At 62.6% G+C, this 55,691-nt stretch carries 57 protein-coding genes and 1 tRNA gene (2 of these 58 only partly in view); 36 read left to right on the top strand and 22 right to left on the bottom strand.

From position 1 onward, the window contains the following. The 9 genes from R2N11_RS08210 to R2N11_RS08170 all read left to right on the top strand — a co-directional run. A protein-coding gene (locus tag R2N11_RS08210; RefSeq protein WP_316680770.1) for a heavy metal translocating P-type ATPase crosses the window boundary here: on the top strand, positions 1-148 show its final stretch. Its footprint begins 2,405 nt before the window's first position; the window shows 148 of its 2,553 coding nt (coding positions 2,406-2,553); its start codon lies beyond the left edge, outside the window; the stop codon is at positions 146-148. Positions 149-156: 8 nt separating this feature from the next. Next, entirely contained in the window at positions 157-327 is a 171-nt protein-coding gene (gene ccoS, locus R2N11_RS08205) for a cbb3-type cytochrome oxidase assembly protein CcoS (protein ID WP_199033338.1), read from the top strand. Between the two features lie 104 nt (positions 328-431). Then, positions 432-1,889 (top strand): cytochrome-c oxidase, cbb3-type subunit I, encoded by a 1,458-nt coding sequence (gene ccoN / locus R2N11_RS08200; protein WP_316680769.1) that lies wholly within the window; start codon positions 432-434, stop codon positions 1,887-1,889. Positions 1,890-1,899: 10 nt separating this feature from the next. Beyond that, positions 1,900-2,583, top strand: coding sequence for a cytochrome-c oxidase, cbb3-type subunit II (gene ccoO / locus R2N11_RS08195; protein ID WP_199030941.1), 684 nt, complete (start codon positions 1,900-1,902; stop codon positions 2,581-2,583). A gap of 3 nt (positions 2,584-2,586) precedes the next feature. Next, positions 2,587-2,769, top strand: a complete 183-nt coding sequence (locus R2N11_RS08190) for a cbb3-type cytochrome oxidase subunit 3 (protein WP_199030940.1) — start codon at positions 2,587-2,589, stop codon at positions 2,767-2,769. Between the two features lie 12 nt (positions 2,770-2,781). Then, positions 2,782-3,705, top strand: coding sequence for a cytochrome-c oxidase, cbb3-type subunit III (ccoP, locus tag R2N11_RS08185; protein ID WP_199030939.1), 924 nt, complete (start codon positions 2,782-2,784; stop codon positions 3,703-3,705). Continuing rightward, positions 3,702-5,165, top strand: a complete 1,464-nt coding sequence (ccoG, locus tag R2N11_RS08180) for a cytochrome c oxidase accessory protein CcoG (RefSeq protein ID WP_199030938.1) — start codon at positions 3,702-3,704, stop codon at positions 5,163-5,165. The genes ccoP and ccoG overlap by 4 nt, the downstream gene beginning before the upstream one ends. Positions 5,166-5,191: 26 nt before the next feature. Beyond that, positions 5,192-5,419, top strand: coding sequence for a FixH family protein (locus R2N11_RS08175; protein ID WP_199030937.1), 228 nt, complete (start codon positions 5,192-5,194; stop codon positions 5,417-5,419). Then, positions 5,416-5,670: a hypothetical protein gene (locus R2N11_RS08170; RefSeq protein ID WP_169340260.1), complete on the top strand. Its 255-nt coding sequence runs from the start codon at positions 5,416-5,418 to the stop codon at positions 5,668-5,670. Before R2N11_RS08175 ends, R2N11_RS08170 begins: the two co-directional genes overlap by 4 nt. Before the next feature lie 24 nt (positions 5,671-5,694). Here the strand turns inward: R2N11_RS08170 and fnr are convergent, their stop codons facing one another. Further along, a complete protein-coding gene (fnr, locus tag R2N11_RS08165) occupies positions 5,695-6,423 on the bottom strand; it encodes a fumarate/nitrate reduction transcriptional regulator Fnr (protein WP_080981278.1) in 729 nt (242 codons plus the stop codon). Between the two features lie 178 nt (positions 6,424-6,601). Between fnr and R2N11_RS08160 the strand changes: the two genes are divergently transcribed. From R2N11_RS08160 to truB, 8 genes are all read left to right on the top strand, one after another. After that, positions 6,602-7,345, top strand: a complete 744-nt coding sequence (locus tag R2N11_RS08160; RefSeq protein WP_316680768.1) for a sulfite exporter TauE/SafE family protein — start codon at positions 6,602-6,604, stop codon at positions 7,343-7,345. Between the two features lie 495 nt (positions 7,346-7,840). Next, positions 7,841-8,692 (top strand): SMC-Scp complex subunit ScpB, encoded by an 852-nt coding sequence (gene scpB, locus R2N11_RS08155; RefSeq protein WP_316680767.1) that lies wholly within the window; start codon positions 7,841-7,843, stop codon positions 8,690-8,692. An 89-nt stretch (positions 8,693-8,781) separates the two neighbouring features. Continuing rightward, positions 8,782-10,590 (top strand): pseudouridine synthase, encoded by a 1,809-nt coding sequence (locus tag R2N11_RS08150; RefSeq protein ID WP_316680821.1) that lies wholly within the window; start codon positions 8,782-8,784, stop codon positions 10,588-10,590. Between the two features lie 206 nt (positions 10,591-10,796). Continuing rightward, positions 10,797-11,285, top strand: a complete 489-nt coding sequence (gene rimP, locus R2N11_RS08145) for a ribosome maturation factor RimP (protein ID WP_199030934.1) — start codon at positions 10,797-10,799, stop codon at positions 11,283-11,285. After that, on the top strand, positions 11,282-12,757 hold the full coding sequence (gene nusA, locus R2N11_RS08140) for a transcription termination factor NusA (protein ID WP_048932184.1): 1,476 nt from the start codon (positions 11,282-11,284) through the stop codon (positions 12,755-12,757). Before rimP ends, nusA begins: the two co-directional genes overlap by 4 nt. 75 nt (positions 12,758-12,832) lie before the next feature. Next, a complete protein-coding gene (gene infB, locus R2N11_RS08135; protein WP_199030933.1) occupies positions 12,833-15,730 on the top strand; it encodes a translation initiation factor IF-2 in 2,898 nt (965 codons plus the stop codon). Between the two features lie 121 nt (positions 15,731-15,851). Further along, entirely contained in the window at positions 15,852-16,223 is a 372-nt protein-coding gene (rbfA, locus tag R2N11_RS08130) for a 30S ribosome-binding factor RbfA (protein WP_199030932.1), read from the top strand. A gap of 2 nt (positions 16,224-16,225) precedes the next feature. Continuing rightward, positions 16,226-17,170: a tRNA pseudouridine(55) synthase TruB gene (truB, locus tag R2N11_RS08125; protein ID WP_316680766.1), complete on the top strand. Its 945-nt coding sequence runs from the start codon at positions 16,226-16,228 to the stop codon at positions 17,168-17,170. A gap of 40 nt (positions 17,171-17,210) precedes the next feature. Here the strand turns inward: truB and R2N11_RS08120 are convergent, their stop codons facing one another. Continuing rightward, positions 17,211-17,981, bottom strand: a complete 771-nt coding sequence (locus tag R2N11_RS08120) for an SDR family NAD(P)-dependent oxidoreductase (RefSeq protein WP_316680765.1) — start codon at positions 17,979-17,981, stop codon at positions 17,211-17,213. A 252-nt stretch (positions 17,982-18,233) separates the two neighbouring features. Between R2N11_RS08120 and R2N11_RS08115 the strand changes: the two genes are divergently transcribed. From R2N11_RS08115 to R2N11_RS08105, 3 genes are read left to right on the top strand one after another with little or no spacing between them, the layout of a single operon-like run. Beyond that, the gene (locus tag R2N11_RS08115) at positions 18,234-18,767 is read left to right on the top strand and encodes a sugar dehydrogenase complex small subunit (RefSeq protein ID WP_316680764.1); all 534 of its coding nucleotides are present in this window, start codon (positions 18,234-18,236) and stop codon (positions 18,765-18,767) included. 58 nt (positions 18,768-18,825) lie between these two features. After that, the gene (locus R2N11_RS08110; RefSeq protein ID WP_316680763.1) at positions 18,826-20,487 is read left to right on the top strand and encodes a GMC family oxidoreductase; all 1,662 of its coding nucleotides are present in this window, start codon (positions 18,826-18,828) and stop codon (positions 20,485-20,487) included. Positions 20,488-20,497: 10 nt separating this feature from the next. After that, entirely contained in the window at positions 20,498-21,922 is a 1,425-nt protein-coding gene (locus tag R2N11_RS08105; protein ID WP_316680762.1) for a c-type cytochrome, read from the top strand. Positions 21,923-22,007: 85 nt separating this feature from the next. Here the strand turns inward: R2N11_RS08105 and R2N11_RS08100 are convergent, their stop codons facing one another. The 4 genes from R2N11_RS08100 to R2N11_RS08085 all read right to left on the bottom strand — a co-directional run bounded on the left by R2N11_RS08100 (position 22,008) and on the right by R2N11_RS08085 (position 27,061). After that, positions 22,008-23,564, bottom strand: a complete 1,557-nt coding sequence (locus R2N11_RS08100) for a DHA2 family efflux MFS transporter permease subunit (protein WP_199030926.1) — start codon at positions 23,562-23,564, stop codon at positions 22,008-22,010. 5 nt (positions 23,565-23,569) lie between these two features. Continuing rightward, a complete protein-coding gene (locus tag R2N11_RS08095; RefSeq protein ID WP_199030925.1) occupies positions 23,570-24,871 on the bottom strand; it encodes an HlyD/EmrA/EmrK family protein in 1,302 nt (433 codons plus the stop codon). Positions 24,872-24,917: 46 nt separating this feature from the next. Beyond that, positions 24,918-26,474 carry an AdeC/AdeK/OprM family multidrug efflux complex outer membrane factor gene (locus R2N11_RS08090; protein ID WP_316680761.1) on the bottom strand — a complete coding sequence of 519 codons (1,557 nt, stop codon included), beginning with the start codon at positions 26,472-26,474 and terminating at the stop codon, positions 24,918-24,920. Positions 26,475-26,539: 65 nt separating this feature from the next. Continuing rightward, positions 26,540-27,061, bottom strand: a complete 522-nt coding sequence (locus tag R2N11_RS08085) for a MarR family winged helix-turn-helix transcriptional regulator (protein ID WP_430715420.1) — start codon at positions 27,059-27,061, stop codon at positions 26,540-26,542. 238 nt (positions 27,062-27,299) lie between these two features. On the opposite strand from R2N11_RS08085, the gene typA reads away from it, so the two are divergent. Beyond that, the gene (gene typA / locus R2N11_RS08080) at positions 27,300-29,120 is read left to right on the top strand and encodes a translational GTPase TypA (protein ID WP_048932191.1); all 1,821 of its coding nucleotides are present in this window, start codon (positions 27,300-27,302) and stop codon (positions 29,118-29,120) included. A gap of 66 nt (positions 29,121-29,186) precedes the next feature. On the opposite strand, the gene R2N11_RS08075 is transcribed toward typA, so the two are convergent. Continuing rightward, positions 29,187-30,101: a sterol desaturase family protein gene (locus R2N11_RS08075; RefSeq protein WP_316680760.1), complete on the bottom strand. Its 915-nt coding sequence runs from the start codon at positions 30,099-30,101 to the stop codon at positions 29,187-29,189. 148 nt (positions 30,102-30,249) lie between these two features. Here R2N11_RS08075 and R2N11_RS08070 point away from each other — a divergent pair, with 148 nt between their 5' ends. The 3 genes from R2N11_RS08070 to R2N11_RS08060 all read left to right on the top strand — a co-directional run bounded on the left by R2N11_RS08070 (position 30,250) and on the right by R2N11_RS08060 (position 32,611). Then, positions 30,250-31,359: an enoyl-CoA hydratase/isomerase family protein gene (locus R2N11_RS08070; protein WP_316680759.1), complete on the top strand. Its 1,110-nt coding sequence runs from the start codon at positions 30,250-30,252 to the stop codon at positions 31,357-31,359. Between the two features lie 43 nt (positions 31,360-31,402). Then, the gene (gene dusA, locus R2N11_RS08065; RefSeq protein WP_316680758.1) at positions 31,403-32,449 is read left to right on the top strand and encodes a tRNA dihydrouridine(20/20a) synthase DusA; all 1,047 of its coding nucleotides are present in this window, start codon (positions 31,403-31,405) and stop codon (positions 32,447-32,449) included. 86 nt (positions 32,450-32,535) lie between these two features. Continuing rightward, positions 32,536-32,611 (top strand) — tRNA-His (locus R2N11_RS08060). Positions 32,612-32,653: 42 nt separating this feature from the next. Here the strand turns inward: R2N11_RS08060 and R2N11_RS08055 are convergent. Then, complete coding sequence (locus tag R2N11_RS08055) at positions 32,654-33,046, bottom strand: nuclear transport factor 2 family protein (RefSeq protein ID WP_316680757.1); 393 nt, start codon at positions 33,044-33,046, stop codon at positions 32,654-32,656. 138 nt (positions 33,047-33,184) lie between these two features. On the opposite strand from R2N11_RS08055, the gene R2N11_RS08050 reads away from it, so the two are divergent. Further along, positions 33,185-34,915 carry a dipeptidase gene (locus R2N11_RS08050; RefSeq protein WP_316680756.1) on the top strand — a complete coding sequence of 577 codons (1,731 nt, stop codon included), beginning with the start codon at positions 33,185-33,187 and terminating at the stop codon, positions 34,913-34,915. A gap of 16 nt (positions 34,916-34,931) precedes the next feature. Next, the gene (locus tag R2N11_RS08045) at positions 34,932-35,243 is read left to right on the top strand and encodes a cupin (RefSeq protein ID WP_199032332.1); all 312 of its coding nucleotides are present in this window, start codon (positions 34,932-34,934) and stop codon (positions 35,241-35,243) included. 323 nt (positions 35,244-35,566) lie between these two features. Here R2N11_RS08045 and R2N11_RS08040 read toward each other — a convergent pair whose 3' ends face one another. Together R2N11_RS08040 and lexA are read right to left on the bottom strand one after the other, a co-directional pair. Next, positions 35,567-35,749 (bottom strand): hypothetical protein, encoded by a 183-nt coding sequence (locus tag R2N11_RS08040; RefSeq protein ID WP_316680755.1) that lies wholly within the window; start codon positions 35,747-35,749, stop codon positions 35,567-35,569. 120 nt (positions 35,750-35,869) lie between these two features. Then, positions 35,870-36,523, bottom strand: coding sequence for a transcriptional repressor LexA (gene lexA, locus R2N11_RS08035; RefSeq protein ID WP_316680754.1), 654 nt, complete (start codon positions 36,521-36,523; stop codon positions 35,870-35,872). Positions 36,524-36,766: 243 nt separating this feature from the next. On the opposite strand from lexA, the gene R2N11_RS08030 reads away from it, so the two are divergent. From R2N11_RS08030 to R2N11_RS07990, 9 genes are all read left to right on the top strand, one after another. Beyond that, positions 36,767-37,543, top strand: a complete 777-nt coding sequence (locus R2N11_RS08030) for a ferredoxin--NADP reductase (protein WP_021194271.1) — start codon at positions 36,767-36,769, stop codon at positions 37,541-37,543. A gap of 125 nt (positions 37,544-37,668) precedes the next feature. After that, positions 37,669-38,673, top strand: a complete 1,005-nt coding sequence (locus R2N11_RS08025) for an asparaginase (protein WP_316680753.1) — start codon at positions 37,669-37,671, stop codon at positions 38,671-38,673. A 93-nt stretch (positions 38,674-38,766) separates the two neighbouring features. Further along, on the top strand, positions 38,767-39,135 hold the full coding sequence (gene rpsF, locus R2N11_RS08020) for a 30S ribosomal protein S6 (protein WP_039595966.1): 369 nt from the start codon (positions 38,767-38,769) through the stop codon (positions 39,133-39,135). Positions 39,136-39,176: 41 nt separating this feature from the next. Next, a complete protein-coding gene (gene priB / locus R2N11_RS08015) occupies positions 39,177-39,503 on the top strand; it encodes a primosomal replication protein N (RefSeq protein WP_199032336.1) in 327 nt (108 codons plus the stop codon). A 12-nt stretch (positions 39,504-39,515) separates the two neighbouring features. Beyond that, positions 39,516-39,794, top strand: coding sequence for a 30S ribosomal protein S18 (gene rpsR / locus R2N11_RS08010; protein ID WP_039596430.1), 279 nt, complete (start codon positions 39,516-39,518; stop codon positions 39,792-39,794). A gap of 25 nt (positions 39,795-39,819) precedes the next feature. Then, entirely contained in the window at positions 39,820-40,272 is a 453-nt protein-coding gene (gene rplI, locus R2N11_RS08005) for a 50S ribosomal protein L9 (protein WP_316680752.1), read from the top strand. A 142-nt stretch (positions 40,273-40,414) separates the two neighbouring features. Further along, complete coding sequence (locus R2N11_RS08000; RefSeq protein ID WP_316680751.1) at positions 40,415-41,803, top strand: replicative DNA helicase; 1,389 nt, start codon at positions 40,415-40,417, stop codon at positions 41,801-41,803. 148 nt (positions 41,804-41,951) lie between these two features. Continuing rightward, positions 41,952-42,578 (top strand): DUF47 domain-containing protein, encoded by a 627-nt coding sequence (locus tag R2N11_RS07995; RefSeq protein ID WP_199032339.1) that lies wholly within the window; start codon positions 41,952-41,954, stop codon positions 42,576-42,578. Between the two features lie 14 nt (positions 42,579-42,592). Next, positions 42,593-43,603, top strand: a complete 1,011-nt coding sequence (locus tag R2N11_RS07990) for an inorganic phosphate transporter (protein WP_199032340.1) — start codon at positions 42,593-42,595, stop codon at positions 43,601-43,603. Positions 43,604-43,673: 70 nt separating this feature from the next. On the opposite strand, the gene R2N11_RS07985 is transcribed toward R2N11_RS07990, so the two are convergent. The 12 genes from R2N11_RS07985 to R2N11_RS07930 form a co-directional block, all read right to left on the bottom strand. Continuing rightward, positions 43,674-44,393 carry a C40 family peptidase gene (locus tag R2N11_RS07985; protein ID WP_316680750.1) on the bottom strand — a complete coding sequence of 240 codons (720 nt, stop codon included), beginning with the start codon at positions 44,391-44,393 and terminating at the stop codon, positions 43,674-43,676. Positions 44,394-44,556: 163 nt separating this feature from the next. Beyond that, positions 44,557-44,982, bottom strand: coding sequence for a hypothetical protein (locus tag R2N11_RS07980; protein ID WP_316680749.1), 426 nt, complete (start codon positions 44,980-44,982; stop codon positions 44,557-44,559). A gap of 130 nt (positions 44,983-45,112) precedes the next feature. After that, a complete protein-coding gene (locus R2N11_RS07975; RefSeq protein WP_316680748.1) occupies positions 45,113-46,831 on the bottom strand; it encodes a PhoH family protein in 1,719 nt (572 codons plus the stop codon). Positions 46,832-47,283: 452 nt separating this feature from the next. Continuing rightward, positions 47,284-47,748, bottom strand: a complete 465-nt coding sequence (locus R2N11_RS07970; protein ID WP_199027512.1) for a peroxiredoxin — start codon at positions 47,746-47,748, stop codon at positions 47,284-47,286. Positions 47,749-47,843: 95 nt separating this feature from the next. Then, complete coding sequence (locus R2N11_RS07965; protein WP_199027514.1) at positions 47,844-48,737, bottom strand: 4-deoxy-4-formamido-L-arabinose-phosphoundecaprenol deformylase; 894 nt, start codon at positions 48,735-48,737, stop codon at positions 47,844-47,846. Positions 48,738-48,757: 20 nt separating this feature from the next. After that, positions 48,758-49,816 carry a bifunctional UDP-4-keto-pentose/UDP-xylose synthase gene (locus R2N11_RS07960; protein ID WP_199027516.1) on the bottom strand — a complete coding sequence of 353 codons (1,059 nt, stop codon included), beginning with the start codon at positions 49,814-49,816 and terminating at the stop codon, positions 48,758-48,760. Positions 49,817-49,832: 16 nt separating this feature from the next. After that, positions 49,833-50,762 (bottom strand): formyltransferase, encoded by a 930-nt coding sequence (locus R2N11_RS07955; RefSeq protein WP_316680747.1) that lies wholly within the window; start codon positions 50,760-50,762, stop codon positions 49,833-49,835. Further along, positions 50,759-51,757 carry a glycosyltransferase gene (locus R2N11_RS07950; RefSeq protein WP_199027520.1) on the bottom strand — a complete coding sequence of 333 codons (999 nt, stop codon included), beginning with the start codon at positions 51,755-51,757 and terminating at the stop codon, positions 50,759-50,761. The genes R2N11_RS07955 and R2N11_RS07950 overlap by 4 nt, the downstream gene beginning before the upstream one ends. Continuing rightward, positions 51,757-52,917, bottom strand: coding sequence for a DegT/DnrJ/EryC1/StrS family aminotransferase (locus tag R2N11_RS07945; protein WP_199027522.1), 1,161 nt, complete (start codon positions 52,915-52,917; stop codon positions 51,757-51,759). The genes R2N11_RS07950 and R2N11_RS07945 overlap by 1 nt, the downstream gene beginning before the upstream one ends. A 47-nt stretch (positions 52,918-52,964) precedes the next feature. Continuing rightward, entirely contained in the window at positions 52,965-53,336 is a 372-nt protein-coding gene (locus R2N11_RS07940) for an EamA family transporter (RefSeq protein ID WP_316680746.1), read from the bottom strand. 126 nt (positions 53,337-53,462) lie between these two features. Beyond that, positions 53,463-55,133, bottom strand: coding sequence for a glycosyltransferase family 39 protein (locus tag R2N11_RS07935; protein WP_316680745.1), 1,671 nt, complete (start codon positions 55,131-55,133; stop codon positions 53,463-53,465). A gap of 4 nt (positions 55,134-55,137) precedes the next feature. Continuing rightward, on the bottom strand, positions 55,138-55,518 hold the full coding sequence (locus R2N11_RS07930) for an Mth938-like domain-containing protein (RefSeq protein WP_199027528.1): 381 nt from the start codon (positions 55,516-55,518) through the stop codon (positions 55,138-55,140). A 92-nt stretch (positions 55,519-55,610) separates the two neighbouring features. Between R2N11_RS07930 and R2N11_RS07925 the strand changes: the two genes are divergently transcribed. Next, on the top strand, positions 55,611-55,691 hold the start of the coding sequence (locus R2N11_RS07925) for a hypothetical protein (protein ID WP_199027530.1). 132 nt of this gene lie beyond the right edge of the window; 81 of the gene's 213 nt are visible here — the first part of the coding sequence; the start codon lies at positions 55,611-55,613; the stop codon falls past the right edge of the window.

Raw genomic sequence — 55,691 nt, 5'->3', positions numbered from 1 at the left:
GGCCTTTGCTTACAACGCGATCAGCATCCCGCTCGCCACGCTGGGGTGGCTGTCGCCTTTGGCGGCGGGCATCGGCATGTCGGTGTCGTCGTTGCTGGTCGCGCTCAACGCGTGGCGTCTATCGCGTGCCCCGCGGCACGTGGCCTAGGAGGCCGCATGGAAACGCTGTTCCTGCTGATTCCGCTGTCGCTGATGCTGGTGGTAGCGATTGTCGGTGTGTTGTGGTGGGCCGTCGGCTCGGGCCAGTACGACGATCTGAAGACACCTGCTGAGTCGATTTTGCTGGACCCGGATACGCCTGTGCGCAACACAAGGCCGCGCGACTGAGCAGCTTAACCACATTGGCCGGGGTGCCTTGATGCACGTCAAGACCCAAAGGTCGCTCGATTCTTAACATGACCGCATCAAACCAACACACTCGGGGAGCAAGCATGGAATCGTCCAGCGCGTTGCAGCACACCCAGACCTTCAACTACCGCGTTGTCCGCCAGTTCTCGATCATGACGATCGTCTGGGGCATCGTTGGTATGGCGGTCGGTGCGCTGATCGCGGCCCAGTTGATCTGGCCGCAACTGAATTTTGGGGTGCCCTGGCTGACGTATGGCCGGTTGCGTCCGTTGCATACCAACGCGGTTATCTTTGCGTTTGGCGGTAGCGCGCTGTTCGCCACGTCGTACTACATCGTGCAGCGTACCTGCCAGGTGCGCTTGTTCTCCGACGCGCTGGCGGCCTTTACGTTCTGGGGCTGGCAGGCGGTGATCGTGGCGGCGGTCATTACGCTGCCGCTGGGCTACACCAGCTCGAAGGAATACGCCGAGCTGGAGTGGCCGATCGACATCCTCATCACGCTGGTGTGGGTGGTCTACGCCGTCGTGTTTTTCGGCACCATCATCAAGCGCAAGACCCGCCACATCTACGTGGCCAACTGGTTCTTCGGCGCTTACATCGTCACCATTGCGCTGCTGCACATCGTCAACAACGCTGAATTGCCGGTGACGATGTGGAAGTCGTACTCGGCCTATGCAGGTGTGCAGGATGCGATGGTGCAGTGGTGGTACGGCCATAACGCCGTGGGCTTCTTCCTGACCACCAGCTTCCTGGGGATGATGTACTACTTCGTGCCCAAGCAAGCGGAGCGTCCGATCTATTCGTACCGTCTGTCGATCGTTCACTTCTGGGCGCTGAACTTCACCTACATGTGGGCGGGCCCGCACCATCTGCAATACACCGCACTGCCGGACTGGGCGCAGTCGCTGGGTATGGTGTTCTCGCTCATTCTGCTGGCGCCGTCGTGGGGCGGCATGATCAACGGGATCATGACCCTGTCGGGCGCGTGGCACAAACTGCGCACCGATCCGATCCTGAAGTTCCTGGTGGTGGCGCTGTCGTTCTACGGCATGGCGACGTTCGAGGGCTCGATGATGTCCATCAAGACCGTCAACGCGCTGTCGCACTACACCGACTGGACCATCGGCCACGTGCACTCCGGCGCGCTGGGTTGGGTGGCCATGATCACCATCGGCTCGATGTACTACATGATCCCGCGCCTGTTCGGGCAGCAGAAGATGTACAGCACGCGGCTGATCGAGGTGCACTTCTGGATCGCCACCATCGGCGTGGTGCTCTATATCGCCGCCATGTGGGTCGCCGGCGTCATGCAGGGCCTGATGTGGCGTGCCACCGAGGCTGACGGCACGCTCACCTATAGCTTTGTCGAAGCAGTGAAGGCGACGTACCCGTTCTACATCATCCGCCTGCTGGGTGGCCTGTGCTTCCTGAGCGGGATGCTGCTGATGGCATTCAACGTGTTCAAGACCATCCAGGGCAGCAAGGCGGTGGATGCGCCGATCCCTCAACCGGCCCAGGCCCCGCTGGTCGCGGCACAGTGAGGAGACGAACATGAGCAACCAACAAAAGAGCTTCTTCTCGCACGAGACGCTGGAAAAGAACATCGGCTTGCTGATCGTGATGACGCTGGTCGTCGTCAGCATCGCCGGGCTGGTGCAGATCGTGCCGCTGTTCTTCCAGCACTCCACCACCGAGCCGGTCAAGGGCATCGCGCCGTATTCGCCGCTGCGGCTGGCCGGGCGCGACATTTATATCCGCGAAGGCTGCGTCGGCTGTCACTCGCAGCAAGTGCGTACGCTGCGTGCCGAAACCGAGCGCTATGGCCATTACTCGCTGGCTGGCGAATCGGTGTTCGATCACCCGTTCCTGTGGGGTTCCAAGCGTACGGGGCCGGACCTGGCGCGCGTGGGTCAGCGCTATTCGGATGACTGGCACCGCATCCACCTGCGCGATCCGCGTGAGGTGGTGCCGGAATCGAACATGCCGGCCTACGCATGGCTTGCCAAGACGCCGCTCGACAGCAGCGACATCGAAAAGAAGATGCACGTGCTGCGCCAGCTTGGCGTGCCCTATACGGATGCACAGATTGCCGGCGCGCGTGAGCAGCTTGCCGGCAAGACCGAAGAAGACGCCGTGGTGGCCTTTCTGCAGGGCCTGGGCGTAGAGCTGCGTAATGTGCGCGATGTGGCTGCGGCACCTGCCGCGTCGCCCGCCACCGTCGCTACCAAGGAGTGAGCCATGGCCATGCTGAGTGCAATTGCCACTGCGGTCTTCCTGGTGCTGTTCGTGGGGATCAGCTGGTGGGCGTTCTCGGCGCATCGCGCTGCCGCCAACGCGGAATCGGCCATGCTGCCGTTTCTGCTGCCCGATGAAGCCGAGGTCGCCGGCGCACGCGCAGACGCGTCGCGCCCACATCAATAAGGACACAAGATCATGAGCGACTTCATTTCCGAGTTCTGGGGGTACTACATCTCGGCGATTGCCCTGGTGGGTATCGCCTGGTGCATTTGGCTGCTGTTCTCGCAACGCAAGATCACGATCGCGCCCGGGCAGCAAGCCGGCGACGACACCGGCCACGTGTGGGACGGTGACCTGCGCGAGCTGAACAATCCGTTGCCGCGCTGGTGGATGTGGATGTTCTTGCTGTCGTGCATCTTCGCCTTGTCATACCTCGTCCTGTATCCGGGGCTGGGTGCATATGGTGGTGTGCTGGGTTTCTCCACGCGCGGCGAGCTGGCCTCGCAGCGTGCTGCAGCTGATGCCAAGGTGCGCCCGCTCTACGAGCGCTACGCCGGTATGGACATCAAGCAGATCGCCACCGACCCGCAAGCACACGAAATCGGCCAGCGCTTGTTCCTGAACAACTGCGCGCAATGCCACGGCTCGGATGCGGGCGGCTCCAAGGGCTTCCCGAACCTGACCGACAACGACTGGCTGTATGGCGGTGATCCGGAGACGATCCTCACCACCATCACCAAGGGCCGCCATGGCGTCATGCCGTCGTTGGCAGCGGTGGTGGATGCCAACCAGGCCGCCAACGTGGCCAACTACGTGCGCTCACTGTCGGGCCTAACCTATGACCCGATCAAGGCGTCACGTGGCGAGTCGACCTTCAAGTCGGTCTGCGCCGCGTGCCACATGGCCACCGGCAAGGGCAATCAGGCGCTTGGCGCCCCCAACCTGACCGATCGCGTCTGGTTGTACGGCAGCTCCGAGGCAACGATTGTCGAGACCATTCTCAAGGGTCGCGACAACACGATGCCGGCACACGAGAACCTGCTGTCTCCGGAGAAGATCCGCATGCTGGCGGCCTATGTGTGGGGGCTGTCGAACAACAACACGAGCGCCCAGCAATGAGCGAACACGAACCCGGCTGGCGCCCCATGACACCTGCCGTTGCAACGGCAGGCTCGGACGACACGCCTACCGAGCAGGCGCTCTACGAAGTCCGGCGCAAGATCTATCCGCGCTCCGTGACGGGGGCGTTCGCACGCTGGCGCGTGTGGATGGTGCTGGCCACGCAAGCCATCTTCTACGGTTTGCCGTGGTTTGAGTGGAACGGGCGCCAGGCGGTGTTGTTCGACCTGGGGGCGCGCAAGTTCTACCTGTTCGGGCTGGTGCTGTGGCCGCAGGACGTGATCTACCTGACGGTGCTGCTGGTGCTGTCGGCGTTGGGGCTGTTCCTGTTCACGGCGGTGGCGGGGCGGCTCTTCTGTGGCTACGCCTGCCCGCAAACGGTCTACACGGAAATTTTCATGTGGATCGAGCGGCATATCGAAGGCGACCGCTTCGCTCGCATCCGCCTCGACGGTGAGCGCTGGAGCCTGCGCAAGCTGCGCCTCAAGTTGGCCAAGCATTCGGCCTGGGTGGTGATCGCGTTGTGGACGGGCTTCACCTTCGTCGGCTTCTTCACGCCAATCCGCCATCTCGGCATGGAGACTTGGACGCTGTCGCTCGGGCCGTGGCAAACCTTCTGGATGTTGTTCTACGCGTTCGCCACCTGGGGCAACGCCGGTTTCCTGCGTGAGCAGGTGTGCCTCTACATGTGCCCGTACGCCCGCTTCCAGAGCGTGATGGTCGACCCCGATACCTACGTCGTCACCTACGACACGCAACGCGGCGAGCCGCGCGGTAGCCGTTCGCGCAGCGCAGACTTCGCGGCGCAAGGGCTCGGTTCGTGCGTGGACTGCAGCATTTGCGTGCAGGTGTGCCCGACCGGCATCGACATTCGCCAGGGCCTGCAGTACGAGTGCATTGGCTGCGGCGCCTGCATTGATGCATGCGATCAGGTGATGGACAAGATGCGTTACCCGCAGGGCCTGATCCGCTACACGTCCGAGCGTGCGATGCACGACCGGCTCACCCCGAAGGAGGCACGGCGCCATCTGCTACGCCCGCGTGTGCTGATCTATGCCGGCATCATGCTGGTGCTCATCACGGGCTTCATCGTTGCGCTGACGATGCGCCAGCCGCTCAAGGTGGACGTGATTCGCGATCGTGGTGCGCTGGCGCGTGAGGTGGACGGCGGCAAGATCGAGAACGTCTATCGACTGCAGTTGATGAATGCCTCGGAGCAACCCGTGCGCGTGACCATCACGGCTGAAGGACTGCCACAGCTGGAGGTGCAGGGTGGCCGCGGTGAATCGACCACGCTTGAACTGGCACCTGCAGCCAACCGCCTTTTGCCGATCCGCGTGCGTCGTCCGGCGGATGACCTGACTGCCGGCTCGCACAAGATCCGTTTTGTGATCCAGGCAGACAGCGGCAGCGACAGCCTTGTGCTGCGTGAGCCATCGAGTTTCATCGTGCCGCGCTGACGCGGTTTTTAGAACAGGAGACACAGATGCAGGCAATGCAATCTTCCGCTCCGGCCCGGCCATGGTGGCGCGAGCCTTGGCCGTGGCTGCTGATGGCCGGCCCCTTCGTCGCCATGATCGGGTGCGGCGTCACCATCTGGTTGGCCGTGTCGCATCCGGATCCCGTCATTCATGACAACGTCGTACGGCGCGGCCTGGTCGTCGAGAAGCCCGTCTCCGTGCCGGCCCATGCCGCCCACGGGGAGGTCCGATGAAACGCCGCCTGCTGATGTGGATTCTCTGGCCCGCGTTTCTATCTGCGGCGCTGGCCGAGCTGGTCGTGTTTGCGGTGGTTGACCCGGCGGATCTGCGCTTCTTCGGAGAGCAGATCGCCGTGTCGGCCGAGGCGGTTTACACGGTGTCGTTCTTCGTGTTCTGGTTGCTGTGCGGATTGTCCAGTGCGCTCACACTGTATGTGTCGCCGGGCATCGGCAAGCTGGAGGCGCATGAGCATCCGCTCGTGTGAGCGGATGTCCTGCAAGGGGGCGGCCTAGTTGGCTTGGCCGCTCATCACTTGGCGCAGGCCAGCCATGTCGATCAGCTTGACGTGGCGCTGGCGGATCTGGATGAGACCGGCCTCAGCAAAGCGTGAGAACAGGCGGCTTACGGTTTCGAGCTTCAGGCCCAGATAGCTGCCCAGTTCTTCGCGGCTCATGCGCAGCACGAACTCGGTTGACGAATAACCACGCTGGGCTGAGCGCTTGGACAGGTTCAGCAGGAAAGCAGCAAGGCGTTCTTCGGCGCGCATCGAGCCGAGCGTCAGCAGCATCTGGTGATCCTGCGAGATCTCCTTGCTCATGATGCGCAAGAACTGGTGCTGCAGAGAGGGCAGCCGGCGCGAGAGCTGCTGCAGTTGGTCGTAACGCACCACGCAGACTTCGGTGTCTTCCAGCGCGGTGGCATCCGACACGTGGCACATGTCGCCAATGCCATCGAGCCCGACGATCTCGCCGGGCAGGTGGAAGCCGGTGATTTGGTGGCGACCGTCTTCCAGCGTGAGATGCGTCTTGAGCGTGCCGAAGCGGATGCCGTACACGGCTTCGAGCGGTTCACCGAGGGCGTAGAGCGTCTGGCCTTTTTTGATGCGGATGCGCTCGGCAACCAACTCATCCATCTTGCGCACGTCTTCCGAATTCATGCCCACTGGCAGACAGATCTGGCCGAGTACGCAAGTGGAACAACGTGAAGCTTGGTCGGTGAGTGCGATTCGTGTGAGCACAGGGGGCGAGTGAATTTCGAGTAAGTGAAATGAGAAATTCTTGTGATGCAACCGCGGCCTATTATAACGGCGACCATGCTGATATCGGATTGTTCCGATAACGTGAATTGCGCGAAATGCACGGAATTCCTGTCAGCAAATCAATAACTTTGGCCCATATCAAAAGAGCGTCAAAAAGATGAATGTTGCCGCGCTCGTGAGCGTTTTTCTGATCGCATTGCTCGGTGGTGTCCATTGCCTGGCGATGTGCAGCGGCATCGCGTTGGCCGCTGAGCGCGGGCAGGTGCCGGTGCGGATCGTTTCGCGTCGCCGGCTGGCGTTCGAGCAAGTGGTCATGCACGCTGGGCGCATCAGTATGTACGCGGCGTTGGGGGCCATCATGGGGGCGCTCGGTGCCACGGTTTGGCGCCAGCAGTGGCTGCCGATTCAACGCGGATTGTTCGCATTCGCCAGCGCTTTGCTGCTCGCTTACGGCCTACTTCTGGTTGTGCGCACCACGGGTGATACATGGCGCAATCCTTGGGTGGAACGTGTGCTTGGCCACCTTGCCGGCGTGCTGTCGAAAATGGGGGCACAACTGGGTGGAAGCCTGCATCACAGCCCGCCATTGGTGCGGCGCTATGTCACGGGTTTGGCATGGGGGCTGGTACCGTGCGGCATGGTTTACGGGGCACTGGCGGTTGCGTTGTTGGCGGGCAACGCGGCATCTGGGGCGGTTGTGATGCTGGCGTTTGGTCTGGGCACGTTGCCGAATCTGCTGATGATGTCCGGGGTGGCAGGCTGGTTGCGGGGGCTGTCTCGCCAGAAGTGGGCGCGTGGCGCGGCGGGCGCCGCCATTGCCGCCTTTGGCATGTGGGGGCTCGTATGCGCCGCATGGCTGCCGGAGATGCTCAACGCACATGGTTTTTGCCTAGTGCTGTAGCTGTTTGAATCACCCGCAGATCGCCATTTGGCCCTGGGCGGAGCACTAGGACATCTTCCCGGTTGCGGCACCGCAGGAAATTGCCCTACAATCAAACACAATTCGACTCGCCCACCGCGCAGATAAACAATCCCAAGCGCGGCGCCAAGCGACGCCATCCAGCGCAAAAGCCGCAGAAATGCCGCCCTGGACAGTCGATTCGGGCTGGGTGTCAGTCTTCGTTGGCAGCCGTCCGGTGCAGTATCCGTCCCCATGGCGGCGGAAGAAATTGCCCTTGTGGTGCCTGACCGGCACCGGATCAACTCGCTCCTCCGGCCCTTTTTGCGGGCATAGCCACTGCGTTTCGGTGCAAAGCCGCAAGTCCGTGCGGTTCTTGCGCGCCGGGCCCGGGCGGGCAGCAGCATTCAGACATACCGCGTGCGTCGCGGTGGGACGACAAACCTCAAGCGTGACGGCGACCCGCCGGACGCGAGTAATGACGAGCCGCTCAACCGAATGAATACCCAAGAGGCGAAAATCGTCCTCGAGACCGCGCTGATCTGCGCGCAGGACCCGTTGCGAGTCAATGACTTGCGCAAGCTGTTCGACGAAGATGTTTCTGCGGATACCATCCGCGTGCTGCTTGAAGAGTTGCGCCAGGATTGGCTTAACCGCGGTGTCGAACTGGTTGCGTTGGCGTCGGGCTGGCGCCTGCAGAGCCGCCCTGAGATGCGCGTATATCTAGATCGCCTGCATCCGGAAAAGCCGCCCAAGTACTCGCGTGCGGTGATGGAAACGCTGGCGATCATCGCGTATCGCCAGCCGGTCACGCGCGGCGACATTGAAGATATTCGTGGCGTTACGGTCAACACGCAGGTGATCAAGCAGATTGAGGATCGGGGCTGGATCGAGGTGATTGGTCATCGCGATGTGCCGGGCCGCCCGGCGCTGTATGCCACTACCAAGCAGTTTCTGGACGACCTCGGGTTGCGCTCGCTGGATGAACTGCCGCCGCTCGAAGATGCCCGTGCCCAGGCGCAGGCAAGCCTGCTGGAGCAGGGCGCAATCGAGTTTGAGGGCGGGGCGATCGCGGTGCAGGAATTGACTGCGCTGGTCAACGATGCACCGGCGGGTGTGGAGGGCGAGCGTACTGAGGCGCCTTCTGCCGACGGAACTGAACCGCTAGTAGCCGAAGCGGCGAAAGCGGATGCGCCTGTTGTGCGCGCTGAGATCGAGGCCACCGCCGAGGTCCAGGTGAGCGGGTCGAGCGCACCCGAAGCTGAAACCGAAACCGTTGAAACGGAATCGGGAGATCCAAACAAGACCGTGGCTGAGCCGTCAGCGGCTTCCGCGAACGAACACTCGTAAGCCATGTTTGCCGCCCAGTCGGCGCATGGTCTGAACCACTTGAATTGAAAGACGTTGTGAGCACCCTGCCAGATTCCATGGATACACGTATGCCGGCTGATGCCGACGCTTCGGCACCCCGTCAAGAGGGCGCAGGCGATGGCGCTGAGTCATCCGCGCCGCGCCGCAAAGGGCTGCGCAGGGGCTTGCGCAACCTGGTCGCGTCGCGCCGCCAGCAACAGGATGGTCGCCCAGAGGGCGATGCGCCTGCGAGCGAGGTGGCTGCCGATGCTGGCCAACCTGCCCAACCACGCAAAAGCCGCGCCCCGCGCGCCCGTAAGCCGAAGGAAACCCCGGGCAGCGATGCACCGGTGGTGATGGAAGCCGCGGCAGCAGTCGAAGTCGCTCCGGCGGAGGGCCAGGGCGAACGTGGCGAGCGACGTGGTCCGCGTGGCCGATTCGGCAAAAACCGTCGCCGCCAGGGCGAAGGCCAGCCGGCGGGCGAGCGCACCGAAAATGCCGACCGCAAGAGCGCCAATCCTGGCCGCGGTAAGGGTCAAAGCCGTAACGGTAAGCCGCAACACGGCAAGACAGGTGACCAGGGGCGAGGCAAGCAAGGTGGCAAGGGCGGCAAAGGTTCTGACGACGTCTTCCAATATGTGATTTCCGGGGCGTACGACTCGGAAGCCGATGCTGGTGGCGCATCACAGCCGAGCAAGGTGCGGGAACTGACCGCCGAGGACGACGCCCCCAAGCTGCACAAGATCCTGGCGGATGCCGGCCTGGGCTCGCGCCGCGACATGGAGGACCTGATCCTGCAGGGCCGTGTCTCTGTGAACGGCCTGCCGGCGCACATCGGTCAGCGCATTCTTGCCACCGACCAGGTGCGCGTGAACGGCAAGCTGATTCAGCGCAAGCTGCCCAACAAGCCGCCGCGCGTGCTGCTGTACCACAAGCCGGCCGGCGAAATCGTGAGCCAATCCGATCCGGACGGCCGTCCGACCGTGTTTGATGCGCTACCGCGCATGAAGACCGGCAAGTGGGTCGCCGTCGGCCGCCTAGACTTCAACACCGAAGGCCTGCTGATCTTCACGACGTCTGGTGACATCGCCAACCGCTTCATGCACCCGCGTTATGGCGTCGAGCGTGAGTATGCGGTGCGTACGCTGGGCGAACTTGCGGAAACCGATCGCCAGAAGCTGCTCCACGGTATCCAGTTACAAGACGGTGAGGCCAACTTCCTGCGCTGCGCCGACGGTGGTGGCGAGGGGGTCAACCACTGGTACCACGTCGCCCTGACAGAGGGTCGCAACCGCGAAGTGCGTCGCATGTTCGAGGCGGTCAACCTGACCGTGTCGCGCCTGATCCGCACGCGTTATGGCAGCTTTGTGTTGCCGCGCGGCCTGAAGCGCGGACGCTGGCAGGAGGTGTCGGCAGAAGACGTGCGTACGCTGATGGGCACGTTGGGTATGAAGGTGCCGGCGGCCAGCTCGGGTGGCCAGCAGAATAATCGCCAGGGCAACCGCCGTCGCGAGGTGCCGGTGCTGATGGGGCCGATGTCCTCAGGCTTTACTGGTGAGGCGAATTTCCAATCGCGTGGCATGGGGGTCGAGAACGGCAATCGTGCAACGCCGGCGCCGCGTCGCCAGTCCAGTCCACGTCAGCCGGACCCGATGCAGACCTCCATGGGCTACATCAATGTTGGCGGCCCGACCACGTTGACGGCGCGCACCCGGATGGGTGGCCGGCCGGACGGTCGTGGCGGTGCAGGTGTAGGTGCGGGGGCAGGTGGCGGGATGCGTGACGGTAACCGCGCGCCAGGCAACAAGCGCCCGGGCAAGGGTGGTGGCGTGCCGAGCGGCAACAAGGCTGGAAGCAAGGCGCGCAGCGGCGGTGGTAATCGCGGCGGCAAGCGTTGAGTCTGGTGGCGCTGTGTGCGGTATCCGCCGCAGCGCCAGATTTTGTGGTGCGTCCAGGGCAATTTTTGCGTTTTGCCCAGAGACGGATTACAATATGAGTCTAATCAAAAGTCATCCTGTAGAAGATGGGCGAATGATATGGGCGTTGCGCCCATTTTTTTTTGCTTCGGCAGGTTGGCAGTACCGGGAAGTTCTTCAGGAAAAACGTGCATCTGACTGATCTGATTGAGAAAACCCTCGCCGCCATGGGCTACGAGCTGGTGGAAGTGGAGCGCGCGCCAGCTGGATTGCTGCGCGTGTATATCGATCAGGCGGAGAATGGCATCGTCATTGAAGATTGTGAGAAGGTAAGTCATCAGCTCACGCGTGTCTTCGAAGTTGAAAACGTGAATTACGAGCGGTTGGAAGTGTCGTCGCCTGGGCTGGATCGTCCGCTGCGCACGCTGTCCGATTTCACGCGTTTCGCAGGCCTGGAGGCCAAGGTGACGCTGCGCTTGCCAGTGGGCGGCCAGAAGAATTTCACGGGGGTCATTCAGGCTCCCACGGGGGAGCCCGGCCAAGAACGGGTCGGCCTCGAGTTTGAGGGAAAGGACGGCCCTGCGCTGCTGGAATTCACGTTGTCGGAACTCGACCGCGCCCGGCTGGTGCCTGTGCTGGACTTCAAAGGAAATCGAAACAAAGGGAACAAGCAATGAGCCGCGAAGTTCTGTTGCTCGTCGATGCGCTTGCGCGCGAAAAAAACGTCGACAAGGATGTGGTGTTCGGGGCGCTGGAAGCCGCATTGGCTTCGGCGACCAAGAAGCGCTTTGAAGAAGACGTGGATGTGCGCGTGGCGATCGACCGTGAGTCGGGCGAACACGAAACCTTCCGTCGCTGGCTGGTTGTTCCCGATGACGCTGGGCTGCAAGAGCCGGATAAGCAGATTCTGCTGTTCGAAGCCAAAGAGCAGGACGCCGACATCGACGTCGACCAATTCATCGAAGAGCAGATTGAGTCGGTTGAGTTCGGCCGCATTGGCGCGCAGGCTGCCAAGCAGGTCATCCTGCAGCGCATCCGTGATGCTGAGCGCGAGCAGATCCTGAACGACTACCTCGATCGCGGCGAAAAGATCATGACCGGCACGATCAAGCGTGCCGACAAGAAGGGTCTGATCGTCGAATCTGGTCGCGTGGAAGCGCTGCTGGCACGCGATCAGATGATCCCGAAGGAAAACCTGCGCACGGGCGATCGTGTTCGCGCGTACATCCTGAACGTCGACCGTACTGCACGCGGCCCGCAGATCGAGCTCTCGCGCACGTGCCCCGAGTTCCTCATCAAGCTCTTCGAAAACGAAGTGCCGGAAATGGAACAAGGCCTGCTGGAGATCAAGGCGGCTGCGCGTGATCCGGGCGTGCGTGCGAAAATTGCGGTTGTGGCGCACGACAAGCGCATCGACCCGATTGGCACCTGCGTCGGCGTGCGTGGTACGCGTGTGACGGCGGTGCGCAACGAGGTTGGCGGCGAAGCCGTGGATATCGTGCTGTGGTCGGAAGATCCGGCGCAGTTCGTGATCGGCGCGCTGGCACCGGCGCAAGTGCAATCCATCGTCGTGGACGAAGAGAAGCACAGCATGGACGTGGTGGTCGACGATGAGAATCTCGCCGTCGCCATCGGTCGTAGCGGCCAGAACGTGCGCCTGGCCTCGGAGTTGACTGGCTGGCAGATCAACATCATGACGCCGGCTGAGTCCGCACAGAAGCAAGCTGAAGAAAGCTCCGTCGTTCGCCAGTTGTTCATGGCGAAGCTGGACGTGGACGAAGAAGTTGCAGACATCCTGATCGAAGAGGGCTTCAGCTCGCTCGAAGAAGTGGCGTATGTGCCGCTGCAGGAAATGCTGGAGATCGAGGCGTTTGACGAAGACACCGTCAATGAACTGCGTAACCGCGCTCGTGACGTGTTGTTGACGATGGAGTTGGCAAAGGAAGAAAAGGTCGAGAAGGTGTCGCAAGACCTGCGCGACCTCGAGGGGCTGACCCCGGAGCTGATCGGCAAGCTGGCCGAGGGGAACATCCAGACGCGTGACGACTTGGCTGAGCTGGCCGTGGACGAACTGGTCGAAATGACCGGCGTTGACGAAGAACAGGCCAAGGCGCTGATCATGAAGGCGCGTGAACACTGGTTTTCGTGACGTTAGCGAGACCCACATCGATCCATTGATCGTTTCTCGCAATCCTCACTAAAACCAAGCATCGAAAGGGTTTGAATGGCAAGCACAACAGTTGCCCAACTCGCAGGCGAATTGAACCGTAGCGCATCGGCGCTGCTGGAACAATTGCAAGCTGCGGGCGTGCAGAAGGCGACGCCGGAAGACGTCATCACCGAATCGGATAAGACCCGTCTGCTCGATTATCTCAAGCGAGCGCACGGCAGTGCCGAGGATGGCGCGCGCAAGAAGATCACGATCACCAAGCGTGAAACCAGTGAAATCCGCCAAGCGGATGCCACCGGCAAGACGCGCACCGTGCAAGTGGAAGTCAAGAAGAAGCGCGTGCTGGTCAAGCGTGACGAGCCGACCGCAGGCCAGTCGGAAGACGAGGCCGCAGCCGCAGCGCCGTTGGTGGACGCCGAGGAAGTTGCGCGCCGGGAGGAAGAGCAACGCCAGCAGGCGGAACAGCTGGCCCGCCAGGAAGCTGAGCTGAGGGCACGCCAGGAAGCGATGGAGCGCGAGGAAGCCGAGCGCCGCGCCCGGCAGGAAGCCGCTGAAGCGGAGCAGAAGCGTCAGGCAGAACTCGCCGCCAAGAAGGCGGAAGAAGAAGCTGTGGCTGCTCGCACCGCGGCAGAAGCCGCAGACGAAGCCCCGCGCCGCAAGGCCGAGGAAGACGCTGCACGCCTGGCGACCGAGCGCGAAGCTGCGCAGAAGGCTGCCGACGAGGCGCGCGTGGCTGCAGACAAGATCAAGGCTGAGGAAGACGCCGCGCGCAAGCGCCGCGAAGCCGCCGAAGCCGAAGCCCGCGCTATCCGCGAAATGATGAGCGCCCCGGCCCGCGTGCTGAAAACGCCGGCCGAGCGCAAGGCAGAAGAAACCAAGAAGGCCGAGCAATCGGGCACGCTGCACAAGCCGGTCAAGCCGGCGGGTGAGGCACGCCCGGCTGCAGCAGCCAAGAAGCCCGCCGCCCCGGCACCCGCTGCAGCGACGCCGAGCTCGCCGTCTGGCGACAAGAAGGGTGGCCGTGGCAAGTCGGGCTGGCAGGACGACAATCGCGGCGGTGGCAAGCGCGGTGGCCTGAAGACACGTGGCGACACGGGTGGTGGCGTTGACGGCTGGCGTGCCGGCTCCAAGGGCGGCCGCAACCGCCATGGCGACGATAACCGCAATGCCTTCCAGGCGCCGACCGAGCCGGTCGTGCGCGAGGTGCACATTCCGGAAACCATCTCTGTGGCCGATCTGGCGCACAAGATGTCGGTCAAGGCCGCTGAGGTCATCAAGCAGATGATGAAGCTCGGCCAGATGGTCACGATCAACCAAGTGCTGGACCAAGAGACCGCGATGATCGTGGTCGAAGAGATGGGCCATCAGGCGGTCGCGGCCAAGTTGGACGATCCGGAGGCACTGCTGATCGAGGGCGTGGATGAACCGACGAATGTCGAGGCTGAGACTCGTCCGCCGGTTGTGACCGTGATGGGTCACGTCGACCACGGCAAGACCTCGCTGCTGGACTACATCCGTCGGGCTAAGGTTGCGGCGGGCGAAGCCGGCGGCATTACACAGCACATCGGTGCGTACCATGTCGAAACCGATCGCGGCGTCATCACCTTCCTCGACACCCCGGGTCACGAGGCCTTCACGGCCATGCGTGCACGCGGTGCCAAGGCAACCGACATCGTGATTCTGGTGGTGGCGGCCGACGATGGTGTCATGCCTCAGACGAAGGAAGCCATCGCCCATGCGAAGGCGGCTGGCGTGCCTATCGTGGTGGCGATCACCAAGGTCGACAAGCCCGAAGCCAATCCGGACCGTGTCAAGCAGGAACTGGTGGCCGAAAGTGTGATCCCGGAAGAGTACGGCGGTGATGTGCCGTTCGTGCCGGTATCCGCGAAGACGGGCGCAGGCATCGACAGCCTGCTGGAAAACGTGCTGCTGCAGGCTGAAGTGCTGGAACTGAAGGCGCCGATCAACGCACCGGCCAAGGGCCTGGTGGTGGAAGCTCAGCTCGACAAGGGCAAGGGCCCGATCGCTACGGTGCTGGTGCAGAGCGGTACGCTCAAGCGCGGCGACGTGGTGCTCGCAGGCACGGCCTACGGTCGTGTACGCGCCATGCTGGACGAAAACGGCAAGCCGGCCAAGGAAGCCGGTCCGTCGATCCCGGTGGAAATCCAGGGTCTGTCGGAAGTGCCGGGTGCAGGCGAAGAAGTACTGGTGCTGCCAGACGAGCGCAAGGCGCGCGAAATCGCACTGTTCCGCCAAGGTAAGTTCCGCGATGTGAAGCTGGCTCGCCAGCAGGCTGCCAAGCTGGAAAACATGCTGGAACAGATGAGCGAAGGCGATGTGAAGTCGCTGCCGCTGATCGTCAAGGCCGACGTGCAGGGTTCGCAGGAAGCGCTGGTGCACTCGCTGAAGAAACTGTCGACCGACGAAGTGCGTGTGCAAATTGTGCACGCCGCCGTGGGTGGCATCACCGAGTCAGACGTCAACCTGGCAACCGCGTCGAAGGCCGTCATCATTGGCTTCAACACGCGAGCTGATGCGGGCGCGCGCAAGCTGGCTGAGCATCACGGTATCGACATCCGCTACTACAACATCATCTATGACGCTGTGGATGAGGTGAAGGCGGCGATGTCGGGCATGCTGTCGCCGGAAAAGCGCGAAGAGACCACGGGTACCGTCGAGGTGCGCCAGGTCTTCCACGTGCCGAAGGTTGGCGCGGTGGCCGGTTGTATGGTGCTGGATGGCTTCGTCAAGCGGAACTCGCTGGTGCGGGTGCTGCGCGACAACGTGGTCATCTTCTCGGGCGAGCTGGATTCGCTCAAGCGCTTCAAGGACGATGTGAAGGAAGTGAAGCAAGGCTTCGAATGTGGCCTGTCGATCAAGAACTTCAACGACGTCAAGGAAGGCGATCACCTCGAGATCTACGAGATCACCGAGGTGGCACGTACGCTGTAATGCGGTGGCCGGGCGCTTGCCCGGCACATCTTTGCGACGGTGGCCCGGGCGCGTCCCGCGCCACCGTTTTGTCTTTTGGGGTTGTCGACTTGTGCCGGCGGCCCTGTATGAGGAACACGCTATGCCGAAGAAATCGGGGTCGGCCTCGGGCCGCAACTTGCGCATCGCCGATCAGATCCAGCGCGATCTGGCCGAACTGATCCAGCGCGAGATCAAGAACCCGGCGATGGGGTTGGTGACGCTGCAATCCGTGACGCTCACGCCGGACTACGCGCATGCCAAGATCTACTTCACGGTGCTGGGTGCCGAGCCGGAAGTTGCCGCCACCATCCTGAACGAGAAGGCCGGCTACCTGCACTCGTTGCTGTTCAAGCGCTTGCACATCCACACCGTGCCGACGCTGCACTTCCACTTTGACGGTTCGCTCGAGCGCGGGATTGAGATGTCTCGCCTGATCGACGAAGCCAACGCCACACGCGCCAAAGACGACTGACGATGGCTGAGCAACACGCGCCCAAGCCACAGAAACCGCCACGCCGCGAGGTGCACGGCGTGCTACTGCTGGACAAGCCGATCGGCTGGTCGAGCAACGATGCGCTGATGCGCACCAAGCGTCTGCTGTGGGCGAAGAAAGCTGGGCATACCGGCACGCTGGATCCGCTGGCGACCGGTCTGCTGCCGTTGTGCTTTGGCGAGGCGACCAAGTTCTCGCAGGACTTGCTCGACGCGGACAAGACGTACGAGACGGTTGTGCGTTTGGGCATCAAGACGAGTACCGCAGACGCCGAAGGCGAGGTCCTGAGCGAGCGGTCGGTATCAGTCACGCCCGAGCAATTGCAGGCTGCCGTCGCACGCTTTGTCGGTGAGATCGATCAGGTGCCGCCGATGCATTCCGCGCTGAAGAAAGACGGCAAGCCGCTGTATGAATACGCGCGTGCTGGGCAAACTGTGGAACGCGCTGCACGACGCGTGACGATTCGCTCCATCGATGTGCTGGCGACGGATCTGGAGTCTGCTGCACCAACGGTTACCCTGCGCGTGGCATGCAGCAAGGGCACGTACATCCGCACGCTAGGCGAGGATCTCGGTGAGGTGTTAGGCTGCGGCGCACACCTGATCGCGCTGCGTCGTACGCAAGTCGGCAACTTGAAGTTGGACGCAGCGGTGACGCTCGACGCCGTGGAAGCCGCGCCGGAGGAGCAGCGTGCAGCGCTGCTCGCGCCAGTTGATGCACTGCTGCAAACGCTGCCGCGCGTGGAACTGAATGCAGAAGACAGCCGCCGCTTTCTGCATGGCCAGCGCTTGCCGCTGCGATGGGCATTGCCGAATGCCGATCAGGTGCGCGTCTACGGCACGCGCGATGATGTGGCCGTCTCGCTGCTAGGTGTCGCTGCCTGGCAGGGGGGCGTGCTGAGGCCGGAGCGGCTCGTCCATCTCTGAGCCGCAGATCAGCCCGCAGGTTACATACTGCGTCAGGGTTTCACCCTTGCGCTGAATAGCCACCGTCGACCGGGATGGCGGTGCCTGTTACGAAGTCCGAGGCTTGGCTGGCGAGGAATACCGCCGCGCCGGCCAAGTCCGTCGGCTCGCCCCAACGACCCGCGGGCGTGCGCCCTAGAACGGCGCCTTCGTAGTCGTAGTCCGGAAATTCAGCACGCCCGCTTTGCGTGAGTTCGGTATCGATCCAGCCAGGCAGGATGGCGTTGACCTGGATGCGATGCGTTGCCCACTCAACCGCCAGCGCCTGTGTCAACTGCACAATGGCACCCTTGCTTGCCGAGTAGGGCGCGGCATACGTAGCGCCAAAAATCGACATCATCGAGCCGATGTTGATGATCTTGCCGCCCCCCGCTTTCTGGAACTCCGGGAACACCGCTTGTGCGCAGTGGAAGGTGCCGCTCACATTGACATCCATCACGCGCTGCCAGTCTTGCGGCGTGTAATCCTGCGCCAGTTTGCGGATCGTCATGCCGGCGTTGTTGACGAGAATGTCGACGCGGCCGAAGTGTGCGGCTACGGTCTGCACCATCGCTTGGCAGGCGCCAGGGTTGGTAATGTCGGCGCTGACGAAACGGGCATTGAAACCCGCCGCGACAAGCTGGCCGGCTGCCGTCTGGTTCTTGGCGACGTCGCGCCCAACGATGGCGATGGCGGCGCCCGCCTGTGCCAGGCCGGTAGCGATGCCCAGGCCGATCCCGCCGTTTCCACCGGTGACGATGGCGACGCGTCCGCGTAAATCAAAAAGTTGCATGGTTGAGTACACCCTGAGGCGATGGCTTCAAAAACGAGGGCCACGATAGCAGGGTGGTGCACACCAAACCAATGCCTGATTTGCGCCAATCTGTGACATTTGTTTTGAAGTGACGTCTATCGGTTGCTAAGTAAGTTCTACTGCAATCAGATGTTGAACTCGTGAATATCGACCCGCTCTATCCTCGGTTCCCCAAAAATCAGAACCGAGCGATGGGATGTCGCGCATGCGCATCCCACATGGAGCCCATCCGTGAATCCCACTTCCTCATCGGGCGAGCGCACCCTCTCTGCCTTGGTGCCCTCGCGACGCGCGTTTGTGCTGAGCGCGATCTCGCTGGCCGCGCTGGCGGCCGTGGTGCCGTCTGTTGCGCAGCAGGCGCTTGCGCAACGCACCGCTGACGGCGATTTCATGCGCGTGTCCCGCGCCGTTGTAGACGGCGCGCTTGATGCAACCACCGGCCAGGCGCTGCATGCCGCGCTCAAGAAAGCCGATGCCACGTTCGATGCCCGCTTGCAGCAGCTTGCGGCGTTTATTGCCGGGCAGCCGCCAATGCCCGTGGAAGCGCTGGCGCAGCAACTTGACGTACAGCACCAGACGGCGTTGAGGGGCACGCTGAACCAAGTGGTGTCAGCGTGGTACCTCGGCACAGTCGGCACGCATGTCATCGCCTACGCCGGGGCGCTGATGTACCGGCCCACCGCAGATGTCCTGAGCCCACCTAGCTACGTGCATGGAGGCCCATTGAACTGGGTTGCGTTCACGTTTCTCGCAGACCACGGCTGATACGCCGTCGCCGGTATCGCCCGGCACTGCGATCGTCCACTTTCACTCCATTCTTCTCATGAGCGATCAACAATTGTCCGCCGACGTCGTCATCGTCGGTGCGGGTGCCGCCGGCAGCATGGCCGCGCTGGAGCTCGCCCGCGCCGGGCTGTCGGTGCTGATGCTCGACGCCGGCCCGCGCGTTACGCGCGGTGAAATCGTCGAGAACTTCCGCAACTCGCCCGCGACCACGCGTGCGCTGACCACGCCGTATCCGCCCAAGCCCTGGGCTCTGGCGCCATTTAACGATGTCGACGGCACGGCCCTCGATTATCTGCAGGTCGATGGCCCCGATGGCTATGCCTACCAGACCGACTATCTGCGATTGGTTGGCGGCACGACGTGGCACTGGGCGGGCTGTGCGTGGCGGCATCTGCCGAACGACTTCCGCTTGCAGTCCACCTATGGCGTTGGCCGGGATTGGCCGATCAGCTATGACGATCTCGAGCCGTACTACTACCGAGCGGAAGTGGAGATGGGGGTGTGCGGCCCGGACCCGTCGCGCGGTGCGGAAGATCTCGGTTCACCACGCAAGCAGCCGTATCCGATGGAGAAGATGCCCTGGACCTATCCGAGCAAGGTCCTGGCAGAGGTTGTTGCCAAGCACACCGACTACCGCGTGGTGCACGAGCCGGAGGCGCGCAACACGCATCCGTACGATGGCCGACCAGCGTGCGCAGGCAACAACAACTGCATGCCGATCTGCCCGATCGGTGCGATGTACAACGCGATGGAAACCGTCATCAAGGCCGAAAGGGCCGGTGCACGCGTGCGCGAGAACTCGGTCGTCTATCGCATCGAGACCGACGCTGCCAACAAGAAGGTCGTGGCGGTGCACTTCTACGATCCGGACAAGCGCTCGTACCGCGTGACTGCCAAACGCTTCATTCTGGCCGCGCACAACATCGAGACCACGAAGCTGATGCTCATGTCAAAGGATGACAAGAACCCGAACGGCATGGGCAACAAGACCGATCAGGTCGGGCGCAACTTGATGGAGCACGCCGGCATGGAGGTGCAGTTCATCAGCCGTGACCCGGTGTGGATGGGGCAGGGGCCGCAGCACAATTCGGCCATCGACAGCCTGCGAGACGGCCCGTGGCGTGGTGAGATGGCCGCTGCCATCACCCGCATCGACGATAGCAATATGACGGCTCCCGTGGCGCAGCAGGCGCTGGCTTCGGGCCTGGTCGGCAAGAAGCTGGACGCCGCCATTCGGCATGGCGTGGCGCACAAGCTCGAGCTGTCTTCGCACCACGAGGTGTTGCCGAGCGCGGACAACCGTCTGACGCTGGCAGACAAGCGCGACGTACTTGGCATCCCGTACCCCAAGGTCTGGTACCGCATTGACGAGTACACGCGCAAGAGCGCGCGGCGCACCCTTGAGATGTACCAGGCGATCTTCAAGGGCATGGGCGCGAGCGACATCACCTACATCCCCGATGCGAAAGACCCGTTCAAGTTTGCCGCGCAGGATCACCCGATGGGCGGCTTGCTGATGGGCAATGACCCCAACACGTCGGTGGTCGACAAGTACTGCCGCGTACACGAGCAGGACAACCTGTACGTGGCATCGAGTGCCGTGTTCAACAACGGCGGTACGGGCAACCCAACGTTGACCATCGCGGCGCTTGCACTGCGCATTGCCGATACGGTCAAGGCCGATCTGGCACGCGGTTGAGGAGCGCAACATGAAGTTTTCAATGCGACTCCCCCGTGTGTTGCAGGGGCTGCTGCTGACAATGCTGACTGCAGGTGCGGCCTATGCGGCGGATGCGGGCGTCGACCAGACCGAGCTGATTGCGCGCGGCCGTTATCTGGCCAAGGCGGCTGATTGCGTGGCCTGCCATACCGCACCAGGCGGCAAGCCGATGGCGGGTGGCCTGCCGATCGATTCGCCGTTCGGCAAGATCTACGCAAGCAATATCACGCCGTCGAAGACGCACGGGATCGGCAGCTACACCGAGGCCCAGTTCGCGCGTGCCGTGCGCGAAGGCGTCAACGTGCAAGGCCAGCGCCTGTACCCCGCCATGCCGTACACGTCCTATGCCGGGACCACGGACGAGGATATCCGCGCGCTGTACGCGTACTTCTTGCACGACGTTGAGGCGGTAGACACCACACCGCCGCCCACCACGCTGGCGTTTCCGTTTAACCAGCGCTGGCTGATGATAGGCTGGAACCTGCTGTTCCTCGATCGCGGCCCCTTCATACCGGTTGAAGGCAAGGACGCCCAATGGAATCGCGGCAAGTATCTGGTCGACACGCTGGCGCACTGCGGTGCGTGCCATACGCCGCGCAACGTGCTGATGGCCGAGAAGCGCAGCTTGGCGTTCTCTGGTGGTCAAGTCGGCCCCTGGCGCGCGCCGAACATCACGTCGGACCCCGTAAGCGGCATCGGTGTCTGGTCGGTTGATGAGCTGGTGCAGTACATGCGCAACGGCGCCGTCGAAGGCAAGGGGCAGGCCGCGGGCGGCATGGCGGAGGCCATCCAGAACAGCCTGCAATATCTGAGTACGGAAGACCTGACCGCCATCGCCACGTACCTGAAGGATTCGGTGCCAGTGCGCAGCTCAGCCGATACACGCCCAGCGTTCGAATACGGCGATGTCGATGTCGACTTCGAAGCCGGCCTGCGTGCCGTGAACACAGGCATCGGTTATCAGGCCGCTGGCCCGGGGTATCCACATCTCACGACTGGCGCGCAGCTCTACAGCGCCAACTGTGCGAGCTGCCACCAGACGACCGGCCGCGGCACGCGCGGGCAGGCATTCCCGAGCCTAGCCCACAACACCGTGCTGGGCCGGGACAATGCCGACAACCTGGTGAACGTGATTCTCGACGGCCTGCACATCCGTGTGGGCGATGAAGAACGCTTGATGCCTGGCTTCAAGGATGCGTTGACCGACGCTCAGGTGGCCCAACTGGCAGCCTTCGTGATGCAGCAATACGGTAACCCGACCGTGACGGTGGATGAGGCGCGCGTCAAGGTGCTGCGGCAGGGCGGCGACGATGCCGGTGCACCGCTGCGCAGGTTGATGGAGTGGAGCGCGATTGCCGCGGTGATTGTGCTGGCCTTGCTTGCCGCGTGGTGGAAACGCCGACGCCATCGTTGACTGGCCGGGTGAGAATGAAAAATGCGCTTCGCAGCAATACTGCGAAGCGCATTTTTTTTTGTGAGGCTGCGTGCGTAGCAGGCGATCAGTGCGCGCCAGCCGCCGCCTCCGCGCCACCGGCCGACTTTGCCGGCTTGGTCAGCCAGATAAAGCCGATCAGCACGATAAACAAGACCGCCGAAATCCAGAAGATATCGTTGGCGCCGAGCATCGCGGCCTGCTGCGTGATCGTGCGCTCGATCACGCCATTGGCCTGCAGGTTAGGCATGCCCAACTGCGTGTACTGGTTGATCGATGACGTATAGGCAGGGTTGTATGCATTCGCATGCTCGACCAACTGCGCGTGGTGCAGAGCAGAGCGGTTGTCCCAGATCGTGGTCGAGATCGATGCACCGATGCCACCAAACATGATCCGCACGAAATTCGACAGGCCCGATGCCGCCGGAATCCGCTCGGGCGACAGGCCCGACAGGATGATCGACGTGAGCGGGATGAAGAACATCGCCATGGCTGCGCCCTGGATGAGCGTCGGGATCAGCAGCGTCCGCGTATCGATCTGTGTGGTGAAGTGCGAACGCATCCAGAACACCAGCGCGAACGTCAGGAACGCCGCAGTGGCCACCCAGCGCGCGTCCATTTTCGGCAGATTCTTGCCGATGACGGGCGAGAGGATGATGGCGAAAATGCCTACTGGCGCCATGATCAGGCCCGCGTCCGTTGCGGTATAGCCCACGATGGTCTGCAGCCACAGTGGCAGGATCACCAGGTTGCCGAAGAACAGCCCGTACGCCACCGAAATGGCGACGACCCCGGCACTGAAGTTGCGCCCCTTGAACAGCGTCAGATCCACCACCGGGTGGTCTTCGGTCAATTCCCATATCAGGAAGAAGGCGAAGCCCACGATGGCGACGACGGTCAGCACGACGATCTCAGTCGAGTTGAACCAGTCGAGCTCTTTGCCGCGGTCCAGCATCAACTGCAGCGAGCCTACCCAGAGCACAAGCAATGCCAGACCGATCTTGTCGATGGGCAGCGCACGTGTGGGCGATTCACGATCCTTGTAGATGGCCCAGGTTGCATACGCAGCCCCGATGCCCACCGGGATGTTGATGTAGAAGATCCACGGCCAGCTCATGTTGTCCGAGATCCAGCCGCCCAGGATCGGGCCCATGACGGGCGCAACCAGTGTGGTCATGCCCCACAGCGCCAGCGCCATCGAACTCTTGGCCGGTGGATACGTAGACAGCAGCAGTGCCTGCGACAGCGGAATCATCGGGCCGGCAACTGCGCCCTGGATGATCCGTGCGGTAATCAGCATGCCCATGTTGGGCGCCAGCCCGCACGCCCACGACGACAGCACGAACAGGATGATCGACGTAATGAACAGGCGCACCTGTCCGAAACGCTGTGTCAGCCAACCCGTGAGCGGCACCGAGATGGCGTTGGCCACCGCAAACGAGGTGATGACCCATGTGCCTTGGTTCGGCGCCACGCCCAGGTCACCCGAAATGGCCGGGATCGACACGTTGGCAATGGACGAATCCAGCACGTTCATGAAGGTGGCCAGCGACAGTGCCACCGTACCGATCGCCAGTTTGGCGCCGGTCAGTGGTTGTGGCGGCTTGAGCGCGGCGGTTGCCATGCGTGTCAGACCTTGGGTGCGGGTTGCGATGCGCTCGGTGCGGAGGCGGCTGCCGGTGCGGTGGCAGAGGCAGGTGCATTGACCGCACCACGGCCACCGTTGGTAGCGATGATGCTGGCGATGACCTGGTCGGCATCCTTGCCGGCTTGGTCGTACACATTGGTTTCCAGCGGCGACGCGGCCGGCGTGGAGGCCAGGCTCTGGCCGCCTTCGTCATGGATATCGACCTTGGCGATCATCGACAGGCCCACGCGCAGCGGGTGGTCCTTCAGCTCCTTCGGGTCGAGCGACACGCGCACCGGCAGGCGTTGCACCACCTTGATCCAGTTGCCCGTGGCGTTTTGTGCCGGCAGCAGCGAGAACGCCGAGCCCGTGCCCGCCGAGAAGCCGACCACCTTGCCGTGATACGTCACGCTGCTGCCGTATACATCGGCTTCCAGCTCAACCGGCTGGCCCACGCGCATGTGGCGCACCTGCACTTCCTTGAAGTTGGCGTCGACCCAGAGTTGGTCCAGCGGCACGATCGCCATCAGCGGCGTGCCCGGGGCAACGCGCTGGCCAACCTGCACCGAGCGCTTGGCCACATAGCCCGTTACCGTTGCCGGCAGGCTCGTGCGGGCGTACGCCAGATAGGCTTCACGCACCTTGGCGGCGGCCTGCAGTACGTTCGGGTGGCGCTCCAGCGTGGTCTGCTCGGTCAGAACGCGGTTGCCTTGCAGTTGCTCCTTGGCGGTTTCAACGGCGGCCTCGGCGGCTTGCAGGGCAGTTTGCGCGTGCGAGATTTCTTCCTGCGACACCGCACCCGTGCCGGCGATCTGCTTGCGGCGTGCGAGGTCGTCCTTCGCCTTGGCGAGATCTGACTGACGTTGTGCCAGTGCAGACGTATAGGCGCTGGTATTCGAGTACAGCGTGCGTACCTGGCGCACGGTTTGCGCGAGGGCCGCTTCGGACTGCTCCAGCGCGACGCGTGCGTCGGCACGGTCCAGCTCGATCAGCGGTTGGCCGGAGGTGACGAGCTGCGTGTCGTCAGCGCGGATGGCCACCACGGTGCCGGCCACCTGCGGCGTCACCTGGACCACGTTGCCTTGTACGTATGCATCGTCGGTCGACTCGAACCAGCGGCCATACAGGCCCCAGTAGAGGCCATAACCGACGCCGGCGACCACCAATGCGGCGGCCAGCGTGGTCAGCATGCGCTTGCGTTTTCCGTTGCCATTGCCGTTGGGCGCCGCCGCAGGAGCTGCAGCTGGGTTTCCGGAACCTGGGGCTGCGGACGGGGCGGCGGCTTGGGGCTTGTTGTCACTCATGATGTTGGCTCGAAAGAATGCGTTGGAACAGTCGGTTCAATTCAAATCAGCTATGCGACGGGGCTTGTTGGGCAGCCTCGCCGGTCGTCATGTGTTCGGGCTTGGCGCCGGGCAGCTCTTCTGCCGTGTAGCCGCCGCCGAGTGCCTTGATCAGTGCCATCTGCACATCCAGGCGACGTGCCTGCAGATCGGTGGCGAGCTTGCGTTGCTGCAGCACCGTGGTCTCTGCGTTCAGCACGGTGAGCTGCGTGCCCAGTCCGGCGCCATAACGGGTACGGGCCAGGCTGTAGGCACGTTCGGCTTCCGACAGGGCTGTGCGCTGGATCGTGATCTGCGAATCGATACTGTGCAGCGCGGTGATCTGGTCAGCCGTATCGTGCAGGGCTTCGGTCAGCGTCTGGTTGTAGCTGGCGACGGCCGCGTCATAGCTGGCGTACTTGCCGCGCAGGTTGGCGCGCAGCTTGCCGCCCTGGAAGATCGGCAGCTTGAGCGCCGGGCCGATGCCGAGCTGGCGCGAGTTGCCCAGCAGCAGGTTTTCCGGAAGGATCGATGCCACGCCCAGGAAGGCGGTCAGGCTGATGTCCGGCAGGAACTCGGCCTTGGCCACGTCGATGTCCTTCGATGCGGCCTCGACACGCCAGCGCGCGGCCACGAGGTCCGGGCGGCGGCCGATCAGGTCGATGGTCAGGTTGTTCGGCAGCTTGGGCGTGCTTTGTGCCAGCAGCGTCGGGCGGGCAATCGACAGACCGCGATCCGGGCCCTTGCCGAGCAGCGCGGCCAACTGGTTGCGTGCCAGCGCAATCTGTTCGTCGACTTGCTCCAGCTCGGTTTGCGCTGCGGCAACGTTGGCGCGCGCCTGCGTGGTTTCGACTTGCGTATCCAGACCGGCACGCAGGCGCTGGCCGGCGAGGTTGGTCAGGTCCTTGCGCTGGTCGATGGTGCGCTGGGCCACGTCGCGCTGCGCATACAGTGCGGCGAGCTTGGCGTAGGTGCGTGCCACCGAGGTCGAGAGCATCAGCCGGGCCGCCTGGCTTTCGGCTTCCATGGCCTTGTCATCAGACAGTGCGGCTTCCAGTGCGGAGCGGTTCTTGCCCCAGAAGTCCAGGTCGTAGCTCACGCCCAACTGGATCTTCGATTCGGTGAACCAGTTGCCGCCCAGCGGCGTGCCTTCAAACAGGTCGTAAGAAGACAGGCGCTGGCGTGTCATCTCGGCATCCAGGCCCACGCTGGGGTACAGGTTGCCGCGCACCACGTCAGCCATGGCGCGCGATGCGCGCACGCGGGCAAAGGCGACCTGTAGGTTGGGGTTGTCCTTGATTGCCTCGTCCACCAGCGCGTGCAGTTGCGGGTCGTTGAACTGGTCGACCCAGTTCATCGTCGGCCACTGGCCGCCCTGCGAGGGCAGCGTTTTTGCGCTGGCCAATTGCTCGGGCGATGTCAGCGTCTGCGTGCTGTGCGAGTTGCCGAGGTTGGCGCAGCCTGCCAGCGCGGCCAGTGCAATGGCGGAAAGCGCCACACCCAGGCGTGCCGGCCATTGCGCCCGGGTGTAGCCCGTGCGGCCGCGGGAGCCAAGTGCCTGGGGGGCGGAGTTCAAGGCGTTCATGTTGTTTGAGGTGTCAGGCGATCAGGAGAGCGAAAAACGTTTGGTGCAATTCAGGCTGTGCGGCGTCAGTGATCGGCGGTGCGCTGGCGGTTGCCTTCGGTTGCGGTGCCGTTGTCGAGAATGCGCTTGAGAAGACCGCGCAACGTATCGACGTCGGCGCGCGTGAAATCGGCAAAGAAACGGTTCAGCACACGGGTATAGATGGCGGGCATGCGGTCGGCCATTTCACGTCCGGCAACGGTCAATTCCAGGTGCACGACGCGGCGGTCGGATTCGCTGCGCACGCGCTCGATCAGGCCGCGCTTTTCCATGCGGCTCAGCATGCGGGTGAGCGAGCCGATGTCGGTGTTCAGTTCGCGGCCGAGGTCGGTGGCGGTCTGGCAGCGGCCGTTGGCGAGCAGCACCAGGCAACTGGCCTGAGAGTGCGTCACGTCCATCTGCGCAACTTCCTGCTCGATCGCCATGGATAGCGCCGTCTTCGCGCGCCCGACGAGGTAGCCCACGCTTTCACACATGCGGTAGTCCTCCACCCGGAACAGGGTTCCGGTAGCAGCAACTTCGGTGGCGGGTCTTGTCTGTTCGGACATCTTATGTATGCGCAATCATTGTCCGGACAAATATACGAATCGGCGCAGCAAACGGCAAGGTACTGAATGTGTGATTCCAGTTTTAGAAATAATGTGTGATCCAAGTGTCGCTTGCGCAATATCCCTTCATAGATTCGTCAGGGCGTGTCATGTCTTGCGCATCGCAGCATGCTAGAATGTCAGGTTATTCCGCGAGCTGTTTCATGGCTTGCGCCACGTCTTTTCGAGTTCACATCCCATGCGCGCGCTTCGCAACATCGCCATCATTGCCCACGTTGACCACGGCAAAACCACGCTGGTCGACCAGCTCCTCCGCCAGGCCGGTACGTTCCGCGAGAACGAGCAGCTCACCGAACGCGTGATGGACTCGAACGACATCGAAAAAGAGCGCGGCATCACGATCCTGGCCAAGAACTGCGCGGTTGAGTACAACGGCACGCACATCAACATCGTCGACACGCCGGGACACGCGGACTTCGGCGGTGAAGTGGAGCGTGTGCTGTCGATGGTCGACGGCGTGCTGCTGCTGGTGGATGCCCAAGAAGGCCCGATGCCGCAGACGCGCTTTGTGACGCGCAAGGCGCTGGCCCTGGGCCTGAAGCCGATCGTCGTGGTCAACAAGGTGGATCGCCCGGGTGCACGTCCGGACTGGGTGATCAACGAGACCTTCGAGCTGTTCGATAAGCTGGGCGCCACTGACGAGCAGCTCGACTTCCCGATCGTGTACGCCTCGGGCCTGAACGGCTACGCCGGCCTGACCGACGACGTGCGCAGCGGCGACATGAAGCCGCTGTTCGAGACCATTCTCGAGAAGGTGCCGCAGCGTGACGATGACCCGAACGGCCCGCTCCAATTGCAGATCATCTCGCTCGATTACTCCAGCTACGTCGGCAAGATCGGCGTGGGCCGCATCACGCGTGGCCGCGTGCGTCCGCTGCAAGATGTGGTGGTCAAGTTTGGCCCGGAAGGCGCGCCGATCAAGGGCCGCGTCAACCAGGTGCTGAAGTTCCGCGGTCTGGAGCGCGAGATCGTGCCCGAAGCGGAAGCCGGCGACATCGTGCTGATCAACGGTATTGAAGAGCTGGGCATCGGCTGCACGGTGTGCGCGCCGGACGCCCAGGACGCGCTGCCGATGCTGAAGGTGGACGAGCCGACGCTGACGATGAACTTCTGCGTCAACACCTCGCCGCTGGCGGGCCGTGAAGGCAAGTTCGTGACGAGCCGCCAACTGCGCGACCGTCTGGACCGCGAGCTGAAGTCCAACGTGGCACTGCGTGTGAAGGACACCGGCGATGACACGATCTTCGAAGTGTCGGGCCGTGGCGAACTGCACCTGACGATTCTGGTGGAAAACATGCGCCGCGAAGGCTACGAGTTGGCCGTGTCGCGCCCGCGCGTGGTGTTCAAGGAAATCGACGGCGTGAAGTGCGAGCCGTTCGAGCGCCTGACCGTGGACGTGGAAGACGGCCACCAGGGCGGCGTGATGGAAGAACTGGGCCGCCGCAAGGGCGAACTGCTCGACATGGCGTCCGACGGCAAGGGCCGCACCCGCCTGGAATACCGCATTCCGGCGCGTGGCCTGATTGGCTTCCAGGGTGAATTCCTGACGCTGACGCGCGGCACCGGCCTGATCAGCCACATCTTCGACGACTACTCCCCGGTCAAGGAAGGCGACCTGGGCGAGCGCCACAACGGCGTGCTGATCTCGCAGGATGACGGCGCGGCCGTGGCCTACGCACTGTGGAAGCTGCAGGATCGCGGCCGCATGTTTGTGTCGCCGGGCGATGCACTGTACGAAGGCATGATCATCGGCATCCACAGCCGCGATAACGATCTGGTCGTGAACCCGATCAAGGGCAAGCAGCTGACCAACGTGCGCGCGTCGGGTACTGACGAAGCCGTGCGTCTGGTGCCGCCGATCCAGATGTCGCTGGAATATGCGGTGGAATTCATCGCGGATGACGAGCTGGTGGAAGTCACGCCGAAGAGCATCCGTCTGCGCAAGCGCCACCTGAAGGAGCACGAGCGCAAGCGTGCTTCGCGTGAAGAAGCGGTCTGATCGCCAGTCGATCCGCCAAGAAAAACGCCCCGAGGTTTCGGGGCGTTTTGTTTTGGTGCGTTGTGCTCAGGAGGGGGAGCCAATGCTGCTTGGTGCCGCGGTCGCCGTAGACCGCGGGCTGCGCCACTCGGGCGGTTTCCACAGATAGCGGAGGTCCCGATCGCGAAACACATCGGCCCACATATCGCCCCATTCATGAAAGGTGAGGGTGATTGGGTTGTGCGTATGGACTTGCCGCGTGATGCCAAAGGTGGGCGCTTCTTCCTCGGGTACGAAACTGCCGAACATGCGGTCCCAGATGGTCAGCACGCCGGCGTAGTTGCGGTCGATGTATTGCGGGTTCTTGGCGTGGTGCACGCGATGCACGGAAGGCGTATTGACGTACTGCCCCAGCCAGCGCCAGAAACCTGCATAACGCGAATCCAGCGCACCCAGCCGCGTGTGCACGAAGAACTGGAATGCCAGGTTGAGGCCCACCGCCAGGATCACCCAATCCGGCGTAAAGCCGATCCACGCCAGCGGAATCCAGAACAGCCACATCCCCGAAATCGGGTAGGTCAGGCTTTGCCGGAACGCGGTCGAGAAGTTCATGCCCTCCGACGAGTGATGCGTCACATGCGATGCCCACATCCAGCGCACACGGTGGCTGGCGCGGTGGAAGAAGTAGTAGAGAAAGTCCTGCAGCAGCAGAAGGAGGGCGAATGACCACCATGTCTCAGGCACTGCGCGCAGGCCATGGCTGTACGTCCACGAATAGACCGTCTTGACCATCAGCCACAGGAAGAACGCGTCGGATGCCTGGTGCATGAGCGCGAGGCAGGCGTTTGAAACGGTGTCCTTGAGACTGTAGATGGACGGGTCACGTTTGCGCCAATACCAAGCCTCCGCGCCGATCGTCAGCAGGAAGACCGGTGCGAAGGCCAGCAGGATCAGGCCGGGGTCGAAACTGGCCGCGCCGGGGGCGCCGTTGGCAGGGTTCATCTGATTGTTGTGATGTGTGTTGTCTCCAACTTGCAGATATACGCCCAACACCCGGGTCGCGAAAGGGGGCGGGCTAGAGCCCTTCCTCGCTTGAGCGGCACGTCGTGTACAGTGCGACCCGTCATTCCCAAAACACAACACGAGACATATGCAATCCATCGCTTCGACCGCGCCCCAGGCTGATGTCCAACCCAACGTGATCGCCGAGGTATGCGGCGGCATCGGCTGGCTGACGCTGAACCGGCCGCAAGCGCTCAATGCGCTGTCGCTGGAGATGATCCGCGCGATGTCGCATGCGCTGCTGGCCTGGCAGCACGATCCGGCCGTTCACGCCGTCATCCTGCGTGGCGAGGGCGGCAAGGCGCTGTGCGCGGGTGGCGACATCCGCTTCTTCCACCGCGCGGCCACGGCCGGAGACCCGCAGCTCATCACCTTTTTCACCGAGGAATACCGTCTCAACCACCTGATCTTCAGCTATGCCAAGCCCTATATCGCGCTGATGGACGGCGTGGTGATGGGGGGTGGCATGGGCATCTCGCAAGGTGCGTCGCTGCGCGTGGTGACCGAGCGCACGAAAATGGCCATGCCTGAAACCAACATCGGCCTGTTCCCGGATGTGGGCGGCGGTTGGTTTCTGGCGCGTGTGCCGGGCCATGTGGGCGAATACCTGGGCGTGACGGGGCAGATGATCGAGGCGGCGGATGCGCTTTCAGTTAGCCTGGCCGATTGCCATGTCTCGACCGAGGCGCTGGCGGCTGTTGTGCCGCGCCTGCGTGATGGCACATGGCAGAGCGCCGAGCAGATCGTCGCCTGCTTTACCGAAGCCGCAACGGTGCCGGACGCCGCCAAGGCGCTCATTGGCCCGCACCGCGCCGCGATCGATGCATGTTTCGGCCAGGCTACCGTCCCTGCAATTCTGGCGGGGCTGGCCGGCAGCACTGACGCCGAGTGGGCCGAGCAGACCGCCGCGCACATGGCCAAGCGCTCGCCGCTGATGATGGCCGTGACGCTGGAGTTGATCCGCCGCGGCCGTCACACCACGCTGGCCGATGAGCTGCGCCGCGAACTGGGCATGATGACGCACGTGTTTGCTGAGGGCGATGGTATCGAAGGCATCCGCGCACTGGCCGTCGACAAGGACCATTCGCCCAAATGGAAGCACGCGAACATCGACGCCGTGCGCGACGATGAAGTGGCCGCGTTCTTTGTCTCGCCCTGGCGCCGCGAGCAGCATCCGCTGCTGGGGTTGTCGGACTAGAAACCGGTAAACTGCGCGCCTGAATTGACCTGTTGATTTTGCTGTGACTGCTGAACGCCCCACGCCCCGCCCGACGCCGAATGCACGCCGCCTGTCCATCGCCCCGATGATGGATTGGACAGATAGACATTGCCGCTATTTCCATCGCCAGATCAGCCGCCACACGTGGCTCTACACTGAAATGGTGACGACGGGCGCGCTGCTGCATGGGGACGTGCCGCGTCACCTCGATTTCGACGAAGTGGAGCATCCCGTCGCCCTGCAACTCGGTGGTAGCGAGCCCGATGATCTGGCCAAGGCTGCCCGCCTTGGTGAGCAGTGGGGTTACAAAGAGATCAACCTCAATTGTGGCTGCCCGTCCGAGCGCGTGCAGCGTGGCGCGTTCGGCGCGTGCCTGATGGCCGAACCGAAGCTGGTGGCCGAAGGCGTCAAGGCGATGCGCGACGCAGTGTCGATTCCGGTCACGGTCAAGCACCGCATCGGCATCGACGCCATCGAAACCTACGATTTCGTGCGCGATTTCGTCGGCACCATTGCCGAGGCCGGTTGCGAGACGTTCATCGTCCACGCGCGCAACGCCATCCTGAAGGGTTTGAGCCCGAAGGAAAACCGCGAGATTCCGCCGCTGCGCTACGAGGTGGTCTACCAGCTCAAACGCGATTTCCCGCATCTGGAGATATTGCTCAACGGTGGTGTGCAGACGCTGGAGCAGATCGACTCGCATCTTGCACACGTCGACGGTGTGATGATCGGCCGTGAGGCGTATCACCACCCGCACCTGATGGCCGCGTTTGACGCGCGCTACTACGATGCCGGCACGCAAGCGCTCACGCGCGCCGAGGTGGAGGACGTAATGATTGCCTACGTCGGCCGCTGGGTAGAGCGGGGTGGTTATGCTGGCGCGGCGGTACGGCACATGTTGGGGTTGTACCGCGGCGTTGCGGGTGCGCGTGGCTGGCGGCGGGTGCTGTCGGACTCCAAGGCGCTTGGCCGCGTCAAGACGCTGGCCGATGCCCATGCATTGTTTGATGAGGCACGAGCCCACCTGCGGCGCGGCGCGGAATCGGGCGAGGAGGCGGCCACCGCATAAATTGCGGCAACCCCTAGCCACGCCGGAAGAATGTTTGTATAATCTCGTTTTTCGCGAATCAGTCTGTTCTGACTGGTTGCACGATGGTGGCTGTAGCTCAGTTGGTAGAGTCCCAGATTGTGATTCTGGTTGTCGTGGGTTCGAGTCCCATCAGTCACCCCAAAGATTTGTAGAAAAGCCCGCTTCTTGCGGGCTTTTTTGCGTTCAAGCGTCTGCCACTATGGTTCCCTGGTGGTATACGACCTTCCAGCCATCAATCGCGCGTCGCCAAAGTGTTGACCGGCGTGTCGTGCGATTCGATTGCGCCAACGTATACGTCAGCAGATAGTTGTCCGGCGCAATCTCCTGGCAGCGGAAGTCACGCGTTTGCCAGAATTCCTCCCCGATGTGCCCGTGCCGCGCATCCAGCACGCCGAGCACGTAACTGCGGCTGTAGCGCTGGCCTGATGCGCCAACTTCCCAGAAATCCTCAGTCGTCATGCGCTCGAAATCTTCGCGGCGGGTGCCGAACTCCGGGCGGTGGAAGATGGGTTCGCGCTTGCGCAATTCTTCCAGCACATCGAGCAGGGTGGGGGCGGTGTCCAGACACGGTTCCATGCGGCGAGCCTCCTGGGAAAGATCCAAGCATAACCGCATCGCCGCAACGTTCGTGCAGCCAGGGTTGCGGCGCTGCACAATGCGCGCGCCGGGCATCGCCCCTATGATGGCGCCTTCGCCTTTTTCGGAAACGTTTCAATGCAACGCACTGTCCATCTGGGCCTGTCTTCGCTGACGGTCGCTTTGTCGCTCGCGTTTGGTGCTGGCGCTTTTGCTGCCACGCTCCAGAAATCTCAGCTCGACGCGCTGGTTGTGGCCGAGCAATCCAAGGCCTCGGCTGACCTCAACAGTTTCCTTGCTGCCGCTGCCAAGGCCGATCCGCAGGTTGCGGGTAGCGTTGCTGCGTATCAAAAGAAGGCTACGCTAACCGGTGATGATCTCGTCAACATTGGCCGTCTGCTCGGCGTGTACAACCGCCTGCACAACCAGCAGGCCGTGATCGGCTCGATCGAGAAGATGGTCGCGCTGCCCACGGTGCGCGACGACAAGATTCCGCAGCACGAGAACCCCGCCATCGTGGCGTTCGGCAAGCTGGTCGAGGGCATGGCCCGCGACTTCGGCCTGAAATACCGCAACGTCGACAACCGCGTATTTGAAGTCACGCTGCCCGGCACCGGCTCGGACGAGTTCGGCATCCTGACGCATGCCGACGTCGTGCCCGCGAAGGCGGAAGAGTGGGTGCTGCCCGACGGCACCAAACTCGATCCGTTCAAGGTCACGCGCGTGGGCAGCCTGCTGTACGGCCGCGGCACCATTGACGACAAGGGCTCGATTGCCGCTGCGCTGTACGCCATGAAGACGGTCAAGGACAGCGGTGTGCCGCTTGCGCGCACCATCCGCCTGATGATCGAAACCACCGAGGAAACCGGCGGTGACGGCATGAAGTACTACCGTGAGCACACGCAGCTGCCTGCGTACAACATCGTGCTCGATAGCAAGTACCCGGCTGTCGTGGCCGAGAAGGGCACGGGTGCACTGAAGGTGTTCTTCCCCGCCCAGGCTGGGGATGCCGCGCATACGGCGATTGTTTCGATGACCGGAGCGGCATCGGCCAGCTCCATCCCCCAGACGGCCACGGCCACGCTCAAGGGTGGCGATCTGGGTGTGGCCGCCGCCGCGCTCGAAGCCAAGCGCGATGCCTTTGTGAGCAGCTTGGCGGCGCAAGGCAAGTTCTCGATCGACATCACGCGCAATGCGGACAGCATCGTCGTGAAGGTCACCGGTACCTCAGCACACGGCTCGCGTCCGGAAGAGGGCGTCAACCCGCTGCCGCGCCTGGCGCTGTTCCTGCGCGCAGCGGATCTGGGTCTGGCTGACAACGCCTACGCACACGCCGTGCGTTACCTGACCGACCTCTACGGCACCGACTACCTCGGCAGCACTATGGGCCTCGCCTACAAAGACGACTTCATGGGCCCGCTCACCATCTCGCCCACCGTGATCGGCGACAAGAACGGCCGCGTGGAGGTGACCGCCAACGTGCGCATGCCGCGCGGCAAGACGCCCGAGGCGCTGCGCGGCGAGATCGCCGGCAAGATCAATGCATGGGCCAACGCCAACCATGTCGCCCTGGAGATCAACCACGACCAGGGCAACTGGATGGCACGTGATCCGAAGGGGGCCTGGCTGTCGACGCTGCTCAACATCTACGGCGACACGACCGGCCTGGACGCCAAGCCGGTGCCGACCGCCGGCAGCACCACGGCCAAGCTGATGCCGAACGCCATCAACTTTGGCCCGGCCATGCCCGGCAAGAAGTACACCGCGCACAACGCCAACGAGTACAAGGAGGTGCCGGATCTCGACCTGGATATGCAGATGTTCACCGAGATGCTAGTGCGCATCGGCAACCTGCCGTCGATGCAATAAACGTCGCACGATCGCCATGAAGATCATCCGCGCCAAGTCGTTTACCGCCGAGCGTGCCTGGGGTGCGCTCGACATTGCCAATATGGGCGGCATCACCACGCGCCTGCATTGGACCGATCAGCCCTATCGCTGGCACGTGAACGATGGCGAGGAGGTCTTCGTGGTGCTCGACGGTACCGTCGACATGCACTATCGAGAGGGTGGTGCGGAGTTGGTTGCTGTATTGGAGCCGGGCGATATTTTTTTCGCCGGCATGGGGTGTGAGCATGTGGCCCACCCACGCGGTGCCGCGCGCATCCTTGTTGTCGAGAAGGCCGGTAGCGTCTAGCCGAGCCAGCAAGTTGCGACGCAAAAAAAAGCCCGCAATTAGCGGGCTTCGAATTCAGCGATCTCAATTGCCCCTGAGGGCATTAGCAATACTACTGTCACGTACGCCAAACAAAATCCGGGTAAACGTCCGTTTTGCCGGCGGAACATCCTCGGATGTGGCGCTGCAGCAACATGCGGACTGAAAAAACAGCCCGCACAAATGGCGGGCCGAAAATCAGTTGAAGAAAGCCCTGTCCTCAGGGCCCGGCCAGTGTATGAAATCAGTTGCGGCGGCAGCATTGGGGTATGCCCTGATCCGAGTCGCGCCGTGACGCATTGGTGTCAACAACGCTCGGCACCCGCTGGGAGGGCCGCCGCCGGAATTGCGTCCAGCATGCGGCAGATCGCGGCCATGCTGCCGACCATCGTGCGGCGCTGCTCCCCTTGATAGATGCGTACTCCCTGGGTTTGGCGGAAGGGCACCGGATGCACCGGGCGGCGGGAAGACATCGATCCGAGTCGCATGGCAGACCTCGTGAGTTCGGGTGAAAAAGCGGGCGGCAAGACGCCGCCCCGGCGAGCCAACGGCTCACCTCCGGGTAAGGCAAAACAACAAGGGGAAAACGGCGCGTGCGCGCCTGAGACTTACGGGGCGGCTGGCCGGATCAGGCCGACAGCCAAGCCCTCCAGGTGAAATTCGTCGCGATCCAGGTCGACGTGGATTGGCTCGAACTCAGGGTTCTCGGCGATCAGCTCCACATGACGGCCCTTGCGCTGGAAGCGCTTGACCGTAACGTCGTCCCCCAGGCGTGCCACGACAATCTTGCCGTTGGTGGCCTCGGTCGCGCGCTGCACGGCTAGCAGGTCGCCATCGAGAATGCCGGCATCGCGCATGCTCATGCCACGCACTTTCAGCAGGAAGTCCGGTTGGGCGGAGAACAGTGACGGATCGACCTGGTATTGCCGATCAATATGCTCAGCGGCCAGGATTGGACTACCAGCAGCCACACGGCCCACCAGCGGCAACGTCAATTGCATCAACCCCATCGATGGCAGCGAAAACTGGTGCTGACTCGCATCCGTGCCCGTCGCGCGCAGCCGGATGCCGCGGGAGGCGCCGGGCGTCAGCTCGATCACGCCCTTGCGCGCCAGCGCCCGAAGGTGCTCTTCAGCAGCGTTGGGCGACGAGAAGCCAAACTCCGCGGCAATCTCGGCGCGGGTGGGCGGAAAGCCTGTGCGCTGGATCGTCTGGCGGATCAGGTCGTAGATCTGCTGCTGGCGAGCGGTGAGGGTGGCCATTGGTGCACTGTATATCTGAACAGGTGCTGTGATTTTATACAGTGATGCGGGAAGCGCAAGTGATTTCGTTGTGACGTGTTGCGCGGTTGCGCCGCAGCCTCTGACCCAGGTCAAAACCTGTGCGGCTGGTTAGAAGCTTATGCGCAATCCATGCAGGCGCTGCGAAGGGGAATCGCATAAAATCAAGGCCTTGACCGTATTTTGCACTGCCACAAAGCCTCGTTGGGCTGGCCAAACGTCACCATGTCCGCATTCAACCAAGAGACCGTTCTGAGCGTCCATCACTGGAACGACTCCCTGTTCAGCTTCAAGACCACGCGCGATCAGGCGCTGCGCTTCCATAACGGCCACTTCGTCATGATTGGTCTGGAAGTCGAGGGCAAGCCGCTGATGCGTGCTTACAGCATTGCCAGCCCGAACTACGAAGAGCATCTGGAATTCTTCAGCATCAAGGTCCAGAACGGTCCGCTCACCTCGCGCCTGCAGCACCTGAAAGTCGGCGACAAGCTGCTGGTGAGCAAGAAGCCGGTCGGCACGCTCGTGTTGGATGATCTGCTGCCCGGCAAGAATCTGTACCTATTCGGTACCGGCACTGGCCTGGCGCCGTTCATGAGCATCATCCAAGACCCGGACACCTACGAGCGCTTCGAAAAAGTCGTGCTGCTGCACGGCGTGCGCCAGGTGAGCGAATTGGCCTATGCCGACTTCATCACCAGCGAGTTGCCGAACAACGAATTCTTCGGTGACCAAGTGCGTGAGAAGTTGATTTACTACCCGACCGTCACGCGCGAGCCGTTCCGCAACATGGGCCGCCTGACCGATCTCGTGGACAACGGCAAGCTGTCTGCCGACATCGGGCTGCCGCCGCTGGACCCGGCCGTCGATCGCGCCATGATTTGTGGCAGCCCGGCCATGCTGGATGACACCTGCAAGCTGCTTGATGCGCGTGGCTTCAAGATTTCGCCGCGCATGGGCGAGGCCGGTGACTATGTGATCGAGCGCGCTTTCGTCGAGAAGTAAGCACCGCTCTTCTGTTGCAGACGCCGGCCTGAGTGCCGGCGTTTTGCTTTGGCGCTTGCCCAAGGGCAATCCCGCGTCGGCAAAGGCGGGACGCGCGGATACAATGCGCGCCTTGCTCACCACGCATGTCCACAACGATGTCCTTGCCTACCATTGCCATCCTCGCTACCGGTGGCACGATCGCCGGGTCCGCCGATGATGCGGGCTCGGCTGCCCGCTACCGTGCCGGCGCCGTACCCATCGATCAATTGCTTGCGGCCAGCAAACTTGGGCTGGAGCGCATTGCCAATGTGCGTGCCGAGCAGGTCGCTCAGATTGACAGCAAGGACCTGACCTTTGATGTGTGGGAGAAACTGGTCGCGCGCATCCGCCACTGGATCGACGTCGAGCGCGTGGATGGTGTGGTCATCACGCACGGCACGGACACGCTCGAAGAGACGGCCATGCTGTTGCACCTGACGCAGCAGACAGACGCGCCCATCGTTGTGACTGCAGCGATGCGGCCGTCGACCTCGCTGTCGGCGGATGGCCCGCTGAACCTGCTGAATGCTGTGCGACTGGCTGCCAGTCCGGCCTCGCGCGGGCGCGGTGTATTGGTGGCGCTCAATCAGCGCGTGCACGCGGCACGTGATGTGCAGAAAGGACACACCTACGCGGTGGAGGCGTTTGTCTCGCCGGATAATGGTCCGGTGGGCTTTGTCCTCGACACGCAGGTGCAGTTCTCGCGTGCGACCCAGCGCCCGGCCTCGGCCGACATGCTGCCCATGCCGCAGGCGGGCCAATGGCCATGGGTGGAGGTGCTGGCAAGCTACGCGCAACCGGATGCGCGACTGGTCGATGCGCTTGTGGCGGCTGGCGTGAAGGGGCTGGTAATCGCGGCGACTGGCGCGGGCTCCATCCACACAAATCTCGAGACTGCACTGGAGCGCGCCAGCCAGCAAGGCGTGTTTGTGCTGCGTTCGACACGTACCGGCGCCGGCGTCGTGCCCGCGCAACCCAATGGGCAGGGCTGGGCCTCCACGGGCACGCTCAATCCGTATAAGGCGCGCGTACTACTGATGCTGCTTCTCGCGGCCGGGCGTGCCCAGGCAGAAGCTGCCTCCCTACAGCAAGTCATTGATCGGTATTGAAAAAATCGTCAAAGCCTGCGTATAATGGCAGGCTAACCAACCTTGCTGCACCGGAGTGTGACGCCCGGGCGGCTTAATCCACAAGGAGCGTCAATGCGTCATTACGAAATCGTCTTCATCGTCCATCCGGACCAGAGCGAGCAAGTGCCTGCGATGATCGAGCGCTACAAGAGCACGGTCACCACGCAAGGCGGCCAAGTGCATCGCGTCGAGGATTGGGGCCGTCGTCAACTGGCCTACATGATCCAGAAGCTGGCTAAGGCCCACTACGTGTGCATGAACATCGAGTGCGGCAAGGAAACCCTGGCTGAGCTCGAGCACGCGTTCAAGTTCAACGACGCCGTGCTGCGTCACCTCATCGTTCAGACCAAGAAGGCTGAAACGGCTCCGTCGCCGATGATGAAGGAAGTGGCACGCGAAGAGGCCAAGAAGGCCGCCGCTCAGACTGAACAGGCCGCCTAATGCCGCGCGGTGCGGCGTACGTTTGATCACGCGCCGCGAGCATGGACGGAAACCCCGGGGACAACGCCATCAACCGCCTGCAGCTCGTCGCCACATTGGTCGAGCGCGAGGTGATGCGATACACCCCAGCCGGCGTGCCCATCGTCAATTGCCTGTTGACCTACAGCGGGCAGGCGATGGAAGCGCAAACGGCGCGACAGGTCGAGTTTTCGATCGAAGCGCTGGGCGCTGGCAAGATGGCCTCCGTTCTGGACCGCATCGCACCGGGCACCGTCTTGGATTGCGTCGGATTCCTGGCTCGCAAGCACCGCAGCAGCAAGACACTGGTCTTTCACATCTCCGGATGTAACGTATTCGTAAAGGATTGAATCATGGCATTCATGAACAAGAAGCAGCGCGACGCGAAGAACAAGAAGCGCTTCCAGCAGCAAAACCCGCTGTTCAAGCGCAAGAAGTTCTGCCGCTTCACCGTGGCAGGCGTTGAGCAAATCGACTACAAGGATGTCGATCTGCTCAAGGACTTCATCGGCGAGAACGGTAAGATCACTCCGGCCCGCCTGACCGGCACGCGCGCGATCTATCAGCGCCAGCTCGATACGGCCATCAAGCGTGCGCGTTTCCTCGCGCTGATGCCGTACACCGATCAGCACAAGAAGTAATCGGCGCGGATAAGGAGAACAAACGATGCAAGTCATTCTGCTGGAAAAAGTCATCAACCTGGGTAACCTGGGCGACGTGGTGCGTGTGAAGGACGGTTACGCCCGTAACTTCCTGATCCCGCAAAAGCAAGCGCGCCGTGCTACGGCTTCGGCAATCAAGGAATTCGAAGCTCGCCGCGCTGAGCTGGAAAAGCTGGCTGCTGAAAAGCTGGCTGCTGCACAAGCCGAGGGCGAAAAGCTGAACGGCCTGGCGCTGCAACTGTCGCAAAAGGCTGGTGTGGACGGCCGCCTGTTCGGCTCCGTCACGAACCACGACATCGCTGACGCACTGGTTGCTCAAGGCTTCAAGGTCGAGAAGGCGCAAGTGCGTCTGCCGAACGGCCCGCTGAAGACCACGGGCGATCACGCGGTCGTCGTGTCGCTGCACACCGATGTGGCGGTCGACGTGACCGTGTCGGTGCAAGGCGAGACCGTCTAAGCACGTACGCTGCACCTCGCGACGCCCGGATAACCGGCTGGCGCGAGTCAAGAAGGCAGGGACGAAAGTCTCTGCCTTTTTTTGTTGTCATTTGTGTCAGGGGTTCAGATTGAAGACCGAGCAGCGCCGCTATAATCCCGCCATGAACGCGCCCTCCGATCCCCAGCTCGATTCCCTCAAGGTGCCCCCGCATTCCATCGAGGCCGAACAGTCGGTGCTCGGCGGGTTGCTGCTGGATAACGCCGCCTGGGATCGTATTGCCGACTTCATCAACGAAGGCGATTTTTATCGCTACGACCACCGGCTGATTTTCCATCACATCGGCAAGTTGATCTCACAGGCCAAGCCGGCTGACGTGATCACCGTGTATGAGCAGCTGCAGGTCGTCGGCAAGGCGGAAGAGGTGGGCGGCCTGGCCTATCTGAACGCGCTGGCGCAGAACACGCCGAGTGCGGCCAACATCCGCCGCTATGCCGAGATCGTTCGTGACCGTGGTGTGCTCCGTCAGCTGGTGACGATTTCGGATGAGATTTCCGCCGGCGCTTTCAACCCGCAGGGGCGCGACGTTCGCCAACTGCTGGACGAAGCCGAATCCAAGGTGTTTGCGATTGCCGAAGAGGGCGCACGCGGACAGAAGGGCTTCCTTGAAATCCAGCCGCTGCTGACGCAGGTGGTCGAGCGGATCGACGAGCTGTACCACCGTGACAACCAGAGTGACATCACGGGTGTGCCGACGGGTTTTGTGGACCTCGACCGCATGACCAGCGGGATGCAGGGCGGTGATCTGATCATCGTGGCTGGCCGTCCGTCGATGGGTAAGACGGCGTTCTCGCTGAACATTGGCGAACACGTGGCTGTGGAGCAGGGCCTGCCGGTGGCGGTGTTCTCGATGGAAATGGCGGGCACACAGCTCGCCATGCGTATGCTGGGTTCGGTTGGCCGGCTGGATCAGCACCGGTTGCGTACGGGGCGCCTGCTCGATGAGGACTGGCCGCGCTTGACGCACGCGATCCAGAAGATGAATGACGCGCAGCTCTTCATCGATGAAACGCCAGCCTTGAACCCGATGGAATTGCGTGCGCGCTCGCGCCGCCTTGCGCGCCAGTGCGGGCAACTCGGCCTGATCGTTATCGACTACCTGCAGCTGATGTCGGGTTCGGGTAGCGGTGAGAATCGCGCAACCGAAATCTCAGAGATCTCGCGTTCGCTCAAGGGCTTGGCTAAGGAACTCAATTGCCCGGTGATCGCGCTGTCGCAGCTGAACCGAAGCCTGGAGCAGCGCCCGAACAAGCGCCCGGTGATGTCGGACTTGCGAGAGTCCGGCGCTATCGAACAGGATGCCGACGTGATTCTGTTCATCTATCGCGATCAGGTTTACAACCCCGATTCCCCGGACAAGGGCACGGCCGAAATCATCATCGGTAAGCAGCGTAACGGTCCGATCGGTACCGTTCGGCTCACGTTCCTGGGTGAATATACGAAGTTCGATAACTTCACGGGTGGCAACGCCTTCTTTGACAACGACACGTAAAGCATTTTCGTGTCGGTCTGCCACAACGTGCCATGCATGATGGGCGCTCGGTTCCGGTAAAATATTGCGTTTTGATGACAGCGCCCGCGGTGATCCCGTCCGGCGCTGTTTTTACGACGTCAGCATTCCTCCGTTTCCAAGGATCATCATGTTCGGTCGCTTCATGCCCACCGAAGGCAAGTTTTTCGAATACTTCAATCAGCACGCCGAGTGCGCCGTCAAAGCGGCCCACGCGCTCAAGGAGCTGGTCAACGACCTGCCCAATGCAGAAATGCATGCGCGCAACGTGCAGAACTTCGAAAAGAAGGCCGACCGCATCACGCATGACACGGTCGAGCTGCTGCACAAGACCTTCATCACGCCGCTCGATCGCGACGAGATCCACAAGCTGATCACGACGATGGACGACATCCTCGATCTCATGGAGGACGTGTCGCTCACCATCTCGCTGTACGACGTGACCAACGTGACCGACGAATCGCGCCAGCTCGCTACCATCTGCGTGGCCTGCTGCGAGGAAGTCCGCAAGGCCGTGGCGCTGCTCAGCGACATGAACAACGGCCGCCAGATCCTGACCATCGCACAGGAAATCGACCGCCTGGAATCCGAGGCCGACCGTGTGATGCGCGCCGCCATGGCCAAGCTGTTTCGCACCGAGAGCGACATCAAGCTGCTGATCAAGCTCAAGGCGATTTACGAGCAACTGGAGAGCGTCACTGACCGTTGCGAGGATGTCGCCAACATCATCGAAGGCATCGTGCTCGAAAACGCCTGACGAGACGACGCCTCATGCATACGCTTCAGATCAGTCTCTGGGTGGTCGTCCTGCTGGTGGGACTGGCCATCGTGTTCGACTTCATGAACGGCTTTCACGATGCGGCCAACTCCATCGCTACGGTGGTGTCGACTGGCGTGCTCAAGCCGCAGCAGGCAGTGGCGATGGCCGCCGCCTGCAACGTGATCGCCATTTTCATTTTCCACCTCAAGGTGGCAACCACGGTGGGTCGGGACACCATCGATCCATCGATCGTCGACCACTACGTCATCTTCGGGGCGTTGGTGGGGGCCATTGTGTGGAACATCATCACGTGGTACTACGGCATCCCGTCGAGCTCATCGCACGCGCTGATTGGCGGCCTGATTGGCGCGGCTGTAGCCAAGTCCGGTACGGGTTCGCTGGTGGCGAGCGGTCTGCTCAAGACGGTGGCCTTCATCCTGATTTCGCCGCTGCTGGGCTTCATTCTCGGGTCGATCCTGATGGTGGCGGTGTCGTGGTTGTTCTTCCGAACGCCGCCATCCAAGGTGGACCGGTGGTTCCGGCGGCTGCAACTGCTGTCGGCGTCGCTCTATAGCCTGGGTCACGGTGGTAATGATGCGCAGAAGACCATTGGCATCATCTGGATGCTGCTGATCGCCGGTGGCTATGCATCGGCCACGGCGACTGAGCCGCCGGTGTGGGTCATCGTCTGCTGCTATGTGGCGATCGGCCTGGGCACGTTGATGGGCGGCTGGCGCATCGTGCGCACGATGGGGCAAAAGATCACCAAGCTCAAGCCGGTGGGTGGTTTCTGCGCAGAAACCGGCGGTGCGCTGACGCTGTTCTTTGCATCGGCCCTGGGTGTGCCAGTGTCGACCACGCATACGATCACCGGCGCCATTGTCGGTGTGGGCTCGGCGCAGAAGGCCTCGGCCGTGCGTTGGGGCGTGGCGGGCAACATCGTCTGGGCGTGGATTCTGACGATTCCCGCGTCTGCGTTCATGGCTGCGATTGCTTGGTGGATCGGCCGGCATGTGCTGTAAGCCGATTGCCAACGCGTAAAGAGAAACGCCCACCAATTGGTGGGCGTTTTGTTTTGGGATTGCCGGTGCGCTACTGTGTGGCGAAGCGGGCGATGGGGTCGTCGTCCACAGGTATGGTGGTGGACGGTGTGCTGCGTGCACGAGCGAGAGCGCCCAGCGGGTCTTCGTCGATCATCCGTGCTGATGGAGCAGGCGCGGCCTGGACCGGCGTGACGACAGGGGCGGGTGCATCCGGCAGATTGCCGACCGCAACCACGCGGCGTGCACCCATGTAGCGGCTCGCCCAGTAGGACTTGGTCATGTCCTCCAGGCGCACCGTGCCGCCGGTGGCCGGTGCATGCACAAACCGATTCTGGCCAACATAGATGCCAACGTGCGAGTTCGGCTGGCCCGTGGTGTTGAAGAAAACGAGGTCGCCCGACGCCACGTCGCGGCGTTCCAGCGAGGTACCGCGACGGCCCATTTCAGCCGCAGTACGGGGCAGATTCACGGAGGCGGCACGCTGTACGACATAGCGTACGAGCCCACTGCAATCGAAGCCCGTATCAGGCGTATTGCCGCCGTAGCGGTAGGGGGTGCCGACCAGCGCCATGGCTTCGATGGAGATTTCTTCCAGGCCAGCGCTCGGGTCATTGATTGCGGCGCCGCGTGTGCGCAGCCCGGTGGTATCGCGCGAGGCGGTGGAGCGGGTAGGCGTCGATGAGCAGGCCGACAGCAGGCACACCAGCGCCAGCAGGGCGGTGCCTGCCAGTCGGGTGTTGCCATGAGGAGAACGGTGCCGCGTCTGCATGCGCCATCAGGAAAGTCCGGATAGATCGCATGCTATGCGCTCAACGCCCGAAATGCCAAATTCGGGCCGAACTGGGCCAGGCGGCGTGTTGGCGGGGCGCAACGCCAAGCGGGGCGCGGGTCTGTGAAATTTGCTCCGATGGCGTCGCGGTTTGCGGGTAGTGTTACCAGCTCAACTGCACGTTGCGCGTGCTGCCGGTTTGTACCGTGGCACGTTTGGTCGTGCCCTGGTAGGTCGCGATGACGTTGTAGCTGGCTGGCGGAGCCTTGATCAGGCAGCGCGGACCATCGGCGTGGAATTTGGCGACTTCTTTGCCATGCCGGGTAATTTGCACGTCAACATCGGCAAGGTATTCACCACGCGGCCCCTGTGTGAATACCAGGGACAGGTTGTAGTTGCGCGCTTCGGCGTTCAATGCCTGTTGTTCATCCTGGGCAACGCCACCGCAGACGTAACTGATCTGGCCGGCGGTTCGCGGCGTAAGGTCGTTGCCCAGCGCGGTGGACGCGCCGGCGGACAACAGCATTGCCAGCGCGACGCAGGGGAGTGTTGCCGGCGTACGGAACTGCGGATTTCGCTGTGTGAACATCGTCGAGCCTCCTGCAGGTGAATGATCGGTAATGAGCATGTAGCAAGAAAAAGGCCGCGCAACGGCGCGGCCTTGTGGCACAACGATTTGCGGCGATTGGATTTGCCGCAGGATCGTGATGTTGGGGCGGTTACAGCACGTCGGACGCGTGATCTGCGAGTCGGGAACGCTCACCCCGTGCCAGCGTAATGTGACCGCTGTGGCTCCAGCCCTTGAAGCGATCCACCACGTAGGTCAGACCGGACGAGCCTTCCGTCAGGTACGGCGTATCGATCTGCGCGATGTTCCCCAGGCAGATGATCTTGGTGCCCGGACCCGCACGCGTCACCAGCGTCTTCATCTGCTTGGGCGTCAGGTTCTGCGCCTCGTCGATGATGAGGAACTTGTTGACGAAAGTGCGGCCGCGCATGAAGTTCATGCTCTTGACCTTGATACGCGAGCGGATCAGTTCCTGCGTGGCGGCGCGGCCCCATTCGCCGGCGTTGTCGTCCGATTTTTGCAGGACTTCGAGGTTGTCGTCGAAGGCGCCCATCCATGGCTGCATCTTTTCTTCTTCCGTGCCGGGCAGGAAGCCGATGTCTTCACCTACAGGCACCGTGGCGCGCGTGATGATGATCTCGTTGTAGAGCTTCTGGTCCAGCACCTGCTCAAGGCCCGCCGCCAGCGCCAGCAGCGTCTTGCCCGTGCCGGCTTGGCCGAGCAGCGAAACGAAATCCACCTCCGGATGCATCAGCAGGTTCAGCGCGAAGTTCTGCTCGCGGTTACGTGCGGTCACACCCCAGACGTTGTTCTTCTGGTGCGTGTAGTCCTTGAGCGTTTGTAGCACGGCGGTTTTGCCGTTCAACTCCTTGACCTGCGCGTACAGCGGCAGGCTGCCGTCATTCGGCTCCAGGAAGACAAACTGATTGACCAGGAACGACGGCACCAGCGGACCCGACAGGCGATAGAACGTGGTGCCGGTCTTCGGGTCCTGCCAGCTCTCGATGTTCTTGCCGTGCTTCTGCCAGAAATCGGCGGGCAGCGCCATCACACCGCTGTAGAGCAGGTCGGTGTCTTCCAGCACGCGGTCGTTGAAATAATCCTCTGCCGGCAGACCGAGAGCGCGCGCCTTGATCCGCATGTTGATATCTTTCGACACCAGCACGACATTGCGATCCGGACGTTGCTGCTGCAGCGCGGCCACCACGCCCAGAATCTGGTTGTCAGCCTTGCCCTGTGGCAGACCGTCGGGCAGCTTGATGTCGTTCAGGCGCGTCTGGAAGAACAGGCGGCCTTGCGCATCACGGTTGCCGAGTTTTTCGAGCGGCAGCCCCTCGTCCATCACGCCGTCGGTGCCGGCAACCAACTGGTCGAGCGTGCGGCTGACCGTGCGGGCGTTACGCGCGACTTCGCTCATGCCCTTCTTGTGGTTGTCCAACTCCTCCAACGTCATCATCGGCAGATAGACGTCGTGTTCTTCAAAGCGGAAGAGGGACGACGGATCGTGCATCAGCACGTTGGTGTCGAGCACGAACAGCTTGGTCGGACCCTCGTCGCGACGGGCACGGCGGCGGGCAGCGGTTTCGGTCGACTTGTCCGTGGTGGACACCTTGTCGACGGTCTTGGCGACGACGGTCGGGCGCTGACGGGCGTCTTCCTTGGCCATCGGCGAAGCTTCGCCCGAACGGGCGCGGGCCGCGCCGCGCTTGGGTTGTGCACGGCCGGTTTCGGACAGCGCCTCGCGCTCGAGCGCGGGCACCGGTTTTCGAGGTTCCTGACCCGCCTTGGGCTTTCCGGCTTTGCCGAAAGGCTTGAATTCAGCCGGGTCTAGCAATTGGGCTGGCTGGGTGGGCATGGTCGGCAGCGGCATGCTTAGATTACCTCTCTGGAGGGAACAACGACGAAACACCGCACCCGCTCATGGCAGGACGGTGCTGATGGAAAACGCTGAGGGATTGGGGCGCACGTCGCACAGACGACGGCCACAAAAAAGCCGCCATGACCTGCGAGAGGTGGGGCGGCCTAGGTGAGCACCACGAGCGCCACAGCAAGTTGCACGATTCGGACGTTCTGCCCAGCCTTGCTGCTGGGGAAAACGCCGATGCGGTATCAGGCCAACTTGGCCGCCGGTACCGTCGTGGGCAATCGGAATGGCATCCGGATTTCGTACTCATCGGTTCCGACTGTATCGGAAGCTTTTGCGATTTGCAATCTGTCACATGTGACGTGTGGTGTCGCGTTGCGGCGGCGCGAAACTGGCACAAAAGCAAGCGCCGGCGTACCCTGCGCGGCGCTTTCGTGCCTCATGGGTGACACATGCGATTACAGCGCGCGCACCGCCGCCAGAACGTCATCCACATGGTTGGGCACCTTTACGCCGCGCCATTCTTTGCGCAACACGCCTTTGGCATCGATCAGGAAGGTGCTGCGTTCGATACCTCGCACGTCCTTGCCGTACATCTTCTTCATCTTGATGGTGTCGAAGAGATTGCAGACGGCTTCGTCGGTGTCGGAGATCAGCTCGAAGGGCATCTCCAGCTTGGCCTTAAAGTTCTCGTGCGATTTCAGGCTGTCGCGCGAAATGCCGAAGACCACGGCGCCGGCGGCCTCAAAGGCGTCGTACTGGTCGCGGAAATTCATCGCCTCGGTGGTGCAGCCGGGCGTGTTGTCTTTCGGATAAAAATAGAGCACGACGATCTTGCCATGCTGCGACGCCGGCGAGAACGTGATGCCGCTGGTGGCCGGCGCGGAGAAATCGGGAAGAGGCTTGTCGAGAGAGACGGGCATGGTGTGTTCCGGAAAACCGCGGGGGAGAGACGGGAAACTCGTGGACGGGCAATGCTGAAATACGACGCCCGCCGCTGAACCGGAGCCCCGAGGAATCAGGCCGGCTGAACGATCAGGCTGCCGCTGCGACCGGCAACTTCGCCCCACGTGACGGGCTGCACGGGCAGAGTGCTGCGATCCAGCGTCGCATAGTAGTCGCCCATCGATGCCAGCCGATGGCCTTGCGCACGCCAGCCCTGCAGCAACCTGCGGAAGATCGGGGCGAGTTTCTGCCCTTCAAGCTCCGCATGCAAGGTAAACACTTGGTCGCGATCAGATTCGGTCATCTTCAGGATGTGCCGGGCGACGGTTTCTGTCGTCAGATCATCCACACCGATGAGCTCATCCAGCGTCGGGAGTGTGGTCGGCAGCTGCACGTGGTTCAGCGTGTGGCCGTCGATGCTCGGGATGTACGGATGCGTGCCACGGCCGTCCGAGGCGTAGGCCATGCCCCAGGCATCGATCTGGCGGAAGGCATGGTCGTTCATCTGCCAGCCGGCGGCGCCGTGCGTGACGGGGGCGTGACCGAAAATCTCGGCAAAGCGCTTGTGCGAGGCGCCCATCTGACGGGCTGTCCAGGCAGCATCGCGCAGGCGGACGTTGTCTTGCCAGAGCACGTGATCCCACGTGTGGATGCCGGTCTCGAAGCCTGCCTCGGCAATGGCGCGCATTTCGGCAGCGGCTCTGCGGCCGATGTCGGGGCCGGGCAACAGCACGCCGTACATGAGCGTGCGCAGGCCGTAGTGCTCGACCACGGACGTGCGGGAAACCTTCTTCAGAAAACCGGGGCGGAACGCCCGGCGCAGCGCCCAGCCGGTGTGATCCGGGCCGAGGCTGAAGAGGAAGGTCGCGCCTGCCTCGTGCTCACGCAACATGCGCGAGAGATTGGGCACGCCTTCGCGGGTGCCGCGCAGGGTGTCGACGTCGATTTTGAGGACGATGAGGGCCATGAACCTGCGCGGGGTGTTGCTTACTTGTTGCCGTTGCCTTCTTCAACCAGGCTGCGGGCGTCGGCCACGTGCATGCGATACGCCTCGAAGATATTCGCCAGGGCGTCTTGCATCGTGGTGGTCGGCTTCCAGCCCAGTTCGTCCATGGTATTGGCGATCTTCGGTACGCGGTTTTGCACGTCCTGGTAGCCGTTGCCGTAGTAGGCGCCGGAGGTCGTTTCCACCAGCTGAACTTGCTTGGCGGTGTCTTTGTACTCGTCGATCTTGGCGGCTTGCTCCAGCATCATGTTGGCCAGCTCGCGCACCGAATAGTTGTTCGACGGGTTGCCGATGTTGTAGATCTTGCCCGAGGCAACGCCATCCTTGTTGGCGATGATGCGCACCAGTGCGTCGATGCCGTCATCGATGTACGTGAAGGCGCGCTTCTGGCTGCCGCCGTCGACGAGCTTGATGTTCTCACCGCGCACGATGTGGCCGAGGAACTGCGTAACAACGCGCGACGAACCTTCCTTCGGGGTGTAGATCGAGTCCAGGCCCGGGCCGATCCAGTTGAACGGGCGGAACAGCGTGAAGTTCAGGCCTTCCATGCCGTAGCCCCAGATCACGCGGTCCATCAGCTGCTTCGAGCAGGCATAGATCCAACGCGGCTTGTTGATCGGGCCGTAGATCAGCGGCGAGGCTTCCGGATCGAATTCCGCATCGCTGCACATGCCGTAGACCTCGGAGGTCGACGGGAACACCAGGTGCTTCTTGTACTTGGCAGCCGAGCGAACGATCGGCAGGTTGGCTTCAAAGTCCAGCTCGAACACGCGCAACGGGTCCTTGACGTACGTCGACGGCGTGGCGATGGCCACCAGCGGCAGGATCACGTCGCACTTCTTCACGTGATACTCGACCCACTCCTTGTTGATGGTGATGTCACCCTCGAAGAAGTGCATGCGCGGGTGGTTGACCAGATCGCCCAGACGCTCGGTCTGCATGTCCATGCCATAGACCTCCCAGTCGGTGGTCTCCAGGATGCGCTTGGACAGATGGTGGCCGATGAAGCCGTTGACGCCGAGAATCAGTACTTTTTTCATGAAGGCAAACTCAAGATCAGGAGGTGGCGAGCTGGTTGGCGAGCTGCTGCGCGGTCACGACGGACGTACCGCTGGCGGCGTTGGGCTCGACACGCCAGAGCTCGTGGATGGCGATGGCTCCCCCATCGCCGCACACGCCGAACATCGCATTATCCACGACGTGCAAGCCCGGGGGCAAATTCGTGACGGTTTGATGTGCCAGACGGGCACGCGCGACGATGTAACGCTCGCTACCGACATCGGTAAAAGCGCCGGGGTAGGGCGGTGCCACGGCACGGATCAGGTTGTAGACCTGCTGGGCCGGCTTGGACCAGTCGACGCGGCCGTCTTCGGGCTTGCGGCCACCGAAATAGCTGCCGTTGGCCAGCACGTTCGGGTGCTGTGGAATCTGCCCGGCAATCATTGCGGGCAATGCGCGCCACAAGGTTTGTTCGGCGGCCACGGTGGCCTTTTCGAACACTTCGTGTGACGTGTCGTCCGGCAGGATCGGCACGATAGTCTGGTCGACGATGTAGCCGGCATCCGGCTTTTCGACCATCTCGTGCAGGGTGGCGCCGGTTTCGGTCTCGCCGTGCAGGACGGCCCAGTTAATAGGCACGCGGCCACGGTACTTTGGCAGGAGCGACCCGTGCATGTTGAACGCGCCAAACTTGGCAAGGCTCAACAGCGACATCGGGATCATGTGCCGGTAGTAGAACGAAAAGATGAAATCCGGCGCGATGGCGGCGATGCGGGCGCGCAGATCTTCACCGTTCGCGTTTTCTGGCGTGATGAAGGGGATACCCAGTTCCTGTGCTGTGGCGCGCACGCTGCCAAACCAGATGTTCTCAGCGGCGTTGTCTTCATGTGTGACGACAAGTTCGACCTGGATACCGCGCGCCGCCAGCACGCGCAGGCAGCGCACGCCGACGTTGTGATACGCGAAGACGACGGCGCGGCGTGTCATGCAACACCCCGCTGCGAGTTGCCGGCTTTCAGGTCCGCCGGCCCGGCTTCATGCAGGTGAGGGGTGTCTTCCAGTACGCCCTGCACCAGATAGCGCGGGCGCTCGCGCACCTGCTGATAGATGCGGCCGATGTACTCGCCCAAGAGGCCGATGCCGAACAGCAGCACGCCCATCAGGAAGAATGTGATGGCGAACAGCGTAAATACGCCCTGGACTTCTGCACCCAGCAGGAATCGGCGGACTACCAGCAGGATGAACAGTACTGCCGAGGCCAGCGACAGCAGCATGCCGATCGCGGAGAACCACTGCAGCGGCACCACCGAGAAGCCAGTCACCAGATCGAAGTTCAGGCGCACCAGCTTGTACAGCGAGTACTTCGATTCGCCCGCGAAGCGCTCTTCGTGGTCGACTTCGATTTCAGTCGGGTTCTTGCTGAAGGTGTAGGCCAGCGCTGGGATGAAGGTGTTGACTTCGCGGCAGCGGTTGATGGTGTCAACGATGGTCCGGTTGTAGGCGCGCAGCATGCAGCCCTGGTCGGTCATCTTGATGTGCGTGATGCGCTCGCGCAGCGAGTTCATGGCGCGCGACGCGGTACGGCGGAACCACGAGTCCTGGCGGACGCGGCGGATGGTGCCGACGTAGTCGTAGCCTTCGTCGAGCTTTTCAACCAGGCGGCCGATCTCTTCGGGCGGGTTCTGCAGGTCGGCATCGAGCGTGATGACGCGCTCGCCGCGCGCATGCTCAAAGCCGGCCAAGATGGCCATGTGCTGGCCGTAGTTGCCATTGAACAGCACGACGCGGGTGCTGTCCGGGCGGGCGCGGAACTGCTCGGCCAACATGGCGGCGGAGCGGTCCCGGCTGCCATCATTGACGAACACGACTTCGTACGAGATGCCCAACGCATCGAGAGCGGGATACAGGCGCGCAAACAGCGCGGCGAGCCCGTCTTCTTCGTTGTAGACAGGAATGACGACCGAGAGAGCGGGTGTCTTCATTATTGGTATTGGGCGCAAAGTTGGCGGACCGCGTTGGCTACGCGATCCACGTCAGAATCTTCCATGCCGGCAAACATCGGCAGCGTGACGATAGCGCGGCCGATGCGTTCTGCCACCGGGAACATACCCGGCTTCCAGCCGAGTTCGCGATAGAGCTTGAACAGATGGATGGGCGGGTAATGCACGCCCGCGCCGATGCCCAGCGCCTTGAGGCCCGCCATGAAGCCTGCGCGATCGACCTTCAGGCGATCCAGTGGCAGCACGATCTGGAACATGTGCCAGTTGGTGTGCGTGAAGTTTTCCACCGGCAATTCGACGCCAAACGATTCGATGTCAGCCGCGCGCATGGCGGCAAAGTAGCGGCGTGCGAGCGCGGCGCGGCGTGCGGTCACCGCTTCAAGCTGTGCAAACTGGCCCAGGCCGATGGCGGCGTTCACATCGGTCAGGTTGAATTTGCCGCCCACCAAGTCGACTTCCATGCCGTCAAAGCCAGTGCGCACGACGCCTTGCAGGCGGTACTTCTCGGCCAGCACAGCTTCTTCAGGCGTGTTGAGCACGAGCGCGCCACCTTCGATGGTGGTGATGTTCTTGTTGGCCTGGAAGCTGAAGCTGACCAGATCGCCAATTTCGCCGATGCGCTTGTCGCCCCAGCGCGAGCCGATGGCCTGCGCTGCGTCTTCCACCACGCGTAGCTTGTGGCGGCGGGCGATATCGTACAGGCGGTCCATGTCGACAGGCAGGCCGGACAGGTAGACCGGGATGATCGCTTTCGTACGCGGCGTGATGGCGGCTTCGACCTTGTCGAGATCGATATTGCGCGTGACCGGGTCGATATCGACGAAGACCGGCTTGGCGCCGACCGTCAGCACGACGTTGGACGTGGCGACCCACGAGATCGGCGTGGTGATGACCTCATCGCCGGGGCCGATGCCTGCGATGCGCAGCGCGACTTCCATCGTGGCCGTGCCGTTGGCGAACGTGCGCACGATGCGGCCGCCGAAGTATTCCGACAGTGCGGCTTCGAACGCGGCAACCTTGGGGCCCGAGGTAATCCAGCCCGAGCGCAGCACATCGGCCACCGCGGCGATGGTCGCCTCATCAATGGTCGGGCGCACGAAGGGCAGGAACGGCAGTTCGGCAGTGGCGTTGGTTTGCGTCATGACGATGGCTTGAATAAGGAGGTGGGCAGGGTGGGCTCAAGCGTCGCTTAGGAGCGAGCCAGCACGAATACGCCGATGAGGATGATGCCGATACCGATCAGCCGCTGAATCGACAGCACTTCGCCAAACAGATACCACGCCAGGAAGGCATTGACCACGTAGCCTAGCGAGAGCATTGGATACGCAATGGTCACATCCACGCGCGACAGCCCGAGGATCCATACCACCACGGAAATCACGTAGCACGACAGGCCGCCGATGATGGGCAACTGCGTTGCAAGCTTGATGCCGATTGGCACGATGTTCTCGGCCGAAAACGCAAAGCGGCCGATATTGTTGACGCCCGCCTTGAGCAATAGCTGGGCGCAGGCATTGAGCATGACGCCTGTCAGGATCAGCCCGAAAGTGACCAGATTCATGTGTTCTTTTGATGTTTTACCAACAGCGTCGGTTTCCCCGCGACTCTGCCGCCGGGGCGCATGTTACGACAATTCCGCTTGCACGCCCCTTTCGAAGGGGGCCGAACAAAGACAAGCGGGTAGCACCTAGTTGCGCCGCACGATCACGCGGCGGGCATCGCGGGCAATCACAATCATCGGCACACCCTGGGCCACCAGCCGGTCATATGTACCCGGCCCCATCATGGCGACAGCCTGGCCGCCTTCCTTCCAGCGGGCCACGAAGGCCTCGGTGGTCGGGATCCACTTGGTGGGTTCCTGCTCGATGCCGAAAGCCAACTCATCGGGCTGCTGCACCATCGTGGTTGGCGTGCCAAGGTAAAACGGCATTGTATGGTCCAGCCGCTCCACCGCATAGAACGGTACGCCGGGCTTCAACCATGGTTTGACGGCCGGCACGAGATCGATACCCGACATCGAGCGCCCGAACGACTCGTGGCCGAGCAGGGCGGCCGTAAACGTCAGGAACCACGCGCAGGCGAACGCGACGAGGCTCTCAAAGCGCTTGTCCGCACGGCGCAGTGCCAGCCACGTGAACACCGCACCCGCGGCGAAGGCCGCTGCCAGGAACATCGCAAAGCGCGAGAACACCGCATTGGGGTACATGTCCGACGACATCGTCGCCACATAGCCGCTCGCCGCCAGACCGACCACGGCCAGGGCCAGGAAGGCCTTGAGCTGCCAGCGCCAAGCGCGCTCGCTGGTGTTCTCCAGCACCAACGCAGCCAGAACCGCCAGCGCCGGGATGATCGGGAAGATATAGCCCGGCAGCTTCGAGTCGGAAATGCTGAAAAACGCGAAGATCAGGATGGCCCACAAGCCGAGCATGAGCGTTGGCCGGAAGCCATTGGCGGCAGTCTCACTGCGGGCGAAGGAGAGGCGTGCCGCGCCCGGCAGTTGTGCGAGCCACGGCAGGAAGCCCGCCAGCAGCAGCGGCACGAAATACCAAAGCGGCGCGTTGCGGTTGTGCACGGTCGACGTGAAGCGCTGGAAGTGCTCGTGTACGAAGAAGAACCACGCAAACTCCGGGTTGCGCGCAGAAATCAGCACGAACCACGGTGCACCCACGGCAAAGAAGACGATTAGCCCCGTCACCAGGTGCAGTCGTTTCCACAATGCCCAGTCACGTGCGACGAGCGTGTAGACCACCAGTACGAAGCCCGGCAGCACCACGCCGATCAGGCCTTTGCTCAATACGGCCAGCGCCATCGACGCCCAGCAGACCCACATCCAGTTGCGTTGCTGGCTGCGTGTGGCATCCGGATACTGTGCCAGCAGCAGCGCCGCCAGGGCCATCGTCATGCAGCCGGCCACGCCCATGTCGAGCGAATTGAAATGTGCGCCCACGTTCCACATCGGCGCGCTCACCAGGACCAGCCCGGTGATGACGGCGGTTCGCTTGCCCCACCAGCGCGCTGCGGCCAGCATCGTGAAAACGAGGCCGGCGATGCCCGACAACGCCGTGAACAGCCGCGCCTGCCAGTCACCGACGCCGAACAGCGTGTAGGCGAGCGCCGTGCCCCACATCTGTAGCGGGGGCTTCTCGAAATACTTCAGGGCGTTATAGCGGATGGTCACCCAGTCGCCCGTGGTGAACATCTCGCGGGCGATCTCGGCGTAGCGGCCTTCGTCGGTAGGGATCAGGTGGCGGTAGCCCAACGTGCCCAGCCAGACGGCCAGAAAGGCAGCGGCCAGCAGCCACAGGGAGGCGTTGCGCCAGGGCAGGGCGGGCGCGTTGGCAGAGCGGTCGATCGGCATGCAGTCAGGCGCGTTCGATCAGCAATGCGGCCGCCGCTTTGCGGCCTTCCAGCATCAGGATGTTGTAGGTGCGCCCGGCGGCCTGCAGGTCCATTGCTTCCACGCCGATGCGCTTCTCGGTGAGCGGGGCGGTCAGGCGCGGGTGCGGAAAGCGCAGCTTGTTGCCGGTGCCGAATACGACCACCTCCGCCCCCAGCTCCAGCAGGCGGGCGAAGTGCTCGGGCGTGAGGTCTTCAAAGCGCGCGACATCCCACGGCACGACTGCGCCTTCGGGCATGACGAGCACCGAATGCTCGTAGCGTACCTTGTTGATTTCGATATAGCCGTCGCCATAGGCCGTGACGGTATTCAGAATGGTGGACGGATCAGAAGAATGGAGCTTCAAGGCGGAATCCCATCAGGCGCGAAGGCTGCGGCACACGCAGCAGCGGGGGCGCTAGGTTTCAGACTTCCGGGCGATCTCGCTGCGTTGCAAAAATGCCCGCCGAAGTCTGTCATAATGGGCTAAATTATATCTTTTTCTCTCCTTTGCCCGCCGCGCCACAAGCGACGTCCGGC

It is taken from the genome of Ralstonia flaminis (genome assembly GCF_958415495.1).
In the GTDB taxonomy this organism is placed as follows: Bacteria; Pseudomonadota; Gammaproteobacteria; order Burkholderiales; family Burkholderiaceae; genus Ralstonia; species Ralstonia flaminis.
Note: the sequence above shows the minus strand (reverse complement) of the source record. Positions and strands in the feature narration are given on the sequence as shown.

What these genes read in the sequence shown, in the direction of transcription:
- infB (WP_199030933.1), top strand. Translation starts at nt 12,833, where the DNA reads ATGGCAAGCACAACAGTTGCCCAACTCGCAGGCGAATTGAACCGTAGC.
- ccoO (WP_199030941.1), top strand. Translation starts at nt 1,900, where the DNA reads ATGAGCAACCAACAAAAGAGCTTCTTCTCGCACGAGACGCTGGAAAAG.
- R2N11_RS08120 (WP_316680765.1), bottom strand. Translation starts at nt 17,981, where the DNA reads ATGCAACTTTTTGATTTACGCGGACGCGTCGCCATCGTCACCGGTGGA.
- R2N11_RS07945 (WP_199027522.1), bottom strand. Translation starts at nt 52,917, where the DNA reads ATGACGCAAACCAACGCCACTGCCGAACTGCCGTTCCTGCCCTTCGTG.
- ccoP (WP_199030939.1), top strand. Translation starts at nt 2,782, where the DNA reads ATGAGCGACTTCATTTCCGAGTTCTGGGGGTACTACATCTCGGCGATT.
- R2N11_RS08025 (WP_316680753.1), top strand. Translation starts at nt 37,669, where the DNA reads ATGTCCACAACGATGTCCTTGCCTACCATTGCCATCCTCGCTACCGGT.
- R2N11_RS07955 (WP_316680747.1), bottom strand. Translation starts at nt 50,762, where the DNA reads ATGACACGCCGCGCCGTCGTCTTCGCGTATCACAACGTCGGCGTGCGC.
- R2N11_RS08075 (WP_316680760.1), bottom strand. Translation starts at nt 30,101, where the DNA reads ATGAACCCTGCCAACGGCGCCCCCGGCGCGGCCAGTTTCGACCCCGGC.
- rplI (WP_316680752.1), top strand. Translation starts at nt 39,820, where the DNA reads ATGCAAGTCATTCTGCTGGAAAAAGTCATCAACCTGGGTAACCTGGGC.
- R2N11_RS07990 (WP_199032340.1), top strand. Translation starts at nt 42,593, where the DNA reads ATGCATACGCTTCAGATCAGTCTCTGGGTGGTCGTCCTGCTGGTGGGA.
- R2N11_RS08160 (WP_316680768.1), top strand. Translation starts at nt 6,602, where the DNA reads ATGAATGTTGCCGCGCTCGTGAGCGTTTTTCTGATCGCATTGCTCGGT.
- R2N11_RS07935 (WP_316680745.1), bottom strand. Translation starts at nt 55,133, where the DNA reads ATGCCGATCGACCGCTCTGCCAACGCGCCCGCCCTGCCCTGGCGCAAC.
- R2N11_RS08070 (WP_316680759.1), top strand. Translation starts at nt 30,250, where the DNA reads ATGCAATCCATCGCTTCGACCGCGCCCCAGGCTGATGTCCAACCCAAC.
- R2N11_RS08100 (WP_199030926.1), bottom strand. Translation starts at nt 23,564, where the DNA reads ATGGCAACCGCCGCGCTCAAGCCGCCACAACCACTGACCGGCGCCAAA.
- R2N11_RS08190 (WP_199030940.1), top strand. Translation starts at nt 2,587, where the DNA reads ATGGCCATGCTGAGTGCAATTGCCACTGCGGTCTTCCTGGTGCTGTTC.
- R2N11_RS07980 (WP_316680749.1), bottom strand. Translation starts at nt 44,982, where the DNA reads ATGTTCACACAGCGAAATCCGCAGTTCCGTACGCCGGCAACACTCCCC.
- R2N11_RS08095 (WP_199030925.1), bottom strand. Translation starts at nt 24,871, where the DNA reads ATGAGTGACAACAAGCCCCAAGCCGCCGCCCCGTCCGCAGCCCCAGGT.
- R2N11_RS08150 (WP_316680821.1), top strand. Translation starts at nt 8,782, where the DNA reads ATGCCGGCTGATGCCGACGCTTCGGCACCCCGTCAAGAGGGCGCAGGC.
- R2N11_RS08000 (WP_316680751.1), top strand. Translation starts at nt 40,415, where the DNA reads ATGAACGCGCCCTCCGATCCCCAGCTCGATTCCCTCAAGGTGCCCCCG.
- lexA (WP_316680754.1), bottom strand. Translation starts at nt 36,523, where the DNA reads ATGGCCACCCTCACCGCTCGCCAGCAGCAGATCTACGACCTGATCCGC.
- R2N11_RS07975 (WP_316680748.1), bottom strand. Translation starts at nt 46,831, where the DNA reads ATGCCGCTGCCGACCATGCCCACCCAGCCAGCCCAATTGCTAGACCCG.
- R2N11_RS07940 (WP_316680746.1), bottom strand. Translation starts at nt 53,336, where the DNA reads ATGAATCTGGTCACTTTCGGGCTGATCCTGACAGGCGTCATGCTCAAT.
- R2N11_RS08175 (WP_199030937.1), top strand. Translation starts at nt 5,192, where the DNA reads ATGCAGGCAATGCAATCTTCCGCTCCGGCCCGGCCATGGTGGCGCGAG.
- R2N11_RS08085 (WP_430715420.1), bottom strand. Translation starts at nt 27,061, where the DNA reads ATGTCCGAACAGACAAGACCCGCCACCGAAGTTGCTGCTACCGGAACC.
- R2N11_RS08045 (WP_199032332.1), top strand. Translation starts at nt 34,932, where the DNA reads ATGAAGATCATCCGCGCCAAGTCGTTTACCGCCGAGCGTGCCTGGGGT.
- R2N11_RS08050 (WP_316680756.1), top strand. Translation starts at nt 33,185, where the DNA reads ATGCAACGCACTGTCCATCTGGGCCTGTCTTCGCTGACGGTCGCTTTG.
- rpsR (WP_039596430.1), top strand. Translation starts at nt 39,516, where the DNA reads ATGAACAAGAAGCAGCGCGACGCGAAGAACAAGAAGCGCTTCCAGCAG.
- scpB (WP_316680767.1), top strand. Translation starts at nt 7,841, where the DNA reads ATGAATACCCAAGAGGCGAAAATCGTCCTCGAGACCGCGCTGATCTGC.
- R2N11_RS07965 (WP_199027514.1), bottom strand. Translation starts at nt 48,737, where the DNA reads ATGGCCCTCATCGTCCTCAAAATCGACGTCGACACCCTGCGCGGCACC.
- nusA (WP_048932184.1), top strand. Translation starts at nt 11,282, where the DNA reads ATGAGCCGCGAAGTTCTGTTGCTCGTCGATGCGCTTGCGCGCGAAAAA.
- R2N11_RS08040 (WP_316680755.1), bottom strand. Translation starts at nt 35,749, where the DNA reads ATGCGACTCGGATCGATGTCTTCCCGCCGCCCGGTGCATCCGGTGCCC.
- R2N11_RS07985 (WP_316680750.1), bottom strand. Translation starts at nt 44,393, where the DNA reads ATGCAGACGCGGCACCGTTCTCCTCATGGCAACACCCGACTGGCAGGC.
- rpsF (WP_039595966.1), top strand. Translation starts at nt 38,767, where the DNA reads ATGCGTCATTACGAAATCGTCTTCATCGTCCATCCGGACCAGAGCGAG.
- rbfA (WP_199030932.1), top strand. Translation starts at nt 15,852, where the DNA reads ATGCCGAAGAAATCGGGGTCGGCCTCGGGCCGCAACTTGCGCATCGCC.
- R2N11_RS07950 (WP_199027520.1), bottom strand. Translation starts at nt 51,757, where the DNA reads ATGAAGACACCCGCTCTCTCGGTCGTCATTCCTGTCTACAACGAAGAA.
- R2N11_RS08105 (WP_316680762.1), top strand. Translation starts at nt 20,498, where the DNA reads ATGAAGTTTTCAATGCGACTCCCCCGTGTGTTGCAGGGGCTGCTGCTG.
- truB (WP_316680766.1), top strand. Translation starts at nt 16,226, where the DNA reads ATGGCTGAGCAACACGCGCCCAAGCCACAGAAACCGCCACGCCGCGAG.
- R2N11_RS07970 (WP_199027512.1), bottom strand. Translation starts at nt 47,748, where the DNA reads ATGCCCGTCTCTCTCGACAAGCCTCTTCCCGATTTCTCCGCGCCGGCC.
- priB (WP_199032336.1), top strand. Translation starts at nt 39,177, where the DNA reads ATGGACGGAAACCCCGGGGACAACGCCATCAACCGCCTGCAGCTCGTC.
- ccoN (WP_316680769.1), top strand. Translation starts at nt 432, where the DNA reads ATGGAATCGTCCAGCGCGTTGCAGCACACCCAGACCTTCAACTACCGC.
- ccoS (WP_199033338.1), top strand. Translation starts at nt 157, where the DNA reads ATGGAAACGCTGTTCCTGCTGATTCCGCTGTCGCTGATGCTGGTGGTA.
- R2N11_RS07960 (WP_199027516.1), bottom strand. Translation starts at nt 49,816, where the DNA reads ATGAAAAAAGTACTGATTCTCGGCGTCAACGGCTTCATCGGCCACCAT.
- R2N11_RS07995 (WP_199032339.1), top strand. Translation starts at nt 41,952, where the DNA reads ATGTTCGGTCGCTTCATGCCCACCGAAGGCAAGTTTTTCGAATACTTC.
- R2N11_RS08030 (WP_021194271.1), top strand. Translation starts at nt 36,767, where the DNA reads ATGTCCGCATTCAACCAAGAGACCGTTCTGAGCGTCCATCACTGGAAC.
- ccoG (WP_199030938.1), top strand. Translation starts at nt 3,702, where the DNA reads ATGAGCGAACACGAACCCGGCTGGCGCCCCATGACACCTGCCGTTGCA.
- R2N11_RS08170 (WP_169340260.1), top strand. Translation starts at nt 5,416, where the DNA reads ATGAAACGCCGCCTGCTGATGTGGATTCTCTGGCCCGCGTTTCTATCT.
- typA (WP_048932191.1), top strand. Translation starts at nt 27,300, where the DNA reads ATGCGCGCGCTTCGCAACATCGCCATCATTGCCCACGTTGACCACGGC.
- R2N11_RS08090 (WP_316680761.1), bottom strand. Translation starts at nt 26,474, where the DNA reads ATGAACGCCTTGAACTCCGCCCCCCAGGCACTTGGCTCCCGCGGCCGC.
- R2N11_RS08055 (WP_316680757.1), bottom strand. Translation starts at nt 33,046, where the DNA reads ATGGAACCGTGTCTGGACACCGCCCCCACCCTGCTCGATGTGCTGGAA.
- R2N11_RS08110 (WP_316680763.1), top strand. Translation starts at nt 18,826, where the DNA reads ATGAGCGATCAACAATTGTCCGCCGACGTCGTCATCGTCGGTGCGGGT.